Origin of the sequence: Halorussus halobius (assembly GCF_004765805.1) — an archaeon.
GTDB classification, from domain to species: Archaea; Halobacteriota; Halobacteria; order Halobacteriales; family Haladaptataceae; genus Halorussus; species Halorussus halobius.
Genome location: NZ_SBIU01000008.1, coordinates 54,685 through 111,045 on the forward strand (window position 1 = coordinate 54,685; position 56,361 = coordinate 111,045).

At 68.0% G+C, this 56,361-nt stretch carries 51 protein-coding genes, 2 tRNA genes and 1 pseudogene; 22 read left to right on the forward strand and 32 right to left on the reverse strand.

The window, feature by feature from the left end:
- Positions 1–30: 30 nt before the first annotated feature.
- Positions 31–351 carry a hypothetical protein gene (locus EPL03_RS18495; RefSeq protein WP_244605305.1) on the reverse strand — a complete coding sequence of 107 codons (321 nt, stop codon included), beginning with the start codon at positions 349–351 and terminating at the stop codon, positions 31–33.
- Positions 352–640: 289 nt separating this feature from the next.
- Between EPL03_RS18495 and EPL03_RS18500 the strand changes: the two genes are divergently transcribed.
- Positions 641–988, forward strand: coding sequence for a DUF192 domain-containing protein (locus EPL03_RS18500; RefSeq protein ID WP_135830682.1), 348 nt, complete (start codon positions 641–643; stop codon positions 986–988).
- Position 989: 1 nt separating this feature from the next.
- On the opposite strand, the gene EPL03_RS18505 is transcribed toward EPL03_RS18500, so the two are convergent.
- Together EPL03_RS18505 and EPL03_RS18510 are read right to left on the reverse strand one after the other, a co-directional pair.
- Complete coding sequence (locus EPL03_RS18505; RefSeq protein ID WP_135830683.1) at positions 990–1,544, reverse strand: PIN domain-containing protein; 555 nt, start codon at positions 1,542–1,544, stop codon at positions 990–992.
- Between the two features lie 10 nt (positions 1,545–1,554).
- On the reverse strand, positions 1,555–1,830 hold the full coding sequence (locus EPL03_RS18510; RefSeq protein ID WP_244605306.1) for a UPF0175 family protein: 276 nt from the start codon (positions 1,828–1,830) through the stop codon (positions 1,555–1,557).
- Between the two features lie 182 nt (positions 1,831–2,012).
- Here EPL03_RS18510 and EPL03_RS18515 point away from each other — a divergent pair, with 182 nt between their 5' ends.
- The 3 genes from EPL03_RS18515 to EPL03_RS18525 all read left to right on the forward strand — a co-directional run bounded on the left by EPL03_RS18515 (position 2,013) and on the right by EPL03_RS18525 (position 5,245).
- Positions 2,013–2,525, forward strand: a complete 513-nt coding sequence (locus EPL03_RS18515) for a TspO/MBR family protein (RefSeq protein ID WP_135830685.1) — start codon at positions 2,013–2,015, stop codon at positions 2,523–2,525.
- A gap of 138 nt (positions 2,526–2,663) precedes the next feature.
- A complete protein-coding gene (locus EPL03_RS18520) occupies positions 2,664–3,056 on the forward strand; it encodes a hypothetical protein (RefSeq protein WP_135830686.1) in 393 nt (130 codons plus the stop codon).
- Between the two features lie 125 nt (positions 3,057–3,181).
- Positions 3,182–5,245, forward strand: a complete 2,064-nt coding sequence (locus EPL03_RS18525) for a hypothetical protein (protein ID WP_135830687.1) — start codon at positions 3,182–3,184, stop codon at positions 5,243–5,245.
- 105 nt (positions 5,246–5,350) lie between these two features.
- Here the strand turns inward: EPL03_RS18525 and EPL03_RS18530 are convergent, their stop codons facing one another.
- Positions 5,351–6,493, reverse strand: coding sequence for a citrate synthase/methylcitrate synthase (locus EPL03_RS18530; RefSeq protein WP_135830688.1), 1,143 nt, complete (start codon positions 6,491–6,493; stop codon positions 5,351–5,353).
- A 197-nt stretch (positions 6,494–6,690) separates the two neighbouring features.
- Here EPL03_RS18530 and EPL03_RS18535 point away from each other — a divergent pair, with 197 nt between their 5' ends.
- The 3 genes from EPL03_RS18535 to EPL03_RS18545 all read left to right on the forward strand — a co-directional run bounded on the left by EPL03_RS18535 (position 6,691) and on the right by EPL03_RS18545 (position 12,287).
- Positions 6,691–8,946: an N-6 DNA methylase gene (locus EPL03_RS18535; RefSeq protein WP_135830689.1), complete on the forward strand. Its 2,256-nt coding sequence runs from the start codon at positions 6,691–6,693 to the stop codon at positions 8,944–8,946.
- Positions 8,947–9,620: 674 nt separating this feature from the next.
- On the forward strand, positions 9,621–10,169 hold the full coding sequence (locus EPL03_RS18540) for a GMP synthase subunit A (RefSeq protein ID WP_135830019.1): 549 nt from the start codon (positions 9,621–9,623) through the stop codon (positions 10,167–10,169).
- A 90-nt stretch (positions 10,170–10,259) separates the two neighbouring features.
- A complete protein-coding gene (locus EPL03_RS18545) occupies positions 10,260–12,287 on the forward strand; it encodes a DUF2070 family protein (RefSeq protein WP_135830020.1) in 2,028 nt (675 codons plus the stop codon).
- 134 nt (positions 12,288–12,421) lie between these two features.
- Here the strand turns inward: EPL03_RS18545 and EPL03_RS18550 are convergent, their stop codons facing one another.
- From EPL03_RS18550 to EPL03_RS18575, 5 genes are all read right to left on the reverse strand, one after another.
- Positions 12,422–13,069, reverse strand: a complete 648-nt coding sequence (locus tag EPL03_RS18550) for a helix-turn-helix domain-containing protein (protein WP_135830021.1) — start codon at positions 13,067–13,069, stop codon at positions 12,422–12,424.
- Positions 13,070–14,179: 1,110 nt separating this feature from the next.
- On the reverse strand, positions 14,180–14,692 hold the full coding sequence (locus tag EPL03_RS18560) for an NUDIX hydrolase (RefSeq protein ID WP_135830022.1): 513 nt from the start codon (positions 14,690–14,692) through the stop codon (positions 14,180–14,182).
- Between the two features lie 557 nt (positions 14,693–15,249).
- Positions 15,250–15,323 (reverse strand) — tRNA-Thr (locus tag EPL03_RS18565).
- A 19-nt stretch (positions 15,324–15,342) separates the two neighbouring features.
- Entirely contained in the window at positions 15,343–15,846 is a 504-nt protein-coding gene (locus EPL03_RS18570) for a GNAT family N-acetyltransferase (protein ID WP_135830023.1), read from the reverse strand.
- Positions 15,847–17,046 (reverse strand): phosphoglycerate kinase, encoded by a 1,200-nt coding sequence (locus EPL03_RS18575; RefSeq protein ID WP_135830024.1) that lies wholly within the window; start codon positions 17,044–17,046, stop codon positions 15,847–15,849. It abuts the gene before it with no gap.
- A gap of 221 nt (positions 17,047–17,267) precedes the next feature.
- Between EPL03_RS18575 and EPL03_RS18580 the strand changes: the two genes are divergently transcribed.
- The 3 genes from EPL03_RS18580 (at position 17,268) to EPL03_RS18590 (ending at position 19,494) form a co-directional block, all read left to right on the forward strand.
- Positions 17,268–18,656 (forward strand): ABC transporter substrate-binding protein, encoded by a 1,389-nt coding sequence (locus tag EPL03_RS18580; protein ID WP_135830025.1) that lies wholly within the window; start codon positions 17,268–17,270, stop codon positions 18,654–18,656.
- A 152-nt stretch (positions 18,657–18,808) separates the two neighbouring features.
- The gene (locus EPL03_RS18585) at positions 18,809–19,114 is read left to right on the forward strand and encodes a hypothetical protein (protein WP_135830026.1); all 306 of its coding nucleotides are present in this window, start codon (positions 18,809–18,811) and stop codon (positions 19,112–19,114) included.
- A 65-nt stretch (positions 19,115–19,179) separates the two neighbouring features.
- Positions 19,180–19,494 (forward strand): hypothetical protein, encoded by a 315-nt coding sequence (locus EPL03_RS18590; protein WP_135830027.1) that lies wholly within the window; start codon positions 19,180–19,182, stop codon positions 19,492–19,494.
- A gap of 22 nt (positions 19,495–19,516) precedes the next feature.
- On the opposite strand, the gene EPL03_RS18595 is transcribed toward EPL03_RS18590, so the two are convergent.
- The 6 genes from EPL03_RS18595 to EPL03_RS18620 all read right to left on the reverse strand — a co-directional run bounded on the left by EPL03_RS18595 (position 19,517) and on the right by EPL03_RS18620 (position 25,159).
- A complete protein-coding gene (locus tag EPL03_RS18595) occupies positions 19,517–20,221 on the reverse strand; it encodes an ABC transporter ATP-binding protein (protein ID WP_135830028.1) in 705 nt (234 codons plus the stop codon).
- Positions 20,218–21,051 (reverse strand): ABC transporter ATP-binding protein, encoded by an 834-nt coding sequence (locus tag EPL03_RS18600; protein WP_135830029.1) that lies wholly within the window; start codon positions 21,049–21,051, stop codon positions 20,218–20,220. The genes EPL03_RS18595 and EPL03_RS18600 overlap by 4 nt, the downstream gene beginning before the upstream one ends.
- A complete protein-coding gene (locus EPL03_RS18605) occupies positions 21,048–22,412 on the reverse strand; it encodes a branched-chain amino acid ABC transporter permease (protein WP_135830030.1) in 1,365 nt (454 codons plus the stop codon). Before EPL03_RS18605 ends, EPL03_RS18600 begins: the two co-directional genes overlap by 4 nt.
- A complete protein-coding gene (locus EPL03_RS18610) occupies positions 22,409–23,521 on the reverse strand; it encodes a branched-chain amino acid ABC transporter permease (protein ID WP_135830031.1) in 1,113 nt (370 codons plus the stop codon). The genes EPL03_RS18605 and EPL03_RS18610 overlap by 4 nt, the downstream gene beginning before the upstream one ends.
- 188 nt (positions 23,522–23,709) lie before the next feature.
- On the reverse strand, positions 23,710–24,312 hold the full coding sequence (locus tag EPL03_RS18615; RefSeq protein ID WP_135830032.1) for a CBS domain-containing protein: 603 nt from the start codon (positions 24,310–24,312) through the stop codon (positions 23,710–23,712).
- Positions 24,313–24,400: 88 nt separating this feature from the next.
- Positions 24,401–25,159 carry a GTP cyclohydrolase III gene (locus tag EPL03_RS18620; protein ID WP_135830033.1) on the reverse strand — a complete coding sequence of 253 codons (759 nt, stop codon included), beginning with the start codon at positions 25,157–25,159 and terminating at the stop codon, positions 24,401–24,403.
- Between the two features lie 277 nt (positions 25,160–25,436).
- Between EPL03_RS18620 and EPL03_RS18625 the strand changes: the two genes are divergently transcribed.
- Both EPL03_RS18625 and udk read left to right on the forward strand, forming a co-directional pair.
- Positions 25,437–25,631, forward strand: a complete 195-nt coding sequence (locus EPL03_RS18625; RefSeq protein ID WP_115862948.1) for a cold-shock protein — start codon at positions 25,437–25,439, stop codon at positions 25,629–25,631.
- Between the two features lie 397 nt (positions 25,632–26,028).
- A pseudogene (gene udk / locus EPL03_RS18630) lies at positions 26,029–26,641 on the forward strand (uridine kinase); the annotation flags it as partial.
- Between the two features lie 248 nt (positions 26,642–26,889).
- Here the strand turns inward: udk and EPL03_RS18635 are convergent.
- From EPL03_RS18635 to EPL03_RS18645, 3 genes are all read right to left on the reverse strand, one after another.
- Entirely contained in the window at positions 26,890–27,210 is a 321-nt protein-coding gene (locus tag EPL03_RS18635; RefSeq protein WP_135830034.1) for a DUF5785 family protein, read from the reverse strand.
- A gap of 452 nt (positions 27,211–27,662) precedes the next feature.
- Positions 27,663–27,746: transfer RNA gene (locus EPL03_RS18640), tRNA-Ser, on the reverse strand.
- Between the two features lie 86 nt (positions 27,747–27,832).
- On the reverse strand, positions 27,833–28,594 hold the full coding sequence (locus EPL03_RS18645) for a TIGR04282 family arsenosugar biosynthesis glycosyltransferase (RefSeq protein WP_135830035.1): 762 nt from the start codon (positions 28,592–28,594) through the stop codon (positions 27,833–27,835).
- Between the two features lie 61 nt (positions 28,595–28,655).
- On the opposite strand from EPL03_RS18645, the gene EPL03_RS18650 reads away from it, so the two are divergent.
- Both EPL03_RS18650 and EPL03_RS18655 read left to right on the forward strand, forming a co-directional pair.
- A complete protein-coding gene (locus tag EPL03_RS18650; protein ID WP_135830036.1) occupies positions 28,656–28,862 on the forward strand; it encodes a hypothetical protein in 207 nt (68 codons plus the stop codon).
- A 151-nt stretch (positions 28,863–29,013) separates the two neighbouring features.
- On the forward strand, positions 29,014–29,859 hold the full coding sequence (locus EPL03_RS18655) for a VOC family protein (RefSeq protein ID WP_135830037.1): 846 nt from the start codon (positions 29,014–29,016) through the stop codon (positions 29,857–29,859).
- A 66-nt stretch (positions 29,860–29,925) separates the two neighbouring features.
- Here the strand turns inward: EPL03_RS18655 and EPL03_RS18660 are convergent, their stop codons facing one another.
- Genes EPL03_RS18660 through EPL03_RS18670 form a run of 3 tightly spaced genes read right to left on the reverse strand, consistent with a single transcriptional unit; the run spans position 29,926 to position 31,857 of the window.
- Entirely contained in the window at positions 29,926–30,558 is a 633-nt protein-coding gene (locus EPL03_RS18660) for a uracil-DNA glycosylase (RefSeq protein WP_135830038.1), read from the reverse strand.
- 42 nt (positions 30,559–30,600) lie between these two features.
- Positions 30,601–31,509 carry a DUF7504 family protein gene (locus tag EPL03_RS18665; protein ID WP_135830039.1) on the reverse strand — a complete coding sequence of 303 codons (909 nt, stop codon included), beginning with the start codon at positions 31,507–31,509 and terminating at the stop codon, positions 30,601–30,603.
- A gap of 12 nt (positions 31,510–31,521) precedes the next feature.
- On the reverse strand, positions 31,522–31,857 hold the full coding sequence (locus EPL03_RS18670) for a HalOD1 output domain-containing protein (protein WP_210425007.1): 336 nt from the start codon (positions 31,855–31,857) through the stop codon (positions 31,522–31,524).
- Positions 31,858–32,041: 184 nt separating this feature from the next.
- Between EPL03_RS18670 and EPL03_RS18675 the strand changes: the two genes are divergently transcribed.
- Complete coding sequence (locus EPL03_RS18675) at positions 32,042–32,680, forward strand: twin-arginine translocation signal domain-containing protein (protein WP_135830040.1); 639 nt, start codon at positions 32,042–32,044, stop codon at positions 32,678–32,680.
- Here the strand turns inward: EPL03_RS18675 and aroC are convergent, their stop codons facing one another.
- From aroC to EPL03_RS18700, 5 genes are all read right to left on the reverse strand, one after another.
- Entirely contained in the window at positions 32,681–33,841 is a 1,161-nt protein-coding gene (gene aroC, locus EPL03_RS18680) for a chorismate synthase (protein ID WP_135830041.1), read from the reverse strand.
- Between the two features lie 730 nt (positions 33,842–34,571).
- Entirely contained in the window at positions 34,572–35,873 is a 1,302-nt protein-coding gene (aroA, locus tag EPL03_RS18685; RefSeq protein WP_135830042.1) for a 3-phosphoshikimate 1-carboxyvinyltransferase, read from the reverse strand.
- A 449-nt stretch (positions 35,874–36,322) separates the two neighbouring features.
- A complete protein-coding gene (gene paaI / locus EPL03_RS18690; protein WP_135830043.1) occupies positions 36,323–36,724 on the reverse strand; it encodes a hydroxyphenylacetyl-CoA thioesterase PaaI in 402 nt (133 codons plus the stop codon).
- Between the two features lie 139 nt (positions 36,725–36,863).
- The gene (locus EPL03_RS18695) at positions 36,864–37,100 is read right to left on the reverse strand and encodes a DUF5822 domain-containing protein (protein WP_135830044.1); all 237 of its coding nucleotides are present in this window, start codon (positions 37,098–37,100) and stop codon (positions 36,864–36,866) included.
- A 175-nt stretch (positions 37,101–37,275) separates the two neighbouring features.
- On the reverse strand, positions 37,276–38,055 hold the full coding sequence (locus EPL03_RS18700; RefSeq protein ID WP_135830045.1) for an alpha/beta fold hydrolase: 780 nt from the start codon (positions 38,053–38,055) through the stop codon (positions 37,276–37,278).
- 152 nt (positions 38,056–38,207) lie between these two features.
- Here EPL03_RS18700 and EPL03_RS18705 point away from each other — a divergent pair, with 152 nt between their 5' ends.
- The gene (locus EPL03_RS18705; RefSeq protein ID WP_135830046.1) at positions 38,208–38,453 is read left to right on the forward strand and encodes a DUF7127 family protein; all 246 of its coding nucleotides are present in this window, start codon (positions 38,208–38,210) and stop codon (positions 38,451–38,453) included.
- Positions 38,450–40,714: a CDC48 family AAA ATPase gene (locus EPL03_RS18710; protein ID WP_135830047.1), complete on the forward strand. Its 2,265-nt coding sequence runs from the start codon at positions 38,450–38,452 to the stop codon at positions 40,712–40,714. The genes EPL03_RS18705 and EPL03_RS18710 overlap by 4 nt, the downstream gene beginning before the upstream one ends.
- Before the next feature lie 221 nt (positions 40,715–40,935).
- Here EPL03_RS18710 and EPL03_RS18715 read toward each other — a convergent pair whose 3' ends face one another.
- Positions 40,936–41,847 carry a hypothetical protein gene (locus EPL03_RS18715; RefSeq protein WP_135830048.1) on the reverse strand — a complete coding sequence of 304 codons (912 nt, stop codon included), beginning with the start codon at positions 41,845–41,847 and terminating at the stop codon, positions 40,936–40,938.
- A gap of 10 nt (positions 41,848–41,857) precedes the next feature.
- Positions 41,858–43,060 carry a DNA primase catalytic subunit PriS gene (gene priS / locus EPL03_RS18720; protein WP_135830049.1) on the reverse strand — a complete coding sequence of 401 codons (1,203 nt, stop codon included), beginning with the start codon at positions 43,058–43,060 and terminating at the stop codon, positions 41,858–41,860.
- A gap of 122 nt (positions 43,061–43,182) precedes the next feature.
- On the opposite strand from priS, the gene EPL03_RS18725 reads away from it, so the two are divergent.
- Complete coding sequence (locus EPL03_RS18725; RefSeq protein WP_135830050.1) at positions 43,183–43,614, forward strand: hypothetical protein; 432 nt, start codon at positions 43,183–43,185, stop codon at positions 43,612–43,614.
- 84 nt (positions 43,615–43,698) lie between these two features.
- On the opposite strand, the gene EPL03_RS18730 is transcribed toward EPL03_RS18725, so the two are convergent.
- The 3 genes from EPL03_RS18730 to gatB form a co-directional block, all read right to left on the reverse strand.
- The gene (locus EPL03_RS18730) at positions 43,699–45,351 is read right to left on the reverse strand and encodes an ABC-2 transporter permease (protein WP_135830051.1); all 1,653 of its coding nucleotides are present in this window, start codon (positions 45,349–45,351) and stop codon (positions 43,699–43,701) included.
- Between the two features lies 1 nt (position 45,352).
- Complete coding sequence (locus tag EPL03_RS18735) at positions 45,353–46,228, reverse strand: ABC transporter ATP-binding protein (protein WP_135830052.1); 876 nt, start codon at positions 46,226–46,228, stop codon at positions 45,353–45,355.
- Between the two features lie 374 nt (positions 46,229–46,602).
- On the reverse strand, positions 46,603–48,090 hold the full coding sequence (gatB, locus tag EPL03_RS18740) for an Asp-tRNA(Asn)/Glu-tRNA(Gln) amidotransferase subunit GatB (protein ID WP_135830053.1): 1,488 nt from the start codon (positions 48,088–48,090) through the stop codon (positions 46,603–46,605).
- Between the two features lie 119 nt (positions 48,091–48,209).
- Here gatB and EPL03_RS18745 point away from each other — a divergent pair, with 119 nt between their 5' ends.
- The 4 genes from EPL03_RS18745 (at position 48,210) to EPL03_RS18760 (ending at position 54,804) form a co-directional block, all read left to right on the forward strand.
- A complete protein-coding gene (locus EPL03_RS18745) occupies positions 48,210–49,847 on the forward strand; it encodes a sensor histidine kinase (RefSeq protein WP_135830054.1) in 1,638 nt (545 codons plus the stop codon).
- Between the two features lie 75 nt (positions 49,848–49,922).
- Positions 49,923–50,201, forward strand: a complete 279-nt coding sequence (locus EPL03_RS18750; RefSeq protein WP_135830055.1) for a DUF7518 family protein — start codon at positions 49,923–49,925, stop codon at positions 50,199–50,201.
- Between the two features lie 21 nt (positions 50,202–50,222).
- Complete coding sequence (smc, locus tag EPL03_RS18755; RefSeq protein WP_135830056.1) at positions 50,223–53,807, forward strand: chromosome segregation protein SMC; 3,585 nt, start codon at positions 50,223–50,225, stop codon at positions 53,805–53,807.
- Entirely contained in the window at positions 53,800–54,804 is a 1,005-nt protein-coding gene (locus EPL03_RS18760) for a segregation and condensation protein A (RefSeq protein ID WP_135830057.1), read from the forward strand. The genes smc and EPL03_RS18760 overlap by 8 nt, the downstream gene beginning before the upstream one ends.
- Before the next feature lie 500 nt (positions 54,805–55,304).
- On the opposite strand, the gene mtnP is transcribed toward EPL03_RS18760, so the two are convergent.
- Positions 55,305–56,159 (reverse strand): S-methyl-5'-thioadenosine phosphorylase, encoded by an 855-nt coding sequence (gene mtnP / locus EPL03_RS18765; RefSeq protein ID WP_135830058.1) that lies wholly within the window; start codon positions 56,157–56,159, stop codon positions 55,305–55,307.
- Between the last annotated feature and the right edge of the window lie 202 nt (positions 56,160–56,361).

A 56,361-nucleotide genomic window follows, 5' to 3' on the forward strand; every position in this document is an offset into this window, starting at 1 on the left:
GGCGGCGTCGGACGAGTCGCCAGGGGAGCGTCAGTCGGCGTGCGGTTGGGCGTTCGCGGACGACCCCGCGGACGCGTCGGTCGAAGCCGACTCCGAGCCAGTGGTCGGGTTGTACGGGTGGGGCGACCGAAGCGCCGCGATGAGGCTCCACATCAACCCGGTGAGTAGCGACCCGAGCGCGGACATCGTCATCCCGAGGGTGAAAAACGCCGCGCCGTAGACGAACCCGATACTCGCAGAGGGGAGCGCGGTGCCCAGCGGGACGTTGGCCATCGAGTCGCGCAGGGTCGGTACCAGGACGACGAGCGAGAAGACGCTCCCGCAGAGGAAGACCGCGTCCTGCCACATCATGGTCGTCGCTCCGTCGGTTCGGTAGGGGGTGTCTCCGTCATCGACTCAATGTAGATAGGGATATTTTAAAAAGTTTACTCACTACCGAGTAAACAGTTCGTTACAGTTCGAAGCGGTACCGCGACCCACGGTTCGACCACTCACGGCTGCGAGGCTCCGACGGAGGTGTCCGGCGGTATGGCGTCGTTGTCGCGACCACTCGTCGTGTTTCGACGCTCCCGAACCGTTCCGCGCGTCGAGGAACGCGGCGACGGAAACGCTTTTGCCGCCACCGCGACCAGCACCCGCCGTGCGACTGGTACGTGAGTCAGACGGCGAGCGCGACACTCTCGCCACCGAGGTCGAGACCGCCGACTCGTTTCTCGCGAGAGCGCGCGGGCTGATGTTCCGGCGGTCGATTCCCGACGACTACGCGCTCGTCTTCGAGTTCGACGACGTGGACAGCCGGGACGTCCACATGGTGTTCGTCCCCTTCCCGCTCGACGTGCTGTGGCTCGACGGCGGCGAGGTCCAGCGCAAAGAGCGGCTCTCGCCGTGGACCGGGCTGGCCGAGGCCGAGGCCGACCGGCTAGTCGAGCTGCCGGCCGGGAGCGCGGAGTCGGTCGCGGTCGGCGACGACGTGCGACTCGTGGAGTGAGTCACTCGGCGGCGTCGTCGATGCGACGCTCGGCCCGTCGGAGGAGTCGGGCGCTCAGACGCGCACCCACCTCGTCCATGGCGACGAGCGCGTCCTTCGCCGCCGCCGAGTCGAGTGCACCGCGTTCGACCGCCGCGATAATCACGCCGATAGACCCCGACAGTGCGACTCCGAGCGCCTTGCAGGCGTTCCGAAGCGGCTTGTCGTCGGTGACGACGACCGGATTTTCCGCCGTCGTTCCGAGCGCGAGCAGCGCGACGTCGCCCTCGAACTCCGGCGCGTCGTCGGAGTCCGACAACTCGACGTCGAGGTGACTCGCGGCGTGGCGGACGTTCTCGGGGCCGGCGACGTCGACCGCGTCCGCGATTCGGAGCCACTCGCCGGTCGCGGCGTCGAGGTGGCTCGCCGCCGGTTCGTCGACGATTTCGTCGGCCACGGCTCGGGGCGCGACTACCTCGCCGTCGAGTTCCCGCAGGAGTTCCACGCGGTCGAGTGCCGCGAGCGTGATGAAGACGCTCGCGTCCACGAACAACCGTTTGGTTCCCGCGTCGCTCATCGGGAACGCCTCACAGCAGGCTCTCCACGTCGGAGTCGAGGTCGGCCTCGTCGTCGTTCCGGAGGACGCCTCGCTCGTTCGCCTCGGCCATCATCTCGGAGATGGTCAGCCCCGCGACGTCGGCGGCCCCGCGCATCCCGACCGCGCCCTCCCGATAGCGTTCGAGCGCGACCCGAATCAGTTCCTCTCGGGCACCCGCCCGGAGCGCGGCGCGGATGGCGTCGCTTCGACTCCCCTGTTGCTGTTCGGCCAACCGGTCGACGAGGTCGAGTTCCTCGTCACTCATTCGCGTAGTGACGTTCTTCACGCGTATTGCTTTGCAATGCAACGTAATATTCCTGTCGACGGGCGCACGCGGCACGGCAGTCCGGACCGCGTTCGCGGACTCGCCTCGCCGGGGGCGTCGGCCGACTCACGCGCCACCGCCGGAAGTCCGCCTTTTTGTACTCTCGGACGGAATCCCGAACGATGAGCGTCCTCGACTCGCTTCGGTCGTCCGACGGCGACTCGTCCGTCCGCTGGCCCGCGCTCCTCGCGAGTATCGTCGTCTGCGAACTCGCGGGCGTCGTCCCCTCGCTGCTGACCGCCGGGGACGTGGCGACGTGGTACCCGACGCTGGCCACGCCCGCGTTCACACCGCCGAGCTGGCTGTTCGGGCCGGTGTGGACGTTCCTGTACCTCCTGATGGGCGTGGCGCTGTATCTGGTCTGGCACAGCGACGCCGGCCGAACCCGGCGACTCGCGCTCGCGGCGTTTAGCGTCCAGTTGGTGCTCAACGCCGCGTGGACGCTGGTGTTTTTCGGTGCGCGAGAGATTCTAGGCGGATTCGTCGTCATCGTCGCACTGCTGGCGGCCATCCTCGCGACGATGGCGGCGGCCCGGCACGTCGACCGCAGGGCGGCCCTGCTGCTGGTGCCGTACCTGTGCTGGGTCGGGTTCGCGACCGCGCTCAACTACGAAATCTGGCGGCTCAACTCGTAGCGCGTCGCTCGCGCTCGCCGTCGGCCGGAAGTATCGGGGCGTTTCCGTCCCGACAACCACGGACTTACTCGACCTCGTGTGGGCTTACTCCCCGCTTTGGGGTCTATAACAAAGGGCGGCGACGGCGTCACCCGCCACGTGTCGAATGCGAACTCGTACGCGGTCGCCGGGGGACGCTTCGGGGTGGGCGCGGACCGGCTCTCGCTCGTCGGCGTGGTACTCGCCGGGAAGCTACTCGACGCGGTCAGCACCGTGACCGTGCTGTCGCTCCGCGACGACGTGTACGAGTCGATGTGGGTGACGCGGTCCCTGATGGACCACCTCGGGATGGTCTCGGGCGTCCTCGTCACCGTCGTAATCGCCGTGGTCGGCGTGACCGTGCTGGCCGAGAGCGGCGAAGCGCTGGCTCGGATCGCGCCCGACGCGTGGGCACCAGCGGGCTATCCGGCCGCGTTCCGGGTCGTGACCTGCTGTTCGGCCGGGATGTGGTACGGCGTCGTGGGCGTCCACAACTTCTCATTATTGTTCTGATGGGTGTGCGGTTCCCCCACACTCATTTCTATTGACACAGTGGGAAGCGTGCCCCACTACAACACCGTACCTACCCCAAATCAGAACCCTATTTTTATGATGAGTCCCTGCTGACACAATATTTGATGGACAGGGACGAAGTCGCACGCCGAACTTATCTCGAAGCACTTCTCGGAACAGGAGGCGTCGCCGGCATCGCCGGTTGCTCAGGTCAGGCAGACGACCCAACTCAGGAGGACAACCCCAGTTCGGAGACCGGTTCAGAGTCAGAGACCCAGACGAAGCGTTCGACCACTACCCCAAAGCCTCCTAATCTTCGCGTCGAAACATCCGTTCCAGATACCGTCTCCGTCGGCGAGACGCTTGCAGTTGAGGTGCGACTGTCGAACGACGGCGGTCGATCTGCTACCCAGCAACTCGTGTTGCGTGCAAACGACCAAGTCGTCGTCACGGAAGATGTCACTGTCTCTCCGAACGACTCCACGACACTGACGCTGACCACTCCGATTTCGCGAGCGCCTCCTGATGAGCAATTGAACCTGCAACTCGGTGAGTCGTCACTTGAGACCGTCCACGTCCCCTCCCCGAGCGAAGTTGACGGGGTTCCTGTGCCAGATCGACCGACCAATCGCCGAGCCGGTGCGACATTCGTCAATCCCAAATACCGGCTTGACCGGTCTCGGGATATCTTAAACGAGGGTGCTCACGTCCTTGAAGAGCTCGGCGCGCGCGTGTTCAAGGGATGGTTAGACCGAATCGACGCTGAGTATCCGTTCGTTGAGTGGCCGAACTTCGATTCGCTCGTCGAAGTAGTAGAACATCCGCACTTCGTTGAATTGTTTGAGCGTAACTTCAATACGTACGTCTTCAACGCCATGGCCTTGACGAATGCGAAGCGCCAAGGTGGTAGTGGCTATTTCTACCACGGATTCACGGACCAACAGGCGGCAGCCGAAACGGAGGCGTTCTACGAGCTGACGAAACACCTCCTCGAAACGTACGATGGGACTGGAATGGAGATCGTCTTCCAGAACTGGGAAGGTGACTGGATTGCAGTTGCTGGTGCAGGTAATGAAGGCCCTCCTGATTCGGACGTACTTGAGCGGATGAAGCGGTGGTTCAATGCTCGGCAGCGCGGCATCAGTCGCGCCAGACGCGAGGTCGAGAGCGACGTCGCTGTACTGGGGGCCTGCGAGGTCAACCGTGTCCGAGAACCAATCGAGACGGACGAAAATTGGATCGTCAATACGATCCTCTCCGAACTTGACGTCGACCTCGTTTCCTACTCCGCCTGGGACCTCTGCCGGCACGTCATCAGTGAGCCACGGATGACCGATGCATTACGCGAGGACGTCCACGAGACATTGGATTATATCGCCGAACATGCACCACCGAAGTCGGCGTACGCCACTAGGGCGCTCGGGTCAGACACGCCTCAGGTATACCTCGGCGAGTACGGGATGGCCCTGAACCGAAACGGTATCGACGAAGCGATGCGGGCCATTCGGACCGTGGACGAGGAGGCACGAGACTGGGGCGTTCCATACACGCTGTTCTGGGCCACCTACGACAACGGAGTCGTTATCGACGGAGAGCAAGTGACTGTTGACCCCAACATCGAATCTATTCTCCAAGAAGAGTTTCCCGAGGGCGTCACACGGGATGACGTAAGAGGGTACTATCTCCGATATCCGGATGGAACACGAACACCGCCATGGTACCGTTTGGCAGAAGCATTCGACACGAATCAGGCCGAATTCCACCGGTTGGACCTCGAATTCGACCGCACTATTTCCTCAGCAGAACTCGACCCAGACATTGAGCGTGGTGAAGGGCGAGAACTGGCGTTTACGTGCTTCGAAATCGGTATCGAAACGACACAGGGCTCCACGACGCTGAATGTTGGAACTCCCCGTGAAGAAGGAGCGCTCGCTCGCGGCGTCTTCCCACCCGAAGAGACCAACGACGCGACGTTTCGATGGTTCGGGCGACCCGCGGCACACACCCGACTGTACCTGCACCGTGGCGAGTTAGGTCTCCAGGGACCCATCGAGCAGCTCCGTCTGAAAGGTTCCGGTGCCGACGACGACCTTGGCGTCAGGGTGCTCCTCGATGGACAATCGGTCGAGGCGCTTACGCTCGATACGACCAGACGGGAGTACCGCGTTCAGGTGGACGGGACTAAATGAGCTATCCGTACCACGCGCCGAGCAGAACCGACAGGTCAGCTTCGGACTGCTGACCGAATAAGGGGAACTGCACTACCGACTACTGCGAAAGACCTTGCTGGCCGACTACCGCTCGTCGACGCCGGTCCACGACCGCCCCGTCTCGCCGACGTACTTGCTCCGGGGGCGGATGAGCCGGTTGTCTTCCAGCTGTTCGAGCGCGTGGGCGGTCCAGCCGCCCGACCGCGAGATGGCGAAGATGGTCGAGAACAGCTCGCGGGGGATGCCGATGCCGTGGAGCAGGACGGCGGTGTAGAACTCGACGTTCGTGTTGAGGTCGAGGCCGGGCTTGTGCTCTTCGAGCAGGTCGACGCCGGCCTGCTCGGCCTCGCGGGCCGACTCGAAGAAGTCGGTGTTGCCGCTGTCGGCGTAGAACGACTCGGCGGCGTCCGAGAGGACGGCCGCGCGCGGGTCGCGCACGTCGTACACCCGGTGGCCGAAGCCCATCAGGCGCTCGCCCGACTCCAGAATCTCCTCGATGTACCCGGTGGGGTCGCCCGACTCGTGGATGTCCAGCAGCATCTCCAGCACCGGGCCGGGCGCGCCGCCGTGGAGCGGTCCCTTGAGCGCGCCGATCGCGCCGGTGACCGCCGAGACCACGTCCGACTCGGTCGAGACGATGACCCGCGAGGTGAACGTCGAGGCGTTCAGCCCGTGGTCGATGACCGCGTTGAGGTAGGTTTCGAGCCCGCGCACCTCGTCGTCGCTGGGCTCGGAGCCGGTGAGCATGTAGAGGAAGTTGGCGGCGTGGCCGAGGTCCTCGTTCGGCTCGACGGGCTCCTCGCCGTTCCGGAGCCGCCAGTAGGCGGCCGCGATGGTCGGCATCTGGGCGACGACGAGCCGGGAGTCGAGTTCGGGGTCCTCGGTCTCGTCGGCCCCGCGCGAGAGGCTCGCGGCGGCGGTGCCCATCCGGAGCGCGTCCATGGCGGGCACCGCCTGGTCGGCCGCGACTTCGAGGACGGCCAGCGTCTCCTCGCGGATGGTGCGTCGGCTGGCGAGGTCGTCTCGGAACGAGTCGAGCTCCGAGGCTGTGGGCAGTTCGTCGTTGTAGAGGAGGTACAGCGTCTCCTCGTAGGACGCGTTGGGCGCGAGCTCCTCGACCGGATAGCCGCCGATGACGAGGTTCCCGTTCTGCCCGTCGATGGTGCTCAGCCGCGTCTCCGCGACGGTGACGCCTTCGAGACCCTTGTGGACGGTATCGTCTGCCATATCCCGTATCTTCCCCCGGACCGTAAATAATACCTGTTATTCGTGGTCCGTCCGAAGCGGCCGGTCCGGGGAATCGACCCGGTCCCTGCTCCGAGCCGCTCGCCGGTACCGACCGAACCTAAATCGGTTTATGGCGAGCGCGCAAAGCGGACCGACTGTGCCGTCATCATGACCGACCCACCGGCTCCGCTCCCACCATGACAGCCGCGGACGCGCTCGAGGCGTGGGGTCGCGGCGGTCGCGCGTACCGGCGATTCACGGCGACCGCCGAGCGATTGCTCGACCGCGACCCGGCGCTCGGACGCGCCCTGTCGGCGTGGACGGCGTTCGTCGTCGAGAGTCACGGCGACGTGTTCGCGCGAATGGACGCCGAACGCCCCCGCGAGCGACTGTTCGTGGACGCGCTCTACTACGACTTCGTGGTAGACGGACTCCTCACCGCGGCCGAGGAGACGCTCGGATTCGAAGTGACGAATCCGGGCCCGCGCGGTCCCGCCGACGCGCTCGACGTCGACTTCGGGTCGCTCGGCTCGAAGGTGGCCGACGCCGCGTCGGTGTCCGGCCCGGCCGCGACCGACCTCGACCGGGAGGACCTGCTCGACGCCGGCGTGAGCGACCTCCGGGCGCTCTACGAGTCGGTCCTCGCCCGGGAGGCGCGGCTCGCGCTCGGCGAGTACAACACGCCCCGGGGCGTGGCCGAGCTCGCGGTCGAGCAGCTGGACGTCGGCGCGCCGACCGAGACGTTCCTCGACCCCGGGTGCGGTTCGGGGGTCTTCCTCGCGGCCGCCATCGACCGGAAGCGCGAGGCGCTCGCGGGCGAGCGCGCGCCGGCGGACGTAGTCGACGCCGTCACCGAGTCGGTCCTCGGAATCGACCTCAACCCGGTCACGGTCGAGAGCGCGAAACTGGGCTACGTCCTGGCGCTGGGGCCCGAACTCGCGGCCGCCGACGCGCCCGAAGTCGAGGTGCCGGTGTTCCTCGGGGACGCGCTCGCGCTGACGCGCGAGGACCCGCTTGCGGTCGACGAGTTCGGGACCGAACGCGCGAGGGCCGACCAGTCCGGGACGTTCGCGGTCGACCACCTCGTCGGCAACCCGCCGTGGACGACGTGGGCCGACCTCACCGACCGGCTCAAGGACGCGTGGCGGGACACGTACGTCGAGTCGCTCGACCTGTTTCCCCACGGCGGGGCGGCGGCGCGGCTGGGCCACGGCAACGACGACGTGTCGGTCCAGTTCGCGCTGGTCTGCGTCCGCCGCTACCTCCGGGCGGGCGGCGACGCCGCGTTCGTGTTGAAACGCGACGCGATGAAGGGGCCGGCCGGGACGCTGCTCCGGAGCCAGCGCGTGGGCGACCGGTCGGTCGCAGTGCGGTCGGTGCAGGACTTCACCGACCTCCGGCCGTTCGGCGACCAGGTCGATGCCGGAGCGGCCGTCTACGCCCTCTCGGCCGACGACGACCCCGAGTTCCCGATTCGAGCGACCGCGTGGACGCGGGAGTCGGGTTCGGGGGCGCGTGAGACCGACGCGCCGGCGTTTTCGAGCGCCGACGCGATGCGGGCCTCGCTGGCCCGGGCGGAGACGAGCCTCGTCCCGGTCGAGCCCGACGACCCGACCTCGGCGTGGGTGCGGCGGGACGCCGAGCGGCGCGCGCTCGGCGACTGTCACCACGAGATACGCCACGGGCTGAAAGACGACGCCAAGGACGTGTTCTCGGTCGAGGCCGGCGACCTCGCGGCCCTCGACGCCGACCTCGTGTATCCGTACCTCCGGTCGAAACACGTCGTCAAGTACGGGCTGTTCGGCCACGACCGCCACCTCGTGCCGATGGCGCGGGCGGGCGAGGACAACGAGGACGAACTCCGGAGCCGGTATCCCGACACCTACGACTATCTGGCGCGCCACCGCGACCGACTGGAAGCGCGCGGGTCGTCGTGGCTCGACCGGGGGCCGTTCTACAGCCTGTTCGGTCTCGGCGAGTACACGTGGGCCGACTACAAGGTGGTGTGGTGTCGGCTCGGGTTCAAGCCCCACTTCGCGGTGGTCTCGACGGTCGCGGACCCCGAACTCGGCGAGCGGCCGGTCGTGCCGGGCGACCACTGCATGTTCGTGGCCTGTGAGGACGAGCACGAGGCGCACTTTCTGACCGCGCTCCTGAATTCGGCCCCGTACCAGACGTGCCTGCGCGACCTCGCCTCGGAGGGGAAGGCCAGCCTCTCGAAGTCGGTGGTCTCGAAGCTCGCGCTGCCGGCGTATCGGGGGACGCCCGACCAGCGACGGCTGGCCGACCTCTCGATGGCGGCCCACGACATCGTCCCCGAGCACGTCGACGTGAGCAAGCGCGAGTACAACCGGACCACCATCGACGAACTGGCGGCGGTGCAGGCCGAAATCGACGACCTCGTCGAGGAACTGCTGGCTGACGGTGTGTTGAGTCCGGACGAAACGGGGTGACGGAATCGTTCCAGTTTGGAGCCGTCGCGTCCCCTGTCGGTGACGACGTGACTTGCACCGGTCGCTCGGCGTGCGCTGGCGAGACCTCGTGTCGAGCCAATTCGCGCGAGGGCTGAGTAGCGCAGGCCGAAGGCCGAGCAACGCAAGCGGTTGGGGAGGACGAGGTGCCGTGCTGCGCGGTCGCGGAGCGGTGCGGTCACTCATAGCCCGAGGTAGAAGCTAGCTCGGATACGCTCGGAACGACAGAGACGCTATCGTGAAGCTAGCTCGGATACGCTCGGAACAACAGAGACGCTATCGTGAAGCTAGCTACTGCCTCAACAAATGAGCGACCGCACCGCTCCGCGACCGCACAACGGGAACCTCACGCCGCCCCAGCCTCGGGGCGCACGAACGCGCCCCGCCACCGTCAGAGGCGAGCGCTGACGAGCCCTCGCTCGCGTCCGCTCACGAGGACCTCGCGCGCCTGGGCGCGACCACTGACGGGTCGCGCCGTGGGAGACACGCTCCCACCAGCCTTGTCTCGCTCCGCTCGACAAGACGCCAGCGCGCGCCGGACCGACGCAAGGTACAATACGAGCGAGACGTGAGCGTCGATAGTCCGCTGTTGCGACTCTACGCCCTCCCCGCCGCCACCGAACGCCTTTAGTGCGACTGCTGACTACGCCCCTCCAATGACTCGCATCCTCGTGGTGGACAACCACGGACAGTTCACGCACCTCGAACACCGCGCGCTCCGGGACATGGGCGTCGACACCGAGATCGTCGACAACGACACGCCACCGGCGGACCTCGACGCCGACGGCCTCGTCCTCTCCGGGGGCCCGAGCATGGACGACGTCGGCAACTGCGCCGACTACCTCGACCTCGACGTGCCCGTGCTGGGCATCTGTCTGGGGATGCAGGCCATGGCCGAGATTCTGGGCGGCGAGGTCGGGTCGGGCGACTACGGCGGCTACGCCGACGTGACCGTCGAGGTGCTCGACGACGACGACCCCGTGGTCGGGTCGCTCGCGCCCGAGACCCGCGTGTGGGCGAGCCACGCCGACGAGGTGACGGCGGTGCCCGACGGGTTCGCCCGCACCGCGACCAGCGACGTCTGCGACGTCGAGGCGATGGCCGACCCCGACCGAGACCTGTACGGCGTCCAGTGGCATCCCGAGGTGGCCCACACCGCCGAGGGCGAGGAACTGTTCGAGAACTTCCTCGCGGTCTGCGAGTAGTCGCGGCGCTCACGCCAACTCGACCGGACGCAACTCGTCGGCCGGTGGCAAGTAGTACCTTTTAAGCGTGCGCCCTCGTACTTCCTCGACATGACAGCGACGCAGGGCGACCTCGCCAGCCTGTCGCGGTACGTCTTCCGCGCGCCGCGGTGGTACGCCAGCGTGGCGTTCGCGCTGCTCGTGGCCGGCGTCGCGGGCGTGGGGGCGTTCGACTCGCGGTTCGTCCTCGAGGACGCGTGGCAGGGGGTGTTCTTCATCGGCGTGCCGACCGTCGTCGCCAGCTTGGTGACCACGCCCGTCGACCGGGAACTCGGCGGGCAGTTGACCTACAACCGGTCGTCGCTGCTGGCGCTGACCTGCGAGGTGCTCATCGTCGCCATCATGGCGGGAACGGGAGCCGTTGCCCACTTCGTGCCCGGACTGGGTCAGGGGTTCGTCTTCGACGCACTCATCGTGGGGCTGGCGTCGGTGTTCGCGCTCCGACTGCTGATAGTGATGGCGGTGTCGGGCACGTCGGTCGTCGTCGCCGCGATTCCGGCCAGCGTCCAGACCGCCACGGCCGCCCTGCTGTTTTTCATCTACAGCGGGACGTTGCGCTACCTCGAACTCGGCGGCGGCCCGGTGATCGACATCCTGCTCATGCGCTCGGACGAGGCACCGCCCGAACTCGGCGTCATCGTCCCCGTCGACTTCGCGCTGCTGGGCATCATGTGCGTCATCTACGGCGTGGCGGTGTGGGCGTTCGTCGCGTTCATCGACCGGCCGTGGAAGCGCAGCCTCGACGTGAGCGTACTCGACTTCGTCAGCGGCTTCATCGGTCACATCGCCGAGGGCACCCGCGAACTGGAGGACTTCTTCGAGACCATCGGCGAGGAGGCGGTCGTCCCGGTCACGGTGCTGTCGTTCCGCCGGCCGGACGAGGACGCGTCGGCCGACGGGAACGCCGACGGCGCGTCGGCCGCCGAAGGCTCCGACGACCGCGAGAAGGCCCGGTTCGTCCTGCCGATGATACACCCCGGCCCGATGGGGGAGATCGGCGGCGGCAACCTGCCCGAGCGCGTGGCGCTGGAGGCCGACGGGCTGGCGTTCCCGCCCCACGCGACCGCCGGCCACGACTTCAACCTCGTCACCGAGCGCGAGGTCGACGCCCTCATCGAGACCGCCCGCGAGGCCCACGGGAACATCGAGTACCACGACACTGCGACGCCGAGCGTCCGGGTCCAGGAGGGCGACGCCAAGGTCGTCGGGCAGGGGTTCGGGGACGACGCGCTGCTGGTGGGGACGTTCTCGCCGGTCTGCACCGACGACGTCTCGTACGCGGTCGGGCTGTCGGCGGCCGCCGAGGCCCGGTCGGCCGGCGTCGATGACGTGATGCTCGTGGACGCCCACAACTGCAACGACGGGCTCGACGGTCCCGACCTCGGCCACGTCCACCCCGGCAGCGAACGGTCGTTCGAGATGATGCGGGCGGCGGGCGCGGCGGGCGACCGACTCGCGGACGCCGACTGCGGGCCCCTCCGGCTCGGGGTCGCGTGGGACGAGACCGACTGGGAACCCCGCGACGGCATCGGCCCGCTCGGGGTCCGAGTCGCGGTCCTCGACGTCGGCGACCACCGCACCGCCTACGTGCTGGTCGACGGCAACAACATGGAGCCCGGGCTTCGGGACCGCATCGTGGCGCGGCTCACCGACGACGCCGACTCGACCGCCGGGGCGACGGACCCGCCGGCCGAGTCGTCCGAACCGGCCGCCGCGGAGCCGACCCCTCGCGCCGACGGCGCGCGGCCCCCGACCGCCGACGCGGCCGAAGTGATGACCACCGACACCCACGTCGTGAACCAGGTCGAGGCGTCGAATCAGGTGGGCGAGTCCATCGACGACGACGAGCTCGTTGCGCTGGTCGACCGACTGGTCGCGGAGGCGACCGCGGACCTCGAGCCGGTCGAGGCCGGCATGGCGAGCGAGCGCGCCGAGGTGACGGTGTTCGGCAACGACCGGACGGAGACGCTCGCGAGCCACGCCAACGCCGTCATCTCGATGGGCGCGGCGCTGGCGGCGGTCGTCGTGCTGGCCGCGATGGTCATCAGCTTCCTCATCTTCCTGCTCGCGGGGGCGTAGCGCGGCCGACGGCGACCAGGGACCGACCCGCCGGCGCGCGGCGGTCGACGTCCGGGGTTCGGTGGCTGGGTCGCCGGTGCGTCGCCCCGGCCACCTCTGGATGCCATGGGACCGGTCGCGAGGTTCGAGCGCGATCACTCGTCGTGTATCAGCGTGCTCCGGACGAGGTTGGCGTACCCCCGGTGGAGTCGCGCCGACGCGGCGTTCGCCGAGATGTCGAGTTCGTCGGCCAGTTCGCCGAGCGATATCGCCCCGGGAACCTCGAAGTACCCCCGCTCGTAGGCGGTCACGAGCGCCTCGCGCTGCTCGTCGGTCACGCCGTACCGACCGAACGCCTCGGAGTGGGTCGCGCCGTGGAGCCGGCGGAGCTCGAACGAGAGGTCGTGGGTCGCCGCGTGGTCCTGGAACGACGAGAGCGCCGCCTCGTCCGGGAACAGAATCTCGACGAACCAGTCGCCGTCCTCGCTGGTCGCCTGGAGGATGGTCGCCTCCGACTCCGAGACGGCGTAGACGATGCTTCTGGCGTCGCGCGCCCACGTCACTCGGTAGAGGCGCTCGTCGTCGTGGCCCTCGACGGTGACGACGTCGTCGACCGTCGGGTCGTCGTCCAGCGCCGCCTCGAACGCCTCGAAGTCGCCGCCCGCCCCCCAGAAGTACGGAGTCACCTCTTCGTCCTCGACGGCGACCCGTTCGATCTCGACCCGCATCTCCGGAACGGCCCCGAGCGTCCGGTCGAGCAGGAAGTCGGCCGCCGGAACGTCGAACGCGGTGAGGATGCTCACGGCGGACGCTCGACGAGGACAGACATCAATTGCACGATTTAGTTGAACCCGTTCCGGGCGCGAGCCGACGATTCATCGACGAGACGTGCGACTGGGCGTCGATAGCGCGGTCGGCACCCGTCGCGGCCGAAAGAACACCGCAAGGTACCCCTACCCGCGGTAATTCATCGACACCGGAGGTACGTAATAGGTCTTGTGGTGCGTTCGTCGGAGCGACGCAGGCCGGAAGCGAGACGGGACTCGGCCGGTCACGCCGTGGCGAACCTCAGCCGTCGTCGGTCTCCGGGCGCAGCTGGTCGGGCGTGCGCTCGTAGCGCGGCGTCGAGACGAACCGGGCGATGCGTTCGCGCTCTTCCTCGGAGAGGGCCATGGGAGGTGAGAGTCACGGCAGACGCAAAAAGACAGCGGCCGTCCGCCGGCGGCTCCTCGCGGTCGAGCGCCGGCAAACCACCCGAGCGGGCGAGTTCCGCTGGACGCGCGAGGTTCGCCCGCCGACTGCACCATCCACCCGGTCGCGGACCCCCGGCCGGCGTGGACGCGACCCCGAGCTGCTCGTGGCGGCCGGGTCGCTGGGCCGTCGTACGATTCGGCCGCCGAGGAATCGTGAGACCGGCAGTCGTCCTGCAGGACGGAAGCGACCGTCTGGTGGGGAGACGATTGAATAACCACACTCTCCTGTCCAGGTCGACGGACGCGGATGCCGTCGACTGCCGCGCCACTGATGGGTCGCCCACGCTGTCAGCCAGCCGATGCACTCAGTTCCAAATCGCTCTGTGCGTCCGTTCGACGCCGAGAAGTCCGAGAATCGCGCTGTTTCTCCGAGCGAACAGCCACAGCGTAGAGGTGGACGGCGATGTCCGAACAGGTGTCGCCGTCCGCTCGCGTCGCCAGCTCAAGAGTGGCCGCGTCTAACGTCCTCTAAGCAGGTCTGCGAACCTCGTTCCAACCAACCGAACGACCCGCTCACTTCTCGAACCGCCCTAACTGGATAGCGAAGGAGGATGGTAGCTGTCTATATTACTGGACCGAGTTCAATAAATATCGAGTCGCTTCGGCAAACGTCTTGTACAGTCAATAGTACGTAGGCACCGCGATGACAGGGAGAGACCGTTACTCTCCTTGCCGTACTCGCTCGAGGACCCGTTCTGCTATTTCCCGCTTAAAAACGTTGTCGGGAAGGTCGTCAAACCAATCCGCGTCCTCGATCGGCTCGTCGGGCGTCCCCAATTCGCTCCCGATCTCTGTTGTGATTGCGTGGGCTGAAAACAAAACAAACGTAAAAGAGCGCGAATCCTCCCCGTGCTGAACGATATTTTCCACGACGGCGTAGGGTCGGTCGGGCTTCACCGAAACGCCAGTTTCCTCACGGACCTCCCTGACGGTAGCGTCCCGGAGCGATTCCCCGGGTTGAACACTCCCACCGGGAAGGAGCCACGAACCATCGCCGCCGTGATAGGCCAAGAGGACTCGCTCACTATCGTCGACCACGACCGCCGAGACAGCCCACCCAGCGCTGAATGCTTCGTTCTCTTCGAGCGCTCCGAATGTCTCCTCATCGACCTCCTCCTCGATGCACTTCTCAAAGAGGTCATCATACTGTTGACGGGGGTCAGCAACGACCATACTAGAGGGAATTCAAATTAATTTGAAAGCTTTTGCTATCCTACCCGCGTGTATCTCGTATATTATCTGAACTGGGCACCGGCCAGTGTCGCGTTCACGGCAGAACCTTCGGTAGGATACGCATCAACCGGTCTGTGGAGCGCCATCCGCGAGGATGAACGCGGAGTTAGCCCGTTCGGTTGGACCCTCGGCACGTATAGTTACCGAGTGTCTCGTCGGTGGATTCCCCTGTTGCTCCACCGGAGCGGTCTGCCGGGAGTGTATCGACTCCATGCATTTCGTGGGATGGAATGACGGTAGTTGGTTGCAGTGGCACCGTTCGAGCCTCGTCGTAGCCATCGTCACCGTGGAGCAGTCTCTCACTGTTCTCTGACCGTCCTGGACGGCGTTCTCCGAGACCAGTTGGACTTGGGGCGGCGTCGACGTCTGCTCCAGACGGAAACGCGGGGGTCTCCCGTTCAACGAATTCGTCTCGGCGTGTCGTCAGGGGGTTCAGTATTTGTACTCTGTTACCGATACTCGGTAAGGGAGCGCTTGAGTGTCCGGCTTCGGCTGTAAGCCAGGGGTGGGATTCGAACCCACGAACTCCCGATTACAAGTCGGGTGCTTGGACCGCCCAAGCTCCCCTGGCGCGTGGCGCGACGTTCTCGCTACTCCTTTGTGAGCGTATCGCTTTCGACCGATTTTTCCAGCTTCACGCGGTGTGGACTGTAGCCGTGGCGCCGGTAGAACCGCCGGGCGGCCTCGTTGTCGGCCATCGCCTCCAGCGCCACCACGTCGACCCCGGCGTCCGCGAGGCGGCACTCGGCCGCCGCGAGCAGGTCCGCCCCGACCTCCTCCCCGCGACGGTCGGGAACGACGAACACGTTCTCGACGACGCCCCGGACCGCGTCGGTGTCGTAGCGCCCGGACTCGACGCCGAACGTGGCGAAGCCAACGATGCCCCCGTTCGACTGGTCGTCGTTCGCCGGCGGCGCGCGGGCCACGAGGAGTTCGCCGGCGACCGCGTCGCGCGCGAACGCCTCCCGGACGACCTCGCGGTTCTCGTCCGCCAGCAGGTGCGAACCGTACCGGCGCTGGTCGGCGGCGAGGGCGACCCACAGGTCGGCTACCCCGTCGGCGTCCCCGACGCGGCCGGGCTCGACGGCGACCATTCAGTCCCGGAGCGCCTCCACGGCCGGCAGGTCCTCGCCCGTGAGCATGTTGAGCGCCGCGCCCCCGCCCGTGCTGACGTGGTCGAACCCCTCGATGCCGAACCGTCGGATGGCGGCGGCCGTGTCCCCGCCGCCGACCACGCTGTAGTCGGCCTCGGTCGCGACCGAGAAGAGGTCGTGCGTGCCGTCCGCGAACGTCTCGTCCTCGAAGACGCCCGCCGGGCCGTTGAGGACGACCGTCCCCGAGTCGCGGATGACCGCGGCGTAGGCCGCGACGGTCGCCGACCCAACGTCCATCACGGCTTCGCCCTCCTTCGGGGGCAGGTCGGCGAGCGCGAGTTCGTGGCGGTCGCCGTCGCGCTCGACCGCCACGTCCTCGGGGAGGCGGACGCGGTCGCCGTACTCGTCGAGCAGGTCGGCCGCGCGGTCGATTTCGTCCCAGTAGCCGTTGTCGTAGACGAAGTCGGCGCTGGCGTCGCCCAGGTCCACCCCGTCGGCCAGCAAAAACACGTTCGCGACCACGCCGGTCGTCAGCACCCGGTCGGCCACGCCTCGGTCGAGCACGCTCTCGACGACGGCCAGCGAGTCTGGGACCTTCGCGCCCCCGACGACGTACGTCCGGGGTTCGGGCGTACTCTCCATGTCGCCGAGGACGTCTATCTCGGCCTCCATCACGCGGCCCGCGTAGCCGGGAATCCGGGCCGGAAAGCCCACCAGCGAGGGCTGGGAGCGGTGGGCGGCCGCGAAGGCGTCGTTGACGTAGGCGTCGAGCACCGGGACGAGCTTGTCGACGAGTTCGGTCTCGCCCGCGCGCTCGGCGGAAAACTCCATGTACTCCTCGCTGTAAAAGCGGGTGTTCTCCAGCACGACCGCCTCGCCGTCGCTCAGGTTCTCGACCGCGCGGCGGGCGTCGGCCGAGAACGTGGCGTCGGCGTAGTCGACGGGCGCGTCGAGGAAGTCGTCGAGTTGGTCGGCGTGGGGCCGGAGGTCCCTGAACTCCTCGCCGCCGGGCCGGCCCTGGTGGGCGAGGACGGCGACGCGACCGCCCCGCTCCAACAGTTCCGAGAGGGTCGCGACGTGGGCGCGGAGGCGTGCGTCGTCCGCGAGACCGCCGGCGTCGTCGAGCGGGCTGTTGATGTCGATACGCACTCCGAGCGTGGTCCCTTGGACGGCGAGGTCGTCCAGGGTCTGTATCGGCATACGGGTTCGTGCGACGGCTGGACGCATATATGTGTCGGGATAGCTACCAAATAAAACTCGGCCCCGAGTGAATATCTATCAAACGGCGGTCGTGGGCGCCGAGTCGGATACTCGCTCCGCTCGCGGCCCAAATCCCAACTCGACGACGGGTGGTGAATTATCCCATCCGTAGCTCTACCGTCAAGGATATACTTATAACAGAGGAGATTATATGGGCAGATATGTCATACCACACGAGAAGGCGTGACGTGCTCAAGGGCGTTGGCGTTGCTGGCACGGTCGGAGTGGCCGGCTGTGTCGGCGGCGGCGGCGACGACGGCGACGAGGGCGGCGACGACGGTGGTGGCGGCGGTGGGGACGGTGGCGGCGGAGACGGTGGCGGCGGAGACGGCGGCAATCAGGGCGACGGGCCGGACCTGCTGACCATCATCGGCTATCCCGAGAGCGGCATCCAGCTGTTCCGGGACTACTACAGCATCTCGGACGGTTCCGAGGACATCCTCGTCCCCGACGGCCTGCAGGACGGCGCGATGCCGGGACAGGTCGGCAACGACATGGCCAACGTCACCGGGACCGCGCCCGCTGCGGGCGGCCCGAACCAGGAAGCCTTCAACCAGCTCTATCAGGACGAGTACGGCGAGAGCCCCGGCGTGTTCACCTCCCAGTCGTACGACTCGGTCGCGCTCCTCACGCTCGCCAACATCGCTGCGGGCGAGAACAGCGGGACCGCCATCAGGGACCAGTTGCGCCGCATCGCCAACCCCGACGGCGAGCAGTACGGCCCCGGCGAGTTCGTGGCCGCCGCCGAGGCGGTCGCGAACGGCGAGAACATCAACTACCAGGGCGCGTCGAGCGCGACGAACTTCAACGAGGCGGGCGACCCGGCCTCGGCGGCCTACTCCATCTGGGAGTTCGAGGGCGTCGAGTCCGAGTCGGTCACCGTCCAGGAGACCCAGAGCTTCGAGGGCGAGAACCCCGACGGCGCGGGGCCGAGCGCCGACGAGTCGCCGGGCGGCCTCGGTCGGGAGGTCAGCGTCGGCATCCTCCTGCCCGAGACGGGCGACCTCGCGTCGGTCGGCGGTCCGATGATAAACGCGGCCGAGCTACCGCCCCAGCAGATAAACGACTCGGACCTCGACCTGACGGTCAACGCCCAGTACGAGGACACCAACACCTCGCCCGACCAGGGGGTCAGCGCGGCCGAGTCGCTGATCAGTGCGGGCGTGCCCGCCGTCTGCGGGTCGGCGTCCTCGGGCGTGAACGTCCCGGTGTCCCAGGAAGTGTTCATCCCGAACGAGGTCGTCGGCTGCTCGCCGTCCAGCACGGCGCTGTCGGTCACGAACCTCGAGGACGACGACTACATCTTCCGGACCGCGCCCAGCGACCAGTTGCAGGGCCGGGTCATGGCGCAGGTCGGGTCCGAGCGGCTCGATGCCTCCTCGGCCGCGACGCTGTACGTGAACAACGACTACGGCCAGCAGCTCTCCGAGCGGTTCACCAGCGTATTCGAGGACGAGTTCGGCGGCGAGGTGTACGACCAGATAAGCTTCAACATCGGCGAGTCGTCGTACACGTCGGTCATCGAGCAGGCGCTGGGCAGCGGCGGATAGTCGGAGCCTCCACGACGGACTTTTCTTTCGGAGTCGGTGGCGTCGTTTCTCGGCAGCCCCGGGTTCGGCGTCGTCGGGGACGACCGACCGATACGCGTCCCGAGGTATCAACGGACGGTACGTTTTTCAACGCGTACGAACCAGCAGGTACCATGGTACAGCCACGAGACGCCGAGGAACTCCCCGACCTGTCGCCGGAGTTCGGCGCGATGTCGCTGCGCGAGGTCGGGAACGTCACGGTTCGGGACGTCGACGAACCGCCCCAGCAGAAAGCCATGATGTGGAAGTCAATCGCCGCCGAGAACGTCGCGGACCGGGACGCCGACCCAGAACTGCCAGCGAGCGTCGGGAACCTCTCCGAAGCGGAACTGCTGGACCGCCCGTTGAACGACTACGGCGACAAGGCGGAACTGCTGGCGGTCGTGGAGTGGTACGTTTCGACCCACCTCGACGCGTGAATCGTCGGTCCGACGACTGTCGGACGGTCGAAAAAGACAAGCTATCGAGGGAGTGACGAGAGACTATGTCGATCTGGCTGGCGAGCGTGGCGGTTTACTGTCTGATTCCGGTCGGAACGTTCGGCCTCCTGTTGGCTCACGAACTGGGATACGCGCTCCCGGTTCTGTTCGCGGGCGGACGCGCCCGGCTCACCATCGGCGTACTCGGCGTCGTACTCCTCGGCGGCGTCGACGGCCCGTCGTTCTGGGTGGTCGCAAATCTCCTCGTCGGCGAGAGCTACAGGCTGTACCGGACCGTCGTACCGAAGACGTACTCGCGGGGACCGTACGCCGGAACGCCGAGCGACGGGAAGCGGTTCCTGCGATTGGTCCGGTCGTGACGGGGGACGGTCGCGCCCGGACCTACCCGCCGAGGAACTGCTGGCGGACCTCTTCGTCGTTCAACAGCTTCGTCCCCTCGTCGACGTACCGGTTCTGGCCGTTCGCCAGCACGTAGCCCCGGTCACAGCGCCGCAGGGCCTCCTTGGCGTTCTGCTCGACCATCAGGATGGAGGTCCCGGTGTCGTTGATCTCGTCTATCTTGTCGAACATCTCGTCGACCAGGTCGGGCGCGAGCCCCGCCGAGGGCTCGTCGAGCAACAGCAGGTCGGGGTCGAGCATCAGCGCCCGGCCCATCGCGAGCATCTGCTGTTGGCCCCCCGACATGGTGCCGGCCTTCTGGCCCGTGCGCTCCTCCAGAATCGGGAACCGGTCGTACACCTCCCGGAGCGCGTCCTCGGGCACCTCGTCGAGGATGTACGCGCCCATCTCGAGGTTCTCCTCGACGTCGAGTTCGGCGAACACGTTGTCGCTCTGGGGAACGTAGCCCAGTCCCTTGTGGATGACGTCCTCGGGTCGAGTGTCGGTGATGTCCTCGCCCGCGAACGTCACCGTCCCGCCCATGTAAGTGGTGAGCCCGAACACCGACTTCATCACGGTCGACTTGCCCGCGCCGTTCGGGCCGACGATGGTGACGTACTCGCCGTCCTCGACGTCGAGGTCGACGTCCGTGAGTATCTGGAGGTCGCCGTAGCCCGCGTCGAGGCTCTCGACGTCCAGCAAACTCATACTTCACCTCCGAGGTACGCCTCGATGACGTCCTCGCTCTGCTTGACCTCGGTCGGCGTGCCGTCCTTCAGAATCCGGCCCTGATGCATGACGATGACTCGCTCGCAGTTCTCCATGATGAGGTCCATGTCGTGTTCGACGATGAGGAAGGTGTAGCCCTCCTCGCGGAGGTCGTGGACGTGTTCGAGCAGTCGCTTCTCCAGCGAGGGGTTGACCCCGGCGAACGGCTCGTCGAGCAGGAGTACGTCCGGGTCGGTCAACAGCGCGCGCGCCATCTCCAGCAGCTTGCGCTGGCCCCCCGAGAGGTTGCCCGCGTACTCCTCGGCGAGGTGGTCGATCTCGAAGAAATCGAGCACGTCCCACACGCGTTCGAGCTGTTCGGTCTCCTGGCGCTGGACGTCGTTGCGGAGGCCGGGCGTGACCGACCGCCACAGCGACTCGCCCATCTGGCCCTTCGGCGCGAGCATCATGTTCTCCAGCACGGTCATCTCCTCCAGCTCGCGGGCGATCTGGAACGTCCGGGCCAGCCCGCGGGTGGCGATCTCGTGGGGCGGGAGTCCGGTGACGTCCTCCCCGTTGAACCGAACCGCGCCCGAGTCGGGCTCGTGCATCCCCGTGATGAGGTTGAACGTCGTGGACTTGCCCGCGCCGTTCGGGCCGATGAGGCCGGTGAGCGACCCCTTCTCCACGCCGAAGCTGACGTCGTCGACCGCCGTGATGCCGCCGAACGTCTTCCGAAGCCCCTCGACTTCGAGGGGCACGTCGCTGTCGAGGTCGACGCTCTGAACCGGAATCGCGGCGTCGTCGGCCGGTTCGTCGGTCTCGCTCATTGCTGTTCACCCCCGTCGGCGGCGGCCGCGTCGCCCGACGGCTCGGAGCCGGCCGGGCGCGAGAGGTCGATGCTGGCGGCCGTCTCCTTGCGGTGGCCGAGCAGCCCCTCGGGCCGGTTGTGCATCAGCCAGATGAGCACCAGCCCCATGATGACCAGCCGGAGCTGGCTGATGCTGTTGAGCGTGTAGATGACGAACGGAACCGGGTCGAACGACCCCATCGCGGCCATCGCCTGCCCGAAGGTGCCCGGCCCCTCGCCGAGATCGAACGCCGCCTCGACGAGGTTCTTGACGAGCCGGGGCCCCTCGTACAGCGCACCGGCGAACAGCGCGCCGCCCAGCACGCTCCCGGTGTTCGAGCCCGCGCCGCCGATGATGAGCGCGATCCAGATGTAGAACGTGATGTTGGGTCGGAACGACGGCGGCGTGATGCTCCCCCGGCCCGCGTACCAGAGGATGCCGCCCAGCCCCATCAGCGCGCAGCCGAGGACGAACGATATCAGCTTGAACCGGTTGGTGTCCTTGCCCAGGGCGTTGGCGACGTCCTCGTCCTCGCGGATTGCCTTGAGCACCCGGCCGAACGGCGACTCGCCCGTCCACTTGAGCAGCCAGTAGAACAGGCCGACGACCGCGAGCAACAGGAGCCCGTACGCCATGCTGTCGACGACCGGCTTGGGGTTGCTGGGGATGAAGTTGTTCCCGACGAAGTTTACGAACCCGAGGTACGGGTCCCAGAGCAACAGCGTCCTGAGCAGGGCCTCCAGCGGGGACGTATAGTTGAGGATGAGCCCGCCGCCGCCGCCGAGTCCGACGGTGTCGGCCGCGAGGTCGACGCCCAGCACCGTGTCCGGGACCTCGAACGACTGCAGCGTCCGGGACATCAGCGAGAACCGCACGATCTCCGAGAACGCGATGGTGACGATGGCGAGGTAGTCAGCGCGCAACCGCAGCGCCGGGAGCGCGACCAACAACCCGAACAGCGCCGCCGCGAGCACGCCGGCGACGACGCCGACGCCCAGCGGGAGGCCGAAGCCCCCGACCTGCGCCGCGCCGCCCTGCGCGACCGGCGGCTTGGCGACGATCGCGGTCACGTAGACGCCGATGCCCATGAACCCGACGATGCCGATGTTGAACAGCCCGGTGTACCCCCAGTGAAGGTTGAGCGCGAGCGCCAGCATGGCGAACACCCCGACGTAGAACGTGAGGTTGGCCAGCGAGTTGACGACGCCCCGGAAGGCGAAGCCGAAGATGACGCCCGCGAGGGCGTACGCGAGGTAGAGCGCGCCGAACACGACCAGCACGAGTCCGAGGTCGCTGTCCGACAGCGAGCCCAGCCGGTCGGTGAGGTCGCTCGCGCTCATGCGGTCGTCCTCCCGCTGAAGATGCCCTGCGGTTTGAACAGCAGTATCACGATCATCACGAGGAACGCGGCGGCCCGGCCGAACTCGGAGGGAATCCATATCACGGACATCGAGGCGGTCATCCCGATGATGATGCCCCCGCCGATGGCCCCGTATATCGAGCCGATGCCCCCGAGGATGACGGCCGCGAAGATGAGCAACAGCAGCAGCCAGCCGTCGTTGAATCCGAGCGTCCCCTTCCAGAGGACGAACATGTAGCCCGCGACCCCGGTGAGCCCGCCGCCGATGATCCACGTGTAGCGGACGACCTGCTCGGTCGGGATGCCGGTGATGCGGGCCAGGTCCTCGTTGTCGGACATCGCGCGCATCGCCTTGCCGAGCTTGGTCCGCTGGAGCAGGAGGTGGACGCCCGCCATCAGCCCGACCGCCACGACGACCAGCGTGAGGTCGTGGGCGTTGACGCGGACGGCCCCGTCGACGACGTTCACGCTCATCTGGGGGACCGAGCCGGCCGCGGTCGTCCCCCGGACGTCGGTGCCGAACACGAACACGATGAGGTATCGGAGGGCGAACGCCACGCCGACGCTCGTGATGAGCAGGGTGATGCCGCCCTCGTCGCGGATGGGTCGGTAGACGAAGCGGTCGACGACCAGCGCCAGCGCGACGGTCGCGACGCCCGCGACGACCATCCCGGCCACGACGGCTATCGGCGAGGTGGTGATGCCGATGCCCAGCGCGCCGCCGAACACCGACCCGCCCGCCCCGACCAGAAGCAGCGAGCCGACGTTGGCCTCGCCGAGCCCCGCGAGCAGGTACGTCACTGCCCACCCCGAGAACGCGCCGCTCGTGAGGTAGTCGCCGTGCGAGAAGTTCGCGAAGTTGAGGATGCTGTAGGTCATCGAGAGCCCGATGCCGGCGAGGCCGACGATGAGCCCCCGAAGCAACCCGTCCCACGCGTACGATGCCACGTCGTTCACTTCGATGGACCCCGTGGCTAACCCGTCGAGGAGGAACCACACGACCCAGAGAGCGACCAGTCCGACCACGACCGCGAACGGTTGTTCGCGGGCGAGCCGGCGGCCGCGCACGTACGTTTCAGATACACCCATTGATAACACTCCTCATGACAGTATCCTGCCCCGGACCCATAATAAGGTTTCCAATATCGATAATATTACGTCGTATAAAATCCAACACCTTTCGCTCGTTTCGCCGGACGCGAGCGGGGTCGGGCCGGGTCGGACGCGGCGCTCGGCCTGGAAACCTGCGGTCGGTTCGTGCGGTGTGGTGGCGACCGTCACACACCCCGGCAGTCGGCGCAGATGAGCTGGCCGTTCACGTTCGCGAGCTCCCGACTCAGGGTGCCGCAGGTCTCGCAGATGCTCCGGTCGGCGTACTCGTATCGGTCGGCCTCGTCCCGGGCGTCGCCGCCGGCGCTGCCCGCACCCATCGAGGTCCCGCCGGCGTTCGAGAACGCGACGTCGTCGGGGGCCTCCTCGCGGGCGGTCCGAGCGCCCGACAGCGACGCCGACGCTGCGATGAGGTCGCGCTCGGAGAGGACGCCGACCAGTTCCCCCTCGCTGGTGGCCGCGACTCTGCGGATGTCCTCGCGGGACATCGTGGCCGCGGCGTCCGAGAGCGCCCGGTCGACGTCGACCGACACCACCGGATCGGACATCACCGCCGACACCGCGACGTCGGCCGGGTCGCGCTCGTCGGCGACCAGTTCGAGCACGTCCGACTCGGTCACGATGCCGACCGGCTGGCTCCCCCTGAGGACGACGACGTAGCCGGCGTCCTCCTCGTCCATCAGCTTCACCGCCCCCAACACGGTGTCCGACTCGCTGACGCCGACGAACTCCCTGGTCATCACGTCCCTGACGGTCACTTCGCCCTCCATGTGCGAGAGATTGGCACAGGCGCGCTAAAAAGTATCCCCGGCAGGCTTAAGCCCGAGTCGGGCGTAGCTTCGAGGTTGCTACGCGCCGTCAGTCGACGACGACCCGGTGGCCGTCCTCGCGACACGCTTCGAGCGCGTGCTTGGCCGCCATCCCGGCCGGCTGGGCGGTGGCCGCGCTTCCCACCCCGACCTTGAGCTCGACCTCGACGGTTCGCTCGACGTGGTCGATGGCGTCCCGGTAGGCGGCCTCGTCGAGGTCCGGGCAGACCGCGATGACGTTGTCCCCGCCGACGAAGAAGGCGAGGCCGTCGTGGGCCCGGCGCAGATATCGCATGAGTTCGGCGTACGCCTGCTCGATGTGGATGAACGAGTCGTAGGCGTTGAGCCGGTCGGTGTACTTGCCGGTGGCGTCGTTCACGTCGAAGTGGGCGAGGTGGACGTCGTGGTCGGTCCGCTCGTCGGCGGCGAGCGTCCCGCCCCGCAGGATTTCGGTCCGGTCGGCCTCTTGGGCGCTCCCGGCGTCCTGGAGGTGGTCGGTCGCGGCCGAGAGCGCGTCGACCGGACTGGGCGCGACGCCGACGCCGAAGCTGACGGTCACGGGGTAGCGGTTGCGGACCGACTCCTGTATCATGGCGTGGTCGGCCTCGTCCATCCCGTTCGTGACCGCGACCATGTTGTCGAACCGGGTGAAGAAGACGTACCCCTCGCGGTTGCCGACGAGTTGCGAGAGGTCGGCGTACAGCCGCGACTGGAGCGTCTGGAGGTCGACCTCCCGGCGCGGTTCCGGCGTCACTGTCCACGGCCCGTAGTTGTCGATCTGGATCAGGGTGACCTGGGCGTTCGTCACTGTTACGCGACGGTTGTCACTGCCACCTTATAAGCCATCCTAATTCCGATAGGAGTTCCAGAAGTGTGAATGGGCGGTCAGTCGGGCCACCACTATTGCCGGAACGGACGAGAATCGGCGAGTAGCCGCCGATTCCCACGAAGCGCTCCCGGTAGGTGACCGAACAGTCGCATTCGACCGTCGGAATTCGAGATAGGGGACATATTCGTCCAAAATATACGGCCGCAGGCAAACGTATTACGGAAGTCTTATCCGTACACCGGGCATTCGAGTTGCAATGGCAGAAGGAAACGTTGACTTCTTCAACGACACTGGCGGCTACGGATTCATCTCGACTGAGGACGCGGACGACGACGTGTTCTTCCACATGGAAGACATCGGCGGCCCGGACCTTGAAGAGGGAACCGACGTAGAGTTTAGCATCGAACAGGCCCCGAAGGGTCCGCGCGCGACGAACCTCACGCGCCTTTAAACAACGCTTTCAGGCCGCCTGACGGCGGATGAACGCGCTTTTCCGTGACACTACGACCGACCAGCGGCGAGCCCGCCGTCGAGTCGGAACGCGCTCGACGACAACTCGCAGCGCTGTGTGTGGCACTTTTGCCGGGGCTCGAAGGACGGTGACGGTGACGGTCGGTAGTGGTGGCTGGAGGCGGCGGGAAACGTCGGTTACGGGAATTGGTAACGGGACGAAGCGACGGAAAGGCGCAGCTCGCTACTGCTTGAGCCGAGGGGAACCGCGACCGCACGGCACAGCGCCGCCACCGCACTGCAACCGCACACCACCGCAACTGCACGCGACCGCGAGCCGCTCACTCCCTGCGGTCGTTTCGGGGGATTCAAACCCCCGTCACGCCTGTACCCTGCCAATGACAATCCCGTCGTTCGTCATCGGCATCGCCGGGGGGACCGGCGCGGGGAAGACGACGGTGGCCCGCGAGATAACCGCCGAGGTCGAGGACTCGGTGACGCGCATCCCGATGGACAACTACTACGAGGATCTGAGCCACCTCGACTTCGAGCAGCGGGCGGCGGCCAACTACGACCACCCGTCGGCGTTCGAGTGGGAACTCCTGCGCGAGCACATGGACGCGCTCCTGTCGGGGCGGACCATCGAGATGCCCCAGTACGACTTCGCCGACCACAACCGCAAGGACGAGACCGTCACGGTCGACCCCACCGACGTCGTGGTTCTGGAGGGCATCTTCGCGCTGTACGACGAGGACGTCAACGAGATGCTCGACGTGCAGGTGTACGTCGAGACCGACGCCGACGTGCGCATCCTCCGGCGCATCGAGCGCGACGTGGTCGAGCGCGGGCGCGACCTCGAAGGCGTGATGGACCAGTACCTCTCGACGGTCAAGCCGATGCACGAGCAGTTCGTCGCGCCCACCAAGAAGCGCGCCGACCTCATCATCCCCGAGGGCGCGAACAGGGTCGCGGTGAACCTGCTCGAAGAGAAGGTCCGCGCGGAAACCTACGCCGATTCGGGCTCGGGGTGGACGCTCGACGAGGCCGGCGTCGAGCACGAGGGGGCCGAGCGCCTCGCGGTCACGGAACCCGGCGTCGGTGACGCCACCGAAACCGAGAGGTGGGACCGCGACGGACCCGCTCGGGACGGCGACGCGAGCGCGTGGGGCGACGAGGACAGCGAGCCGTGGGTCGACGAGCGCGCGCGAGACGACCAATCGCTCGACGACGGAGAGCCGTAGAAGAGCCGGGAGCGCCGGTCAGGCGCTCTTTTTCTCGGGCGACTCGCCCTGCGGGTGGTAGTCCCAGAACCCGCCGGCGCGCATCCCGGCACCTACCGCCTTGTGGAAGTCGACGATGGTCTCGAACTCCTCGCCCTCGACGTACTCGAAGACGTCCGCGACGCTGACCACGCGCCCGGAGTTGATGCGCAGCGGCTCGTCGGCGTGTTCCTCGACGAACTCCTGTTTGGCCAGCGGGAAGTCCTCGTCCTCGTCGAGTCGCTTGGCGAGGATCGCCATGCCGTACTTGCGTCCGCCTTCGCTGCCCTCCTCGCCGTCTGGGTCGTGGGGCCAGTCCATACCCGAAGCGTCGGACGGGTGGAGCAAAAGGATTTCTCCTCGCGGTCGGCCAGCACGGTGCAGTGGCGTGTGGTCGCGGTTGCGGTGCTGTCCGTGTGCTCGCGGCGTGGTTGCGGTCTCATATGCTCGAGCAACAGCTCGCGGCCTCGTTGCTGTCCTCGGCAGTATCACTCGGTTCAGGACGGTCGTTCGATTCGAGGTCGAACTGACAGACGAGCTGCTCGACCCGTCGCTCGCGTCAGAACGACGGTGGGATTGGGATTTGAACCGGAGCCAGACGGCCCGGGATGCTCGCTTCGCTCGCGGCGTTGCCGGTCGCATTTCGAGGCCCCTGGCCTCGCTCGCTGCGCGTCCGGGCTGCGACTGGCAGGGCTCAAATCCCAATCGGAACCGCATTGCTCCGCACCATGACGCGAGTACACGAGGTACTCGCCATTTGTTCGTCGCAGAAGCGGTGGGATTGGGATTTGAACCCAAGAGGCCTTCCGGCCACCTGCTTTCAAGGCAGGCGCAATAGGCCGCTCTGCCATCCCACCGCGCCCGATGCTTGGCCGCGACTCGTCTAAGAACTGTCGGTCTCGATTCGGATTGCCAACCAGCTAAAAGAAGGCGGCACCGCGAGTCAGTTCGTGCGGTGAAGCGTCGGCTCGCCGTCCCCGTCGGGCCGGACGCACAGGCCCCACTCCCGAATCAGTTCGGCGGTGTGTTCGGGCACGGCCAGCCCGGCCGAAATCCGGGCGTCGAGCACCGCGACCAGCGACGCCAGCTCCGGGCCGGTCCCGACGCGGGGCGCTGACGGGAGCAACGCGACCGAGTGGCCCGCGTCGGCCGCGCGCGTCGCCAGCGTCTCGACCTCGGGGACCGCGAACGCGTCCTCGAAGTCGACGGTGTCGGTGAAGCCCGCGTAGTAGGTGCCCCCGCGCTCGCTCGGGCCGAGCACCACCTCGTTGGTCCGGAGCTTCATCGCGGCGCTGTCGACCTCCTTGCGAGTCATGCTCGGCGCGGTGCCGGGGACGACAGCGGCCGAACGAACGCCCTCCTCGTCGAGCAGGTGCGTGACGGTGTTGCCCGCCCGCGCGGCACGGTCGGAGCCGACCTGCACCTCGAAGCGGGCCGCCTCGGGGTCGTCGAGCGCGTCGGCCGCGAGCGCGCGGACCGCGGCTTGGGCGCTCTCCTCCTGGCGGTACGCTTCCGGGAGGCGGTCGTCGGGGCGGTAGTTGACCAGCAGGTCGCCCCCGCTGCGCTCGACCGCGCGGAGCGTGTCCTTCAGCGACGCGGCGTAGAGGTCGGCCGCCTCCGATTCCGAGAGCGGCGACGACGCGGGGAGCTTCGGGACGACGAGCCCCGGCCGCGGCGGGTCGGCGAGGACCGCGATGACTGTCATGCCCGGACCTCGGGCGGCGCGACCCTTGAAGGTTTTACTCCTGGGTGCTCACGGTCCGGGTATGAATCGCCTCACGCCACTCGCTGCACTCGCAGTCGGCGCGACCGCCGCCGGCGCTGTCGGGTCGTTCGTCGGCCTCGCCCGAGCGGTCGCCGGAAACGCCGCCGCGCTCGCGACGGTCGGCCTCGTCGCGCTCGTCGTCGTCAGTCTGGGCGGACTCGGCTCCGCGCCGTCCCGCGCGCTGTCGACGCCTTACTGGGGACGATAACCGCCACGCGGCGAGGCGGTTGGGTCGACGTAACCTGCTCACGTCGGCGTTGCCGGAGCTATAAGAGCGTCTCCGACCAAACGACGGGCGTGATAGACGACAGAGCGTCCGGCGAACTGCGTGCCAAGCGACCGCGCCGAACCGAACGACCATGGACTCGAACGTAGACGCGCTCCCGGCCGAGACTCGAATCGGACGAACCGCCCTCGGGGCGTCGAATCTCGGGGAGATGGTCGAGTTCTACCGGGACGTGGTCGGACTCGGCGTCCTCGACCGCACCGACGCGACGGCGGTCCTCGGCGTCGACGGGACCCCGTTGCTCGTGCTGGACCGCGACTCGGACGCAGGCCGGCGAGACCCGTCGCGGGCGGGGCTGTTCCACACCGCGTTCAGGGTCCCCTCGCGTGGTGCGCTGGGCGACGCCCTGGCTCGGATTCGGGACCGCGCGCGACTCGACGGCGCGTCCGACCACGGCGTCAGCGAGGCGCTGTACCTCACCGACCCGGAGGGAAACGGCGTCGAAATCTACCGGGACTTCCCGCGAGCGGAGTGGCCCCGGAGCGCCGACGGGGGCGTCCGCATGGGCACGTACCGCCTCCACCTCGACCCGCTGGCGGCCGCTGCCACGGGCGAGTCGGCCGCGCCGCCCGGAACCGACGTGGGTCACGTCCACCTCGAAGTGACCTCGCTCGACGCGTTCGAGGAGTTTTACGTCGACCGCCTCGGGTTCGAGCGGCAGGCGGCGGTGCCCGACGCCCTGTTCGTGTCCGCCGGCGGCTATCACCACCACGTCGGCGCGAACACGTGGAACGGTCGCTCGGAACCGACCGGCGACGGTGGGCTGTCGTGGTTCGAGGTCGTCGTCCCGCAAGCGCGGGCGCTCGACGCGATACGGGACCGGCTCTCGGCGAGCCAGTACGCGATGGCCGAGACCGACGACGGCGTCGCCGTCACGGGACCGGACGACATCGAAGTCCGATTTCGGGTCGAGACGTAGCGTCCGCGCAGTAGACGTAGTTTCCGCGTGGCGGTTTCTCGCCGGCGCTTCCGACGCCAACGTTCGCTACCGACCCCGCCGCCCCTTGGTCTGTCGATAATCCCGGTCCATCAGGTCGAGGAAGTGGTCGACGAACGCCTCGCGCTCGTCGTCGGTCGCCTCTCGCGGGTCGGCCATCGGCACGATTTCGAACCCCCGGCCCCGAATCGTGGTGGCGTGGTCGTCAGTCGCGTCGAACGCCTCGGCCGGCGCGGTGGTGTACTCGGCCGCGAGCTCGGTCAGCGCGCGCCCGCCCACCGGGACCAGTATCTCGGGATTTATCATCCGAATCTCGGCGTTGAGGTAGGGTTCGCAGGTCCGGACCTCCTCGTCGGTCGGCGACCGCTCGGGGTGGCGACACCGCGCGAGATAGGTCACGAACGCGTTTTCGAGTTCGGGGTCGGCGGCGCTGGGCAGCGAGTTGTTGAGCCCGAGTTGACCCAGCACGTGCTGGAGCGCCTCCCCGCGCTCGTCGCCGGTGAACGGGACGCCGGTCCGGTCGGCTCCCTCGCCGGGCGCTTCGCCGACGAACAGGAAGTCCGCGCCCACGTCGCCGTAGCCGTGGACGACCTGCTCGCGGGCGTCACACAGCGCCGGGCAGTTCCGGCAGTCGGCGTCCATCCCGAACGGGTTCGAGCGGGTCTGCTGGTTCGCGTCCATCGTCGGGAGCGTGGGGGCCGCGCGGTAAAAACCGGTCGGGAGTCACTCCTCGGCCACGGGGCAGTCGCCCCTCGCCGGGCGGTCTCGTTCGACCGTCCGACCGAGGTAGGGCTCGACTCGCTCGAAGTGCTCGCCGCGAGCGACGCGTTCGCGGTCGTAGGCGGCGAGTCCGAGCGCGGCCAGTTTCGGCAGGTGGACGTCGATGAGCGAGGCGAGGACCCGGTCGCGGTCGACCCGCGTGCGGGCGGCCACCCGGTCGGCGAGGTCGTCGACCGGCAACGGTCCCTCGTCGGCCAGGACCGCGAGCACGCCCCGCCGCCGCCTGTCCGACATCGCCTCGAAGCAGTCGCCGACCGACGGCGTCGCGGCGGTCTCGGCCTCGTTGTCGACGCACTCGATTACGGTGTCGAACAGCGACGCGACCTCGCGGACGACCGTCCGGTCGTGGGCCGTGGGGGCGAGACAGACGTAGCCCACCGCGTCGCGAGCGTCGAGCGCGCGCCGGAACGTCCGGAGGAACTCGACGCCGCGCTCGACGCCGAGGTCGTCGACCACCGCCGTCGCCGAGTCGACGTACGCAACGGTCCGTCCTTCGTCGGGCCACGCGTCGAGATAGCCGGTCGCGGCGTCGCGTATCTCCTCGGCGTCGGTCGGGTCGGCGACGCCGCGTACCGGCCTCCGGGACGCGACGTCGACCGCACTCGTCGACCGCATCACCTCGCCGACGCTGACGACCCCGACGTTCCGGGGACGGCGGTCGATTCGCTCGCCCCACCGCCGGAGAAATCTGGTGGACTGCTCGTGGGTGACCGCGAGGACGTCGTTCGGTCCGTCGGCCGGGAGCAGGTCGAACAGGGGCTCGAACTCCCGGGCCCCGTCCGACGTCCGCCGCAGGACGAGCGTGTGCGGGTTGCCCGCGACGCTGGTCCGCACCAGTCTGGTGTCTTGCACGCTTTCGCCCCCCTACTCGGCGTCTCCGACCGTCTCGTCTACGATTCGGACGTTCCCGTCGCTGCGGACCAGCACGTCCAGTCCGCACACGCGGAAGCTCACCTGCGCGTCGCCCTCGTCGTCGGCGAAGAGGGCGTCGAGGGCGTCCGGGTCGACGCGCTCGGACAGCGGGATGACCGTGTTGGTCGGGTCGATTCCGGCGACCTCCGCTATCGCTTCGATGACCGTGTCGCTGACCGTGGCCGGCCCGTCGGCGTCGTGGGTCGCCCGGTAGACGCCCTGTCGGTCGGACGCCTCCGTGAGTCCCGAACTGTCGGCGATGTCGTTTCCGGTGTTGCTTTTGGACACGTTTCCCGACCTCACGCAATGTTCGGCCCGTAAATGTAATAAATTTACGGCGAATTCGAGCGCGGTCGGCGGGGCGGCCCGAACCGACGACGTAACGGGGCGTTACGCGGTTCCCGGCGGTCGAGAACCGTGGGGCGGCCGCGCCATTTAATCCGCTCGCCGGGTTGCGTTCAGTGGGGGTTTCATGACCGAGCACACGTCTCGCCGCCGCTTTCTGAAGGCGGCGGCAGCGACTGGCGCACTGGCGGGACTGAACGCGACCGTCCTCGCACAGGACGGCGGCGCGGGCGAGCAACTCGTCGTCCTCGACGGCCTGACGCCGGGCTGGCTCGCGTATCGGCTGCCCGGCGGAGCGGAGGCGACCGGGACGGACCAGAACCCGGCGCTCTCGCTACAGGAGGGGACGACCTACACCCTCGTCTGGGTGAACGGGGACGGACAGCCGCACAACTTCGCCATTCAGGACGAACAGGGCGAGAACCTCGAGGTCCTCCGACCACTCGGCATCGACCGGGACACGTACCAGCAGATAAACGGGACCGGGGCGAACGAGAGCGTCTCGCTCGACGTCTCCGAGGGCAACGTCACCGGCGTCTCGGCGGGCAACGAGTCCGGCGGTATGGCCGGTAACGGCACCACGGTCGGCGGGGACGGCGAGTTAGTCGCCCAGACCGAGATTATCAGCGAGGAGGGGGCCGTACAGGCAGTTCAGTTCACCGCGTCGGCCGAGATGGCCAGCTACATCTGTCTCGTCCACCCGAACACGATGGTCGGCGACGTGACGGTCGAGTCGGGCGGCGGTGCCGGGAACGACAGTTCGTAGCTACTCGCCGGGCTCGTTTTTCGGGCTACTCGGGTGGTAGTCGGTGTCGTACTCGCCCGGGCGGTCGTCGGCGCGGTCGGGGTTGAGTCGCCCGCCCAGCAGCATGAAGTCGACCAGCGTCAGCGCCAGCATCGCCTCGACGACGGGGACGCCACGGGGCGGCAGGACGGGGTCGTGGCGACCGATGACCCGCTCTTCGGTCTCCTCGCCGGTCTCCCAGTCGACGGTGGTCTGGGGCTTGGGAATCGAGGTGGGCGCGTGGAGCGTGACCTCGCCGTAGATGGGTTCGCCCGTCGTGATGCCGCCCTGTAGCCCGCCGTGGTCGTTCTCGACGGGTTTCGGGTCGCCGTCCTCGCCGAACTCCCACTCGTCGTTGCGCTCGCTGCCGGCGTACTCGCGGGCGTCGCGGCCGAGTCCGAACTCGAACGCGGTCGAGGCGGGCACGCTCAGCATCGCCTGTCCGAGTCGGGCTTCCACCGAATCGAATCGCGGCGCGCCCAGCCCGCGCGGGACGCCCCGCGCCTCGAAGTAGATGGAGCCGCCGATGGAGTCGCCGTCGTCCTGATACTCGTCGATTCGTTCGCGCATCTTCTCGGCGGTCTCGGGGTGGGCACACCGCACCTCGTTGTCGTCGGCGCGGTCCCGGATCCGCTCGAAGGGGACCTCGGGCGCTTCGACGTCGCCGATCTGGTTGACGTGAGCCGCGAGTTCGACGCCCTCCTCGGCGAGCAGTTTCTTCGCGATGGCTCCGGCCGCGACCCAGTTGACCGTCTCGCGCGCGGACGAGCGCCCGCCGCCGCCCCAGTTGCGCGTGCCGAACTTCGCCGAGTAGGTGAAGTCACCGTGGCTGGGCCGGGGCGCGGTGACGAACGGTTCGTACTTGCCCGAGCGGGCGTCCTTGTTCTCGATGACCATCCCGATGGGCGTGCCGGTGGTGTAGCCGTCCTGCAGGCCGGACTTGATGGAGACGTGGTCGGGTTCGCCCCGACTCGTGGTTATCATCGACTGGCCGGGCTTGCGCCGGTCGAGTTCGCGCTGGACGTCGTCCTCGGAGAGTTCGAGCCCCGCCGGACAGCCCGAGACGGTGACCCCCATCGCCTCGCCGTGGCTCTCGCCGAACGTGGTGACCTGGAACAGGCGTCCGAAGCTGTTGCCGTTCATTAGGCGTGTGTTCAGGGCGGCCCTATTTGAGCCTTTCAGAAGGTGCAAGTGGTCTAGGCGACTGGACGCCGGCTTCGGACGGGAACGGCGAATCGAACGGAAGCTGGTTCGGCACGCCAGTCCGTCTTTCCGATTCGGTGCGCGTTTGTCTGGTTTTCCGGTTGGGCGCGCGTTTGTCTGAGTTTCCGGTTCGGCGCGCGCTGGCGCGACCCTCGTGGTCGCGCCAACTCGTGCGAGGGACGAGCGAAGCGAGGAGGCTGGGGAGGCGTGAGGTTGCGGCGCGGTGGCGGTTGCGGTGCTGTGCGGTCGCGGCGCGGTCACTCATTTGTCGAGGCAGAAGCTAGCTCGAATACGCTCGAATCAGACGAGGATGCCGTCAGAAAGCTAGCTTCTGCCGAGGCCTATGAGTACCCGCACCGCACCCGCACCGCAACGGCAGGCCTCACGCCTCCCCAGCCTCGGGGCGCACGAGAGCGCCCCTCCCTCGCGCGCTTGGGCGCGGCCACTCCGGGCCGCGCCAGCACGCGCCGAAACTGCAGACCGAACGCCGAAACCGCAGACCGAACGCCGAAACCGCAGACCGAACGCCGAAACCGCAGACCGAACGCCGAAACCGCAGACCGAACGCCGAAACCGCAGACCAATCCCGAAACCACGTCTCACAGATCAATCCCGAAAGCGCTCGTCCGAATCCACGCCCTCCACAAAGCACGAACACCAGAACTTCACCTCACCGGTCCACGGTCGCGCCGAGGTCGTAGAGTACGTCGAAGAAGGTCGGAAACGACACGTCGACGTGTTCGCCGCCCGAGATTACGGTCGGCCCCGAACACGCCAGCGCCGCGACCGACAGCGCCATCACGATGCGGTGGTCGCCCCGACCGTCGACCGCGCCGCCCGTCAGGGTCGATTCTTCACCGACCACGGTGAGGGTGTCGGCGCTCTCGGTCGTCTCCGCGCCGAGGTTGCGAAGCTCCTCGGCCATCGCGGTCACGCGGTCGGTCTCCTTGTACCGGACGTGTTCGCAGTTGACGATGCGGGTCTCGCCGTCCGCCACGGCACCGAGCGCCGCGACGGTCGGCAGCAGGTCGGGCGTGTCGCCCACGTCGACCTCGACGCCCGAGAGGGCTGAGCGCCGGACCGTCAGCACGCCGTCGTCGCGGTTCCAGTCCACGTCCGCACCCATCCGGTCGAGGACGCCGACGATTTTGCTGTCGCCCTGCGCGCTCGGGTACGCACCGCGCACCCGGACCGCCTCGGACCCCTCGGCCGCAATCGCGCCCGCCGCGAGCAGGTACGAGATGGACGAGAAGTCGCCCGGGACGTGGTACTCGCCGTCCGTCGGTTCGTAGAACTGGCCGCCTTCGACGCGGTACACCCCGCCGCCGTCTTCACGACGCTTCCCGGCCTCGACGCCGAACTCGTCGAGCAGTTCGAGGGTGATGTCGACGTACGGCGCGGACTTGAGTTCGGTTTCGAGCGCCACGTCGATTCCCTCGTCGGTGACCGCGCCCGCCATCAGCAGGGCGGTGACGAACTGCGAGGAGACGTCGCCGGGCATCGAGACGCGCCCGCCCGAGGTGGGCCCCTCGATTACGAGGGGAGCCTGTCCGTTCTTGCGCGTGCTTTCGGCCCGCCCGCCGAGGTCCTCGATGGCCGAGAGCAGCGGGCCGTGCGGGCGCGAGCGAAGCGAACTGTCGCCCGTCAGGACCGTCCCGCCGTCGGCGAGCGCGGCGGTCGCGGTCGCCAGTCGCATCGTCGTCCCGCTGTTCGCGCAGTCGATAACGTCGCCGGGGACCTCCGGCCGGCCGTCGAAGCCGTCGACGTCGAGGCGGTCCGATTCGCGGGTTACCTCCCCGCCGAAGGCTTCGACCGCTCGCATCGTGGCCTTCGTGTCGGCGCTCACGAGCGGGTCGTACACCAGCGCGCCGCCCGAGAAGCCGGCGGCGAGGATGGCCCGGTGGGTGTAGCTCTTCGAGGACGGGGCGCGTGCGGTCCCCGAGAGCGTCGATGGCGATATCTCTACGTCCATGGGTCGGGCGAGGGCGTGGGGGCGTATCAGGCTACCGGAGCGGGCGAATCTCGTCGAGGGGGTGTTCGGCTACGGAGCGAGAACTCGGTCGCGGTACGCCAAACAGTACCGGCGGGGGTAGCTTCATTTTCCACGTCGGCGCGCGCTGGCGTCTTGCCGAACGACGTGCGGCACGGCTCGTGGGAGCTTGCCTCCGACGGTGGCGAGCGCGCCGAGGGCTTTAGAGGACCTAGTTGCGGCTCTCGTGTCTGAGAGCAGGCCGAGCGACGACGACACTGTACAGCAGCACGAGGAGGCTGAGTCCGACGACCCCGAACCGAATCGCGGTCGACGGGCGCGTGGAGCCGGAGTCGTTTCGTCCTGTCGACATATCCGGCGGGGCGCGGCCCCGGCCCGAATAGCTTCGGTTCGCGTCGAGTCGGCGACGACGCCAGTCGGGCCCGCGCCCGTCACTCGCCGGGGAGATACACCCGGCCCCGGAAGGAGGCCACCGGGTCGTCGGCCTCGTCGGTCACCGCCACGCGATACGAGGCGGTCCGGCCGCGCTCGTGGACGCGCTCGGCCTCGGCGGTCAGGGTGTCGCCCACCTCGACCGCCTCGAAGTACGAGATGTTGGTCTCCAACGCGAGCGCGGCGTCGCCCTCGGCGTTCGAGGCGGCAGCGAACGCCGCGTCGGCCAGCGAGTAGAGCGCGCCGCCGTGGGGCGTCCCGTGGAAGTTCAGCAGGTCCTCGGTGACGGTCAGCTCGGTCCGAGCGCGGCCCGGCCCGAGGTCGACGAGTTCGATGCCGAGCTTGGCGGCGAAGGGGTCGGCGGCGATGCGTTCGCGGCGGTCGTCGGGAATCTCGGTCATAGGGACCGATTAGCGCGACGGCTATTTATAGCCGGCCGGGTCGGTACTCCCCCGACCGCCCCGGAGCGGAGCGACCGCGTCGTCGAGCGCAGTCGCGTCGCCTCGACCACGCCTTCGCACTCGCCCGTCCGCGGGCCGACTACGCCTGCTTTCGAGCGTACAGGAACACCGCGACCGCGACGACGAACCAGAGCAACGCCCCGACCCGGACGGCGAACGACGCGCGCGCGCCCCACGTCGGCAGCGAGACGCCCGAGAACAGCGCCAGCAGGGCGACTACCGGGCCGCCGCCGGCGACCGTGAGCACGAAGGTCGTCTGCATCACCCACGCGTAGTCGACGCCCTCCGGGTCGTAGGTCTCGACTGGTTCGGGCACGCTTCGAGGTCGTGGGCCTCGGAGCTTAAACGTTGCAGTCTCGGCCGTGCGTCGGTGGGACACGGGAAAGAGTGGACTTCGCCGGGTCGAGGACGGCTGCGGGGTCCCCGGGAACGGGGCAACCGGGAAGACGCGGGGCGGTTCGGCGCTCGAAACGGACGCCCGCGACGTGAGCCTACGCACCCACTTCGTCCAGGAACTCCCGGAGCGCGGCGTTGAACGCCTCGGGCTCCTCCAGCATGGCGAGGTGAGCGGCGTCGGGAATCTCCCGGTATCGGCCGTCCGGAATCCCGTCGGCCAGCCGCTCGTGGTAGTCCGGGGGCGTCAGCTTGTCGTGCTCGCCGACCACCGCCAGAGTCGGCACCGATATCTCGTCGAGCCGGTCGCGCACGTCGAACCTGTGGGAGGTCTCGAAGTCCCGGCGGGTGACCGCCTGTCCCACCTCGCGCATCGTCTCGGTCGAGAGCCGGCGATAGCGGGCGTCGGCGTCGTGGAACAGCCGGTCCGGCCCGTGGAGGAACTCGACCGCGCGGTCGAACTCCTCGGCCAGCCAGCGCCGGAGGTCGGCCAGCACCGGGAGCTTCGGGCCGGTTCCGGCGAGCACGAGCGCGTCGAGTGCGTGGTCGCGTTCGAGCGCGAGCTGGAGCGCGACCGCGCCCCCGAGCGAGTTGCCGACGACTACGCCGGCGTCGGTCTCGGCGGCGACCGCGAGCACGTCGTCGGCGTACGCCGAGAGGGTCTCCCAGCCGGCGGTGGCGTCGACGTCCTCGGAGTCGCCGTGCCCGCTCAGGTCGAGCGCGACGACCGGCCGCTCGCGCGCGAATCGCCCCAGTTGCGCCTTCCACACCTCGTGGGTGCCGCCCGAGCCGTGGACGAACAGTACCGGCGTCCCCTCGCCCCCGCGGTCGGCGACGCGGTAGGTCGTCGTCCGACCGTGGTGTGTGACCTCGTTCATGGGGACCGATTCGTCGGGCCGGACCAAAAAGCTCCCGTCGCGACGCGGGGGCGAACTGCAATTCGACCGATTCAGTTGCTTCCCGTCGTAGTACGGCGGTTATGTCGCAGAAAGACTTAAGTATAGAAAGGACTAACTCGAAGTTAGGAAGAATGACTCTCAAGCACATCGAAGAACGCGACGACGTGTTCGCACGCCGGTACGAGTACGACGACGGCGAGATTCTGGCCGCCGACCTCGGGGTCGGGAGCGAGGCGTCCGTGGACGTCCTCGGCGAGGAGGCCATCGTCGTGGTCGAGGACGGCGACGAGACCCGCCAACTCGAGCTCCAACTCCCCGAGGGTGAGGCGGAAGCGTTTATCACCAACGGGGTCCTCAGTATCGAGGTGGGACAATGAAGCTCACCGTCAAGCCGTTGAAGCAGAAGGACGCCGGTCGCGGACTGGCCGCCATCGATCGCCAGTCCATGCACGAACTCGGCGTCGAGAACGGTGACTACGTGGTCATCGAGGGGAACAATCAGGGCCGAGCGGTCGCCCGCGTGTGGCCCGGCTACCCCGAGGACGAGGGACGCGGGGTCGTCCGAATCGACGGCCAGCTCCGCCAGGAGGCGGGCGTCGGCATCGACGACAGGGTCACCATCGAGCCCGCCGACGTCAAGCCCGCCAGCTCGGTCACCATCGCGCTCCCGCAGAACCTCCAGATTCGGGGCGACATCACGCCCCACGTCCGGGACAAGCTCAGCGGACAGGCCATCACGAAGGGGCAAAACGTGCCCTTCGGCTTCGGCCTGATGGGGATGCGCTCGGGCCAGTCCATCCCGCTCAAAGTCGCCAGCACCGACCCGGAGGGGACGGTCGTGGTGACCGACTCCACCGAGATAAACGTCAGCGAGCGCGCCGCCGAGGAGATCGCACAGGGCGGCGCGAGCGGGGGCGAGGCCACGCCCAACGTCACCTACGAGGACATCGGCGGGCTGGAGGGCGAACTCGAACAGGTCCGGGAGATGATAGAGCTCCCGATGCGCCACCCCGAACTGTTCAACCGGCTGGGCATCGAGCCGCCCAAGGGCGTGTTGCTCCACGGCCCGCCGGGCACGGGTAAGACCCTGATGGCCAAGGCCGTCGCCAACGAGATCGACGCCCACTTCCAGACCATCTCGGGCCCCGAGATCATGTCGAAGTACTACGGGGAGTCCGAGGAGAAGCTCCGGGAGGTCTTCGACGAGGCCACCGAGAACGCCCCGGCCATCGTGTTCATCGACGAACTCGACTCCATCGCGCCCAAGCGCGAGGAGGCCGGCGGCGACGTCGAGCGCCGCGTCGTGGCGCAACTGCTCAGCCTGATGGACGGGCTCGAATCCCGGGGCGAGGTGACGGTCATCGCCGCGACCAACCGCGTCGACGCCATCGACCCCGCGCTCCGCCGGCCCGGCCGGTTCGACCGCGAGATCGACATCGGCGTCCCCGACCGCGACGGCCGCCTCGAAATCATGCAGGTCCACACGCGGGGCATGCCGATGGCCGACGGCATCGACCTCGAAGAGTACGCCGACAGCACCCACGGGTTCGTGGGTGCCGACCTCGAATCGCTGGCCAAGGAGTCGGCGATGAACGCCCTGCGGCGCATCCGGCCCCAGATAGACCTCGAATCCGACGAGATTCCGGCCGACGTGCTCGACTCCTTGCAGGTCACCGAGCGCGACTTCAAGGAGGCGCTCAAGGGCATCGAGCCCTCCGCGCTCCGCGAGGTGTTCGTCGAGGTCCCCGACGTGACGTGGGACCGGGTCGGCGGGCTCGAGGATACCAAAGAGCGGCTGCGCGAGACCATCCAGTGGCCGCTCGACTACCCCGAGGTGTTCGACGCGCTCGACATGCAGGCCGCCAAGGGCGTGTTGCTGTACGGCCCGCCCGGCACGGGCAAGACCCTGATGGCCAAGGCCGTCGCCAACGAGAGCGACAGCAACTTCATCTCGATCAAGGGTCCCGAGCTCCTCAGCAAGTGGGTCGGCGAGTCCGAGAAGGGCGTCCGCGAGGTGTTCAGCAAGGCCCGGGAGAACGCCCCGACCGTGGTGTTCTTCGACGAGATAGACTCCATCGCGGGCGAGCGCGGTCGCGGCTCCGGCGGCGGGTCGGAGGTCGGCGAGCGCGTGGTCTCCCAGCTGCTGACGGAACTCGACGGGCTCGAAGAGCTCGAAGACGTCGTGGTCGTGGCCACCTCGAACCGGCCCGACCTCATCGACAGCGCACTCCTGCGGCCCGGCCGGCTGGACCGTCACGTCCACGTGCCCGTGCCCGACGAGGACGCGCGCAAGGCCATCTTCGAGGTCCACACCCGCGACAAGCCTCTGGCCGACGACGTGGACCTCGACTGGCTCGCCGGCGAGACGGAGGGCTACGTCGGTGCCGACGTCGAGGCGGTCGCCCGCGAGGCGTCGATGGCCGCCAGCCGGGAGTTCATCACCAGCGTCGACCCCGAGGACATCGGCGAGAGCGTCGGCAACGTCCGCATCAGCAGGGAGCACTTCGAGCAGGCGCTCGACGAGGTCGTCCCGAGCGTCGACCAGGAGACCATCGAGCACTACGAGGAGATCGAAGAGCAGTTCGACACGACCGACCCCGAGTCGGAGGGCGAGCAGCTGGGCCGGACGTTCCAGTAGAACCGTTTGCTGCGGGCGGCCCACGAACGCACCACCCTCACAGAGCGGTCGTGAAACACACGGGGCTCCGCCCGCCGGTCGCTTCGCTCCGGACGTCGCTTGGCCCGCTCGCTCGCCGCTGCGCGCTGCGTAGCGGCGAGCGAGCGGGAATCGCGGTGTACTCCGATTGAACGTCCCACCGAGCGCTACCGCTCGATTTTTCCGAACCCGACCCCCAGTCGCTACTCCAGCTTCTCGGCCGCGCCCCGTTCGACCAGCGGCTCGGCGTTCGCCGCCGGCAGGGTCACGACGTCCTCGCTGGCGAGGTCGTAGGTGCGCTCGTCCACGCCGAATATCTCGCCCACGTCGTCTGTGACCCGGACGGTCGTGCGCTCGGCGAGGCCGGCGAGCGGGTCGGTCGCGTCGGCCGCGTCGTCGGCTCCTGCGCCGGCCGACGGCGCGACCTCCTCGCCCGAGTCCGCCCCGTCGCCGGCCGGGGAACCGTCGGCCGCCCCGTCACCGACGACCGCGCCGGCCTCCGCGCTCGGGCGCGCCGACTCGGACGCGCCAGTCGCGTTCGAGGCCGCCGCCCCGGCCGAGTCGGAGCCGACCGGCGGCCCGTCGCCGCCCATCACGTCCGCCGGGCTCACGTCCGGCGCGCCCGCGTCCTCGGTGGCGGGCGGGCTCCCGGCGTCGCCCGCCGCCGGAGCGGTTCGGGCGTCACCGCTCGCCGGGTCGGTCGTCGCGGTGGCTTCCGAGCGCTCGTCCCCTTCGAGCACGTCGAGGACCGACTGCTTGTTGGCGTCTATCCGCGCGACCAGCTCGTCGAACAGCTCGCGCTCCTCGGCCGTCAGCCCATCCGGGTCGCCCCCGAGGTCCATCGCGGCGAGGCTGGCGCGCTTGACCACCTTGCCGACCCGGCGCTCGTAGAGACCCTCGGCTACCGCCTCGGCGGTCTCTATCTCGTCGGTGAGCCGACGAACCTCCGGGTCGTCGATGGCCCGGCCGGCCGCGCGGTCTATCGCGCGGTCGCGGCGCTCGCGCAGGTCGGCCACGTAGTCGGCCACGTCGGCGTAGAACGACTCCCGCAGGTGCTGGAGGCTGTCCTTCGAGCGCTCCTTGCTCTGTACCGTGCGGAGTTCGTCCAAGTCCATGGTTTGTGGGTCACTCGCGTCCCTTCTCGGCCCGCCCGCTCGCCATCAGGAACACGGCGACGTATTCCGGAACCGATACGTCACCCTCCGGGAGCGTAAAGCTTTCGTCGCGAAGCGCGACCGACCCGGGGTCGGTTACCTCGACCGCCACGTCGTGACCGACGAACGTGTCGGCGACCGCGTCGACGAGCGGGTCGAACGAGTCGACGTCGTCGAGGGGAACGCGGGTGACCTCCAGCCCGGTCCCGCCGTGGAGGCTGCCCGGCAGCCGGATGAGCCGCCGGAGGTCGGTGGTGACCGGTTCGTCGATGGCGGCCGACTCGTCGGCCACGACCCGCTCGGTCGTCACCGTCGCGAGCTGGCGGATGCCCGGCCCGCCCCGTTCGAGGTTGCCGGCCGCCAGCGTCTCGTAGTCGTCCGAGACCGCACCGAGGATGGTGGTCGCCCGGCTCTCGCCGATGCGGTCGAACTCCTGCAATCGGTCGAGCGCCTCCTCCTCGGGCAGTTCGAGCAGCTCGTCGGCCAGCGCCAGCATCGCGCGGTGGACCCGGCGACCCCACCCGCCGTCGGTGTCGAGCACGCGCCGGGTCGCGGTGGTGCCCATCTCCGTGCGCTGGAGGGCGTCGAGTTCGACCCCCTCGCCCCGGACGTAGTCGACGATCTCCCGGCGGGCGTCCCGACCGAGGTCGCCGACGCCCTCGTCGCGGACGTGAACGTGGTAGCCCCGGCCGCCCGAGAAGACGGCGGTGAGGTCCTCGAACCCGAAGTCGCTCGTGAGGAAGTCGAGCAGGTCCCGAAGTTCCGCCTTCCCGCGGGCCAGCATCTCGCCGTAGGCGTCGCGCTGGGGGTCGACCCCCGACAGGTGGTCGGCGTCGATGTCGAACACGAGGTCCGACTCGCGCCACCCCTTCGCGTCCATGTCGTCCGCGCCGGGGTCGTCGTAGCGTCCGGCCGAGAAGTAGACGTGGCGCGGACGCTCGCGCCGGAGGAAATCGCCCACCTCGCCCAGTTCCAGCAGCGACTGGTGGCGGACCATCCGGGTAGAGCCGTCGGTCCACGGGATGTACCCCCACTCGCGCGCGTCGGCCTCGGGCGGAAGCGGGAGGTCGGCCCGGCGTTCCCGGGTCGAGTCGCCGGACCCGGCGTCCCGCGTCTCCCGCCGGTAGTGGTCGCGGAACCGGCCCCGGAGGTACGCTCGGGTTCGCTCTTCCATCGCCTCGAACTGACGCGGCCGCAGGGATAAATCGTTGTTGGAACCGCGCCCGTCCGTCTCGCGGCGTCGACCGGGACCGGCCATCCGACCTTTTTTCGCGGTCCGAACCCAACTCCGTCAGCATGACCGACGCGACCGACGCGCTCGAACCGGGCGAGACCGTCCGCGAGCGACTCGCCCTCCGGACCGGCGGGTCGGTGACCGTGACCGACGACCGACTGCTCGTGGCCGCCGACGGGGACCTCACGCGAATCGCACTCGAGGAGGTGGCCGAAGTCACGGTCGAGGAGTTCGACCACTGGCTCGGCGTGCTGAGCGTCGCGCTCGTCGGATACGGCCTCTACTCGGTCTCCCGAAACGTCGCGCTGGGACTCGCGTTCGTCGCGGTCGGCGCTGGGGGTTGCTACTGGACCTACCGGAAGCGCGGGAAGGCCCGCATCGAGGTGGCCGGACGCTCGCGACCAATCTCGGTGTTCCCGACCGAGACGGACGCGCTCGTCGCCGCGCTGGACCCGGCGATGGCTGCGGACGGCGACGCTTCGGGCGACGCGTAATCCCGCCCGAGCGTGGGCAGTACCGGGCTCGACAGCGTCCCAATCGACTCGGTCCGCGAGCGAGAATCGACCGCAATCCGGCTCCTACTTCACTTCCCGCTTCCGACGGACGACTGCCGCACCGACGAGCGCCGCGCTCAACCCGACGAAGACGAACGGCACGCCGGCGTCGAGACTGCCGGCGGTCGTGCCAAGGAAGTCGACCGGCTCCCCGCCGTTCAGCGGTCCGACGTACCACAGCATCAGGTACGACACCTCGAACAGCCACGACGACCGGCTCCACATCCCCGCCGCGACCGCCAGCGACGGCGCGAACAGCGCGCCGCTCGCGAGGCCGAGCAACGCGGTCACCTGCCCCGTCCCGGCGAACAACGCCACGAGACCGCTACTGACGCCGACGGCCACGACGACGCCCGCGACCCACTCGGCGAGGAGCTGTCTGACCGGATAGCTCGACGAGAGCACGAGGTCGGTCGTCCGATGCTTGACCGCCCGCGTCCCGAGGTCCGACCAGACGAACACCGGCCAGACGAACGCCAGCGGGACCAACAGCCCGCGAGCGACGTCGGGCACGCCGCTCGACGAGCCGGCGTTCGCGAGCAGTCCGACCGGGGCAACGACCAGCGCGAGGACGCCGGCGTACCACCACCAGCGCCGGCCCCGGACCGCGAGGCGAAGCTCCGCCGTCGCGAGTCGCCGAAATCCGCCGGCATTCCTGTTGTCGACCCGCGTCAGCGACAGCGAGTCGACCGACGGGGCGTCGCTCGGCTCGGCGGTCGACTCGTCGCCGCGCCCGAACGCAGGTAACAGGGCCGTCACTCGCGACCAGCGGCCGGATTCGCTCGACTCGGTCCGCGACCGGGGTCGCTCCAACGGTATCGCGGCCGCAAGCAGGACGGCGACTGCGGGCACCGCGAGCGCCGCCCGCTGGACGTATATCCACAGCGGCCACGCCCGTCCGTCGTAGCGGAAGGTCAGTTCGTCGCCGGTCAGCGTCCCGAACGACGGGAGCACCCCCGCCGCGTCGGGAGCCGCCTGGAAGAGTGCGTCCGCAGTCAGCGCGTAGACGGCGAGGTGCCCCACGACGTCGGCCGCTCGGACCGCCGCCGGTAGTTCGCTCGGGAGCTGCCCCTCGGCGGCGGCGATTCCGGCGAGCGCGAACGTCGCGAGGAAGAAGTACCCGACGTTCCCGAGCGTTCCGTCCAGCCGGCCGACGCTCTCGAACAACAGCGCGACCGCTCCGACGAGCGCGGCCAGCGGAAGCCCCAGCGCGAGTATCGGGCCGACCAACGCGAGCGGTTTCGTCGGCCCGACTCCGTGGACGACGTGGTTGACGACCGTGGCGAAGCCGAGCGCGAGCAGGACGACCGCGCCGAGTCCGACGTTGCTCAGCCACTTTCCGACGAGATAGGCTCGGTCGGATATCGTGGTGCTCGCGGTCAACTGGTCGACGCCGTGGTGGCTGTCGCGGGCGACCGCTCCCTTCATCAGATAGAACCCGGCGAACAGCATCACCATCGAGGCGGTCATCCCCGCCTTCAGCCCGACGAGCGGTGCCGTGTCGACGCCGTGGACGTTCGTGAGCGAGTCGCCGTCGCTCAGCTGGTAGGCGAGTTCGATCTGGCCGACGTTGACCAGATAACCCAGATACGCCACGACCGCGAGTACCACGAGTAGCCGTCGCGAGCGCACTCGCTGGAGGAAGTCCGCTCGTGCGACGTGGTAGGTTCGGCGCACGTCACACCCCGCTCGGTTGGTCGACCGTGTCGAGGTACGCGTCTTCGAGCGTCGCCGAGACCGGCTCGGCGTCCTCGACGGGTCGCTCGTCCGCGAGCAGTCGGACGCTGACCCCGTCCGAGCGCTGGACGGTACTGCACACCTGATACTGCTCGCGAAGTTCGGTGAGGTCCGAAGGGGTCACGAGACACTCGTACACCGTCCCCGAGACCCGGTCGACGAGCGTTTCGACCGATTCGTGTGCGACCACCCGCCCGTCGTCGAGGATGGCGATCTCGTTCGCGGTCGCCTCGACGTCCGGGACGATGTGGGTCGAGAGGACGACGACCCGGTCGCTCGCGGTGTTCGTCAGCGCACTCCGCAACCGGACGCGCTCCTCGGGGTCCAACCCCACCGTGGGTTCGTCGACCACGAGGAGGTCCGGGTCGTTGAGCAGCGCCTGCGCGATGCCGACCCGCTGTCGCATCCCGCCCGAGAAGGTCTTTATCTTGCGGTCTCTGACGTGAACGAGGTTGGTCAGCGCGAGCATCTCGTCGATGCGGGCGCTGGTCGTCTCGGCGTCGAGGCCGCGCAGAGCGCCGACGTACTCGAGGAACTCCTCGAGCGTCAGGTTCGGATACGCCCCGAAGTCCTGTGGGAGATACCCCAGCACCGACCGGACGGCATCGGGCGACTCGACGATGTCGGTCCCGTTCCAGTAGGCCGCTCCGGCCGTCGGTTTCATCACCGTCGAGAGGATTCCCAGCAGCGTCGACTTGCCCGCACCGTTCGGTCCGAGAAGCCCGTGGATTCCCTCGCCGAGCTCGAGGGTGACGTCGCGGACGCCCCACGTCTCCTCGCCGTACCGCTTCCCGAGGCCCTCCGTGCGGAGTTTCACGAGCGCCCACCTCGGAGCCGCGGGGCGCTCGCGCTCGACGGCGGGCCGATGGGACGTCTATCCGCGGTTCCGGACTGCTCTGGGGCGGGGCGATGGAGGGGTGTCACGATGGGGTACTTATAAAATACATCTGATAAATATACCGGTTCGTTCATTCACGGTTCGTCACGCTTGCACGAACGACGGGTCGAGCAGTGGGCTGGCTGCCAACCAGCGTGACGCCCCTCTCACCGCAGCGGGAGCAGAAATTCGGTACTAGAGTTTAACTGCGAAGCCGGGACGAAAGGGAGCCGTGAGCTGAGAACCGCCGCGAGGGGTCGAGGCGGGAGCGCGGTGCGCCCCTCGCGGTCGACGACGCACGCGCCGCCTGCTCGCTACTCGTCCAGTCGCTCGCGCAGTAGCCCGTTCACCGAGCCGGGGTCGGCACTCCCGCCGGTCTTGGCCATCACCTGTCCGACGAGGAAGTTGAGCGCGCCGTCCTCGCCGGCGTGGTAGTCCTCGACGGCGTCAGGGTTCTCCTCGATGGCCTCGCCGACGGCACCTTCGACCTCGCCCTCGTCGGCCTTCCCCAGCCCCTCGCGCTCGATGACCGTCTCGGGGTCGTCGCCGTCGTCGAGCATCTCGCGGAGGACGACCTCCTCGGCGTTCTTGGTCGTGATCTCCCCGGTAGCGACCAGTTCGACCAGGTGCTTGAACTCGCCGAGCCGGGCTTCGACGTCGGTGATCGCCATGTCGCGGTAGTTGAGCTCGCCGAGCAGGTTGTCCGCGACCCACGTCGCGGCGAGGTCTGGGTCGTACTCGGCGGCCACGTCCTCGTAGAAGTCCGCGACCTGCTTGGTCGAGGTGAGCTTGCTCGCGGCTTCACCGCTCAGACCGTACTCCTCGCGGAACCGCTCGCGGCGGGCGTCGGGCAGTTCCGGAATCTCCAACCGCTCCTTCCAGTCGCTGACCCGCAGCGGCGGCAGGTCGGCTTCCCGGAAGTACCGGTAGTCCTTCTCGGCCTCCTTCGAGCGCATCGAGACGGTGATGCCGCGGCTCTCGTCCCAGTGGCGGGTCTCCTGGGCGACCTCCCGGCCGCGCTCGACCGCGTTCTTCTGCCGGGTCGCCTCGTAGGAGAGGGCCTTCTGTGCGCCCTTGTGGCTGGAGATGTTCTTGACCTCGGTCCGGTTCGCGGCTTCGAGCGCCTCCTCGTCGATATCGCCGTTCTCGCCGATGTCGCCGGCGTCCACGACGCTGAGGTTGGCGTCGATGCGGAGGCTCCCGTCGCGCTGGCTGTCGAACACGCCGAGGTACTCCAGGACCTCTTCGAGTTTCGCGAGAAACGCCCGGACCTCGTCGGCACTCCGGAAGTCCGGCTCGGTCACGACCTCCATCAGCGGAACGCCCGCCCGGTTGTAGTCGACCAGCGTGTAATCGGCGGCGTCGATACTTCCCCCCTCGTGCTGGAGGCTTCCCGGGTCCTCCTCGAGGTGGGCGCGCTGGATGCCCACGGTCCGGCGCTCGCCGTCGACCTCGACGGCGAGTTCGCCGTCCCGGCAGATGGGTGCGTCGTACTGGGTGATCTGGAACCCCTTGGGGAGGTCCGGGTAGAAGTAGTTCTTCCGGTGGAAGGTCGTCTCCGACGGGATGTCGGCGTCGATGGCCTTCCCGACCTTGACGGCGGATTCGACGGCCGCTTCGTTCAGCACGGGGAGCGCACCGGGCAGCCCGAGACACACCGGACAGGTGTGGGTGTTCGGCTCGTCGTCGGCCACCTCGGTCGAACACCCGCAGAAGATTTTCGTGTCCGTCTCCAGTTGTACGTGGACCTCCAGTCCTATCACGACCGCGAGGTCCGCCCGCTGGGCAGCCTGTGCAGTCATCACGGTCCCGTTGTCGGCGGGGGCGCTAAAGGCTAACGAACGGACGTTCAGCAGGGTTCATTACCCCGGGGTGAGCAAGTTCAAGAACCGTGAAGGCTCGGACCCGGTTCGGCGTGTTGATGCTGGTAGTCACGCTCGCGCTGGGCGGCGTGGTCTACGGCCAGCTCGAACTGGCGAAAGACCGTGCGATGTCCCAGGTCGAGGAGAACGTCGACCAGACAGCCGTCCAGACCGCCGACCAGATCGACGCCCAGATACGGCAGGAAACGGACTACGTCGAGTTCTACGGGTCCCAGCCTGCGGCCAGCAACTTCAATCGAAGCGACCAGTTCCTCGAACAGATTCTGACCAATCCTCGCATCCTCGCGGCACACATCGTCGCGTCGAACGGAACCGTCGTCGCATTCCGGGGCGACGTCACCCCGGAGGTGCGGCGAGCGAAACTGGGGGACGATTTCAGCAACCGGTCTTACGTCCAGCGCACTACCCGGACCGGGGACCTGTACGTGACCGACCCGTACCGCGCGAACGAGAGCGACCAGTACGTCGTGGTCGTCAGCGCGCCTATCTTCGAGGACGGGGAAATCGTCGCCGTCCTCGCGGCTGGCCTGCCGGTCGACGAGTTCACGTTCCTGCCGATGGTCCAGTCGCTGGAGACGGATACGCGCTCGGTGTCGGTCACCGCCGACGGTCGGGTGCTCTACGACTCGAACACCTCGGTCGCCGACGGGGTGGCGAGTACTGCGACCGTCGACTCCACCGGCTGGACCGTCCGCGTCACGCAGGACCGGTCGACGCTGGACGATCGGCTCCAGGAGATGGCCATCGTACAGGCGGCGAGCCTGGTGGTGGTACTGGCGCTCGTCATCGGCTTCGCCGTCTGGGAGTACAACGCCAACATCAGGCAGGCCGAGAAGCTCCTGGATGGCTTCCGTGCGCTCCGGGACGGTGATTACGACCACTCCCCGGAACTCGCGTCCGGCGAGGAGTGGCACCAGATTCGCGAGGGGTTCGACGAAATCGCGTCGTCGTTGGCCGACCGCGAAGCCGAACTCGAGGAGCGCGAGCAGCGCCTCCAGGTGTTCAACCGTGTACTCCGTCACAACCTCCGCAACGACGTCACCGTGGTCGTCAACTACGCCGAGTTCGTGGCCGAACGGACGGACGACCCCGCCATCCGGGAGGCGGCCGAGAAGATCGCGTCCCACGGCTGGGACCTCGTGGACATGAGCGAGAAGGCCAGCCGAATCGAGACGTCGATGCAGGGCGAGGACCCCGGACCGACGCCGGTCGACGTGTCGGCGGTCGCGGCCGAGGCGGCCGCGGAGGTCGATGCGGCCTACCCGGAGGCCGACGTCTCGGTCGACGTCCCCGACGAGCAGTACGCCCGTGCGACGCCCGCGTTCTCGGCCGCCGTCGAGAACGTCTGTGAGAACGCGGTCGAGCACAACAACGCCCCGGAGCCCGCGGTGTCGCTGACGGTCGAGACGGTCGTCGAGGCCGGCGCGGAGTGGGTCCGGGTCGCGGTGGCCGACGACGGACCGGGAATCCCGGAGCACGAGCGCATCGTCCTGACCGAGGGCCAAGAGACCGACCTCGAACACGGCAGCGGACTCGGCCTCTGGCTGGTGTACTGGGTGGTCGAGCGGTCCGGCGGTCGACTGTCGTTCGCCGAGAACGAACCGCGCGGGACCGTCGTCCGCATCGACCTGCTGCCGGCGACCGCCCCCGACCGCAGCGACGCGTCCGACCGGTGACGCCGGTCGGAAAAAGTAGAGAATCTTATATACGTCTGACGTACGTTTATGGTCCCTCCGTGGCCCATCACGGACATGAGCGACCAGAGTGAGCGGATCGAGGAGCTCGAGTCCGAGGTCGAGCGACTCGAAGCCACGGTGCAGGGTCTGACCGAGGAACTCGTCGAGGTCCACGACCGGCTCGAAACGCTAGAGGACGGGGAGACGCCGGAAGCGACGGAGACAGGTCGCGGTTCCGCCGAGGGGTCGCGCGTGCGCGAGGAAGAGAGCGACGAGGCTAAAGGCGACGAAGCCGACAACGAAGACGAGACGGGGGGCGATTCCGACGTCGGCGACGACATCATCGTGGCGTAACGGCCCCGCGTACGAGCACCCATGCACATCAAAAAGCTCGTCCTGGACAACTTCAAGAGCTTCGGACGCAGGACCGAGATACCGTTCTACGAGGACTTCACGACCGTCTCGGGTCCGAACGGCTCGGGCAAGAGCAACATCATCGACAGCGTGCTGTTCGCGCTCGGACTTGCCCGGACGCGGGGGATACGGGCCGAGAAGCTGACCGACCTCATCTACAACCCCGGTCACGCCGACGGCAGCGAGGAACGGAGCGGAACCCGCGAGGCCAGCGTGGAAGTCGTACTCGACAACGGCAGCGGGACCCTCGACCGGACGCAGGTCGTCAACGCCGCCGGCTCCGAGAACGTGGGCGAGGTCGACGAGATAACCATCAAGCGCCGGGTCAAGGAGACCGACGACAACTACTACTCGTACTACTACCTCAACGGCCGGTCGGTGAACCTCTCGGACATCCAGGACCTGCTGGCCCAGGCCGGCGTCACGCCCGAGGGGTACAACGTCGTCATGCAGGGCGACGTGACCGAGATAATCAACATGACGCCGTTCGAGCGCCGGGAGATAATCGACGAGATAGCCGGCGTGGCGGAGTTCGACGCCAAAAAAGAGGACGCCCTGGCGGAGTTGGAGACGGTCAAAGAGCGCATCGACGAGGCCGAGTTGCGAATCGAGGAGAAGCGCGACCGACTCGACCAGTTGGCCGACGAGCGCGAGACCGCACTGGAGTATCAGGGCCTTCGCGAGGAGAAAGCGGAGTACGAGGGCTACCTGAAGGCCGCCGAACTCGAAGAGAAGCGCGAGGACCTGTCGAACACGCGCGAGGACATCGCAGACCGCGAGGACGAACTCGCCGACCTGCAGGCCGAACTCGACGAGCGGCAGGGCAAGGTCGTCCGACTCGAGGACGAGTTGGAGGAGCTCAACGCCGAAATCGAGCGCAAGGGCGAGGACGAACAGCTCCGCATCAAAAGCGAGATAGAGGAGGTCAAAGGCGAGATATCTCGGCTCGAAGACGCGGTCGAATCGGCCGAGGAGAAGATAGCCGACGCCGAGAACGAGCGCCGCCAGGCGTTCGTGGAGATAGACCGCAAGCAGGAGGACGTCGAAGAACTGGAGAGCGACGTCCGCGACGTCAAGATAGAGAAGTCGTCGGTGAAGGCCGACCTGCAAGGCAAGCGGACCGAACTCGACGAGATCGAAGCCGAAATCGAGGCGGTCGACACCGAGTACGACGAGGTGAAGGCCGACCTCGCCGAGAAGCGCGACGAACTGGAGGAACTCAAGAGCGAGCGCAACGACCTCCAGCGCGAGCAGGACCGACTGCTCGACGAGGCCCGGCGACGGTCGAACGCCGAGAGCGAGGCGGAGACCGAACTCGACGCGGCCCGCGAGCGCATCCCCGAACTCGAAACCGAACTGGACGACCTCGAAGACGAGCTCGCGAAGGCCGAGCGCAACCGCGACCAGATCGAGGAGGTAGTCGAGGACCTCAGACGGCAGAAGCGCGAGCTACAGGACGACCTCGATTCGGTCGAGGACGAGCTACAGGCCAAACAGCAGGAGTACGCCGAACTCGAAGCCAAGGCCGACCAGGGCGGCGATTCCTCGTACGGGCGAGCGGTCTCGACCGTGCTGAACGCCGAGAAGCCGGGCGTCCACGGCACGGTGGGCCAACTCGGCGGCGTGAGCCAGCGGTACGCGACGGCGTGTGAGACGGCCGCCGGCGGGCGGCTGGCCAACGTGGTCGTCGACGACGACGGCGTGGGCCAGGACTGCATCGAGTACCTCAAGTCCCGCAACGCCGGCCGAGCGACCTTCCTGCCGCTGACCGAGATGCACGACCGGAGCCTGCCCTCGGCCCCGAGTGCGCCCGGCGTCGTCGACTTCGCGTACAACCTCGTCGACTTCGACGCCCGGTACTCGGGCGTGTTCTCGTACGTGCTGGGCGACACGCTGGTCGTCGAGGACCTCGACGTCGCCCGGGACCTCATGGGCGACTACCGGCTGGTGACGCTCGACGGCGAACTGGTCGAGAAGAGCGGCGCGATGACCGGCGGCTCGAAGTCGGGGTCCCGCTACTCCTTCTCGAAGTCGGGAAAGGGGCAACTGGAGCGAATCGCCGAGCGCATCAACGAGTTGGAGGACGAGCGCCGGTCGGTCCGCGAGGACGTCCGCGACGTCGAGGAGCGGCTCGACGACGCCCGCGACCGGAAGGGCGACGCCACCGACCAGGTGCGGTCCATCGAGGCCGACGTCGAGTCCACCGAGGCCGATCTCGAGGACGCGAACCAGGAGATAGACGACCTCGAAGCGAAACTCGACGAGCTGGCGGCCGAACGCGAGGCGGTCGACGAGCAGATGCAGGAGGTGGAGGCCGACATCGACGACCGCGAGGACGACATCGCGGCGGTCGAGGACGCCATCGCCGAGTTGGAGGCCGAACTGGAGGACTCCCGGATTCCGGAGCTCACCTCGAAGGCCGAGGACATCGAGGCCGAGATCGACCAGTACGAGGACCGCATCGACGAACTCGACGGGGAACTCAACGAGTTGCAACTGGAGAAGCAGTACGCCGAGGAGGCCATCGAGGACCTCCACGACGACATCGAGCGGGCCCAGAACCGGAAGGCCGACCAGGAGGAGCGGATAACCGACCTCGAGGGCAAGATAGCCGACCAGGAGGCGCTGCTCGAACAGAAGCGCGAGGCGGTCGCGGACCTCGAAGACGAACTCGCCGACCTCAAAGACGAACGCGCGGACGTCAAGGACGACCTCCGGGCCGCCCAGCAGGCTCGCGACGACAAGCAGTCGGAGGTCGAGTCGGTACAGAACCGGCTGGAGAGCCTGCGCCGGGCCGAGGACCGACTGGCCGAGGACGTCGCCGACCTCGAAGAGCGGGTCGGTGAGTACGAGGCCGACGAGATTCCCGACTTGGACGCGGTCGAGGACAACATCTCGCGGCTCGAACGTCAGATGGAGGCGCTCGAACCCGTGAACATGCTGGCCATCGAGGAGTACGACGACGTGAAGGCCGACCTCGACAACCTCGAAGAGCGCAAGACGGTGCTGGTCGAGGAGCGCGAGGGGATACGCGACCGCATCGAGTCGTACGAGGACCAGAAGAAGGCGACGTTCATGGACGCCTACGAGGCCATCGACGACCAGTTCGAGGACATCTTCGAGCGCCTCTCGAACGGCACGGGCGAACTCCACCTCGAAGACGAGGCCGACCCCTTCGACGGTGGCCTGACGATGAAGGCCCAGCCGGGCGACAAGCCCATCCAGCGTCTCGACGCGATGTCGGGCGGCGAGAAGAGCCTGACCGCGCTCGCCTTTATCTTCGCCATCCAGCGGTACAACCCCGCGCCGTTCTACGCGCTCGACGAGGTCGACGCCTTCCTCGACGCCGCAAACGCCGAGCGCGTGGGCGAGATGGTCGACGAACTCGCGGGCGACGCCCAGTTCGTCGTGGTGAGCCACCGGTCGGCGATGATGGAACGCTCGGAGCGCGCCATCGGCGTCACGATGCAGGGCGACAACGTCAGTACCGTGACGGGCATCCAGTTGGGCGAGGACGGCGAGGAGGAGGTGCCGGCGGATGACTAGCGAGGAGCGACGCTCCTCGGAGAACGCGAGCGGCGAAGCCGCGAGCAGCGAGGAGCGACGCGACGAAGACGGCTTCTCCCTGACCATCGCGGACCACGAGGCCGAGACGCGCGAGCGCGAGGACGACGCGACTCCCGACCCCGACGCCATTCTCGGCGAGGAACTCGACGTCGAGACCGACCCGGACGACGAGGAGGCCGAGCCGGTCGAACTCCTCGTCCAACTGGCCGAGTCCGGCGAGATAGAGCCGTGGGACATCGACATCGTGCGGGTCACCGACAAGTTCCTCGACGCGCTCGACGAGGCCGACCTCAGGACCTCCGGCCGGGCGCTGTTCTACGCCAGCGTCCTGCTCCGGATGAAGAGCGACGCCATGCTGTCCGACGACGACGAGGAGGAGCCCGAGGAGTCGTGGGACGACTGGGAGCCGGGGATGGACGCACCGATGCCCGACGACCCCGAGGGCGACCGCCCGGCCTACGACCCGGTCGCCAGTCTCGAAGCCGAGATGGACCGTCGGATGGAGCGCAAGACCGCACGGGGAACGCCCGAGACGCTCGACGAACTCGTCCGGGAGTTGCGAGAGCGCGAGCGCGATTCGTGGTGGAAGGACTCCCGGAGCTACGACACCACCGACTCGCCCAGCGGGTTCGACCGCGGTACCCAGACGCTGGACTACCGGCCCGACGACGCGATGCGGGTCGACGACGAGCCCACGGCCGACGAGACGCTGGGCAACGCCCACGACGAGGACATCGAGGCGGTCATCGACGACGTTCGCGAGGAACTGTCGACCCACTACGACGCTGGCCGCGAGGAAGTGCTGTACGCCGAAGTAGAGACGGCGGGCGGAACCCGTATCGAGACGTTCCTCGCGGTGCTGTTCCTCTCCCATCGCGGGGTCGTCACGCTGGATCAAGACGAGATGTTCGGCGACCTCTGGGTGGTGGATGCCGACGCGGAAGACGACGTGGAGACGCCGGCGATTGCGGACTAGGGACCGGTCGACTCTCGCGGCGGTCGACATTCGGATTCTCGTTTCGTCCACTCGAACCGGAGTCTCGTCTCATACACTGATGAACTTCTCGCTGGCGCGCGCGTCGCTCGCGCGCGAGGGACGAGTGAGCGGAGCGAACGAGGAGGCTGGGGAGGGGTGAGGTCCGTCGTTGCGGTTGCGGTGCGGTTTCCCTAGGTCTCGGACGTAGCTAGCTTCTCCGGTACGAAACGTCGTGTTGTGAGTGCCGAAGGAGCTAGCTACGTCCGAGACCTATGAGTATCCGCACAGCACCGCATCCGCGACCACACCGCACAGCGCGGGCCTCTCAGACCGCCCCAGCCTCGGCGGCCGCATAAACGCCGTCGGACGAACCGCGTCCGACGAGCCTGCACTCGCTTCGCTCGCGCAGACGCGACCGCCTCCTTCGCGCGCGCCAGCCGGAAAAGTCGAATTTCGCTTCGCCAGTGCCCGTCCGCGGACACTCGTTCCAGTCCGTCGTCTCAGTCCAGATACTCGCCGAGGAACAGGTCCACGCGGTCGCGGGTCGCCTCGGGAATCGAGTCGGTCGGCGTGTTTATGGTCCCCTCCAGGGCCGACCCGCAGTCACAGTCGCGCTCGTCGGGCATGTTCCGGACGGCGTGTTCGACGACCTGCTTGATGGCCTCCTCGTTGGCGGCCGCGTTCTCCAGCACCTCGCCGAGCCGGTCCTCGTTCTCGCCGTGCCACACGCCCCAGTCGGTGACGCCGGCAATCGTGGCGTAGCACATCTCGGCCTCGCGGGCGAGTTTGGCCTCCGGGATGGTGGTCATGCCGATGACGTCCCAGCCCTGCTGGCGGTAGAACTCGCTCTCGGCCCGGGTCGAGTACTGGGGGCCTTCGATGCAGACGTACGTTCCGCCCTTCTCGGCGTCGGCGTCGGTGGCCGATTCGGACGCGTCCGCGAGGTGGTCGACCATGTGGGGGCAGTACGGTTCGGCGAACTCCATGTGGACCACGACGCCGTCGCCGAAGAACGTCGAGTCGCGGTGCTTGGTCCGGTCGAACGTCTGGTCGGGTACCACGAGCGTCTGGGGCGGGAGGTCCCCGCGCAGGGTGCCGACCGCGTTGCTCGCCAATACGCGCTCGACGCCGACCTGCTTGAGCGCGTGGATGTTGGCCTTGTACGGCGCGTTGGTCGGCGTGTACTGGTGGTCCGGGCCGTGGCGGGGGAGGAACGCCACCTCCCGGCCGGCGAGTTCCCCGATGGTGACCGGTGCGCTCGGGTCGCCGAACGGCGTCGAGACGCGTTCCTCGCGGGTGTCTTCGAGCGGGAGTGCCTCGTAGATACCGCTACCGCCGATGAAACCGATCGTCATACCACACACTCCGTGAGGGGGCACTATAATGGCTACTCATTCGGCCGGGAGCCAGCGCCGACGCCGTCCGGCGGTGAGGCCGCCCAGTACCGACGTCGTCCGGGGTCGACGCCCCGTAGTGCCGAGACCGGCGCTGCTGGCTCCCCGAACAGGCGTTCGTTGGGTAAAATTCTTTAGGACCTGACTACTTGTGTCGGACGGA

Bases quoted from the DNA above. Each gene is read 5' to 3' on its own strand.
- EPL03_RS18495 (WP_244605305.1), bottom strand. From the start codon at position 351: ATGATGTGGCAGGACGCGGTCTTCCTCTGCGGGAGCGTCTTCTCGCTC.
- EPL03_RS18505 (WP_135830683.1), bottom strand. From the start codon at position 1,544: ATGAGCGACGCGGGAACCAAACGGTTGTTCGTGGACGCGAGCGTCTTC.
- EPL03_RS18510 (WP_244605306.1), bottom strand. From the start codon at position 1,830: ATGAGTGACGAGGAACTCGACCTCGTCGACCGGTTGGCCGAACAGCAA.
- EPL03_RS18515 (WP_135830685.1), top strand. From the start codon at position 2,013: ATGAGCGTCCTCGACTCGCTTCGGTCGTCCGACGGCGACTCGTCCGTC.
- EPL03_RS18525 (WP_135830687.1), top strand. From the start codon at position 3,182: ATGGACAGGGACGAAGTCGCACGCCGAACTTATCTCGAAGCACTTCTC.
- EPL03_RS18530 (WP_135830688.1), bottom strand. From the start codon at position 6,493: ATGGCAGACGATACCGTCCACAAGGGTCTCGAAGGCGTCACCGTCGCG.
- EPL03_RS18535 (WP_135830689.1), top strand. From the start codon at position 6,691: ATGACAGCCGCGGACGCGCTCGAGGCGTGGGGTCGCGGCGGTCGCGCG.
- EPL03_RS18540 (WP_135830019.1), top strand. From the start codon at position 9,621: ATGACTCGCATCCTCGTGGTGGACAACCACGGACAGTTCACGCACCTC.
- EPL03_RS18545 (WP_135830020.1), top strand. From the start codon at position 10,260: ATGACAGCGACGCAGGGCGACCTCGCCAGCCTGTCGCGGTACGTCTTC.
- EPL03_RS18560 (WP_135830022.1), bottom strand. From the start codon at position 14,692: ATGGTCGTTGCTGACCCCCGTCAACAGTATGATGACCTCTTTGAGAAG.
- EPL03_RS18570 (WP_135830023.1), bottom strand. From the start codon at position 15,846: ATGGTCGCCGTCGAGCCCGGCCGCGTCGGGGACGCCGACGGGGTAGCC.
- EPL03_RS18575 (WP_135830024.1), bottom strand. From the start codon at position 17,046: ATGCCGATACAGACCCTGGACGACCTCGCCGTCCAAGGGACCACGCTC.
- EPL03_RS18580 (WP_135830025.1), top strand. From the start codon at position 17,268: ATGTCATACCACACGAGAAGGCGTGACGTGCTCAAGGGCGTTGGCGTT.
- EPL03_RS18585 (WP_135830026.1), top strand. From the start codon at position 18,809: ATGGTACAGCCACGAGACGCCGAGGAACTCCCCGACCTGTCGCCGGAG.
- EPL03_RS18590 (WP_135830027.1), top strand. From the start codon at position 19,180: ATGTCGATCTGGCTGGCGAGCGTGGCGGTTTACTGTCTGATTCCGGTC.
- EPL03_RS18595 (WP_135830028.1), bottom strand. From the start codon at position 20,221: ATGAGTTTGCTGGACGTCGAGAGCCTCGACGCGGGCTACGGCGACCTC.
- EPL03_RS18600 (WP_135830029.1), bottom strand. From the start codon at position 21,051: ATGAGCGAGACCGACGAACCGGCCGACGACGCCGCGATTCCGGTTCAG.
- EPL03_RS18605 (WP_135830030.1), bottom strand. From the start codon at position 22,412: ATGAGCGCGAGCGACCTCACCGACCGGCTGGGCTCGCTGTCGGACAGC.
- EPL03_RS18610 (WP_135830031.1), bottom strand. From the start codon at position 23,521: ATGGGTGTATCTGAAACGTACGTGCGCGGCCGCCGGCTCGCCCGCGAA.
- EPL03_RS18615 (WP_135830032.1), bottom strand. From the start codon at position 24,312: ATGGAGGGCGAAGTGACCGTCAGGGACGTGATGACCAGGGAGTTCGTC.
- EPL03_RS18625 (WP_115862948.1), top strand. From the start codon at position 25,437: ATGGCAGAAGGAAACGTTGACTTCTTCAACGACACTGGCGGCTACGGA.
- EPL03_RS18635 (WP_135830034.1), bottom strand. From the start codon at position 27,210: ATGGACTGGCCCCACGACCCAGACGGCGAGGAGGGCAGCGAAGGCGGA.
- EPL03_RS18645 (WP_135830035.1), bottom strand. From the start codon at position 28,594: ATGACAGTCATCGCGGTCCTCGCCGACCCGCCGCGGCCGGGGCTCGTC.
- EPL03_RS18650 (WP_135830036.1), top strand. From the start codon at position 28,656: ATGAATCGCCTCACGCCACTCGCTGCACTCGCAGTCGGCGCGACCGCC.
- EPL03_RS18655 (WP_135830037.1), top strand. From the start codon at position 29,014: ATGGACTCGAACGTAGACGCGCTCCCGGCCGAGACTCGAATCGGACGA.
- EPL03_RS18660 (WP_135830038.1), bottom strand. From the start codon at position 30,558: ATGGACGCGAACCAGCAGACCCGCTCGAACCCGTTCGGGATGGACGCC.
- EPL03_RS18675 (WP_135830040.1), top strand. From the start codon at position 32,042: ATGACCGAGCACACGTCTCGCCGCCGCTTTCTGAAGGCGGCGGCAGCG.
- aroC (WP_135830041.1), bottom strand. From the start codon at position 33,841: ATGAACGGCAACAGCTTCGGACGCCTGTTCCAGGTCACCACGTTCGGC.
- aroA (WP_135830042.1), bottom strand. From the start codon at position 35,873: ATGGACGTAGAGATATCGCCATCGACGCTCTCGGGGACCGCACGCGCC.
- paaI (WP_135830043.1), bottom strand. From the start codon at position 36,724: ATGACCGAGATTCCCGACGACCGCCGCGAACGCATCGCCGCCGACCCC.
- EPL03_RS18700 (WP_135830045.1), bottom strand. From the start codon at position 38,055: ATGAACGAGGTCACACACCACGGTCGGACGACGACCTACCGCGTCGCC.
- EPL03_RS18705 (WP_135830046.1), top strand. From the start codon at position 38,208: ATGACTCTCAAGCACATCGAAGAACGCGACGACGTGTTCGCACGCCGG.
- EPL03_RS18710 (WP_135830047.1), top strand. From the start codon at position 38,450: ATGAAGCTCACCGTCAAGCCGTTGAAGCAGAAGGACGCCGGTCGCGGA.
- EPL03_RS18715 (WP_135830048.1), bottom strand. From the start codon at position 41,847: ATGGACTTGGACGAACTCCGCACGGTACAGAGCAAGGAGCGCTCGAAG.
- priS (WP_135830049.1), bottom strand. From the start codon at position 43,060: ATGGAAGAGCGAACCCGAGCGTACCTCCGGGGCCGGTTCCGCGACCAC.
- EPL03_RS18725 (WP_135830050.1), top strand. From the start codon at position 43,183: ATGACCGACGCGACCGACGCGCTCGAACCGGGCGAGACCGTCCGCGAG.
- gatB (WP_135830053.1), bottom strand. From the start codon at position 48,090: ATGACTGCACAGGCTGCCCAGCGGGCGGACCTCGCGGTCGTGATAGGA.
- EPL03_RS18745 (WP_135830054.1), top strand. From the start codon at position 48,210: ATGCTGGTAGTCACGCTCGCGCTGGGCGGCGTGGTCTACGGCCAGCTC.
- EPL03_RS18750 (WP_135830055.1), top strand. From the start codon at position 49,923: ATGAGCGACCAGAGTGAGCGGATCGAGGAGCTCGAGTCCGAGGTCGAG.
- smc (WP_135830056.1), top strand. From the start codon at position 50,223: ATGCACATCAAAAAGCTCGTCCTGGACAACTTCAAGAGCTTCGGACGC.
- EPL03_RS18760 (WP_135830057.1), top strand. From the start codon at position 53,800: ATGACTAGCGAGGAGCGACGCTCCTCGGAGAACGCGAGCGGCGAAGCC.
- mtnP (WP_135830058.1), bottom strand. From the start codon at position 56,159: ATGACGATCGGTTTCATCGGCGGTAGCGGTATCTACGAGGCACTCCCG.